We start from the raw sequence: 52,016 nt of genomic DNA on the forward strand, positions 1-52,016 counted from the left end.
ACAGCGGCATGGTTCCGTCGGCCGCGGCCTGCAGCAGGCCTTGCAGCGACGTCACCTGAGCGCCGTTGAGTGCGGTCGCCTGCACCGAGGACTCGCCGGCGGCGGACGCCGGGTCGGCGATCGCGGACTTCGGCTCGTCCTGCTTCGGCATCGTCGCGGCAGCGCGCGCTTCGATCGAGTCGAGCGGGACCAGCGCGGCGGACACGGTGTAGATCTCGCCGCCTTTCGGAATGGGCAGGTTCTCGCGGCGCGCGACCGTTTCGCGGTTGATCCAACCGTTCTGCAGGCCGGAGGAGTAGAAGCTCGCGCGGCCCGTGCTGTCGGCGCGGAGAAGGCCCTCGACGTTGAACTCGGCGTAGTACCTGGTCTTGTCGGCCGCGGTGAACAGGTTCGACAGGATCGATTGCTCGGTCTTCGACAGCCACGGACGCAGCGAGTAGGTCAGGAACGACTGGTTCTGCTGCTCGAGGCCCGTGCCCCAGTTCGACGTCTTGTCGCCGTGACCGACCAGGGTAGGCGGAACGCCGAACCAGCGGCAGATCTCCTCGATGTTGAACGAGCGCGTCTCGAGCATCTGCGCGTCTTCGGGATTCATCCCGAGCTTCGTGTAGCCCATGCCGCCTTCGAGAACGAACGACTCGCCGTGGCGGGCTCCGGTCCACGAGTACTCGCGCAGGTGCGCACGGATCTTGTCGCGCTGATCCTTCGTCAGCCACTGGTTGGGCTGCGTCGTGACGAAGCCGGCGGCAGCCATGCCGTTCGCGAACACGCCGCTGCTCGCCTGGTCGGCGGCAGTCGCTGCGCCGAAGACGTTGGCGCCATACGCGATCGGGGAGAGGCCTTCATCGCCGTCGAGCGTGAAAGCCGGGAGCTTCCACATGCGCTCCTGCGGGATGTCGCGCGACTTGCCCGTTCGCGGGTCGCGGTACGTGTAGAGGCGCGACCCGCCTTCCAGCTTCCTCCACGTGAGGCATGCCGGCTGCAGCGGGTCGAGCGCGACCAGCTTGCTGCCGATCATGTCCTTCTCGCAGTACGCCGTGCCGCGCAGCAGCATCCACGCGAGCACGATCTGCCAGAAGTCCACCGCGGTCATGCGCGCGTTCGGCTGCGTTTTCAGGATCGCGTACAGCGGGTGTCCGGTCGCTTCCTTACGGCTGCCGTCCGGCATGCGCTCGTAGATGCCGATCGGCAGGGTCGCGATCGTGGTCGCCAGCAGTCGCACGCACGCCATCGCGGTCGAGAGCTGCAGGATCGCGCGCTCGCTGGTGATCATGCTCGACGCCGTGAGCAGCTTGCCCTCGGCGTTGTAGGCGAAGCCGTCGCCGGCATCGGAGGGGATCCCGAACGCCTCCCATCCGGTGCGCGTGTTGTAGCGCGCGATCGTCTGGCTCTTCGCCGAGGCCTCGGGTGCGGAGGCCTCGGGCAGCGCGTGGGCGCGGATCCGCTGCAGGAGGCTCATGCGCGCACCGGCGTGTCGAAGAAGCCGTCCATGTCACCCGTGTCGGTCTTCACCATGGCGCGCCCCATGGCCATGCACAGCGCGACGAACGGATCGATCTTGTTCTCCTTGCGTTCCTTGTTCGGGAACACGTTGTCCTTGCGATCGATCTTCGCGGTCACGTTCGACATGGCCCAGTTCATGACGGGATCCCCGTCGTGCAGCAGGTGGTGGTCAACGATCAGCGCCTCGACCTGCTTCATGGGCTCGGAGAAATTGAGCACCGTTTGCGCAAACTCGACCATCGGCAGGCCGGCGGCCTGGCACGCGGTGACGAGCATCGTGGCGTTGTGCGGGTCGTAGGCGATCTCGGCGATCTCGAAGACCTTCGCGAGCTGCTGGAGGTCGTCCAGGATCTGCGCGTGGTCGATCATGTTGCCGGGCGTCACCGACAGGTGGCCTTCCTTGTGCCACCCCTGGTAGTGCTGGTTCTCGGCGAGCTCGACCGTCGCCTCCGGCAGGTAGTACTTGCCGAACACGTAGTAGTCGTCGCCGTCCTCGAACAGCAGGACCACGGCGGCGAGGTCGATCTTCGACGCGAGGTCGAGGCCGACGTAGCAGCGGCGGCCCTTGAAGTCGTCGAGCTTCCGCGCGCGCTTGTTCTGCGCCCACTTCTGCATGTTGATGAACGCGTCGCGCGCCTGGACCCAGAGGTTCAGGTGCTTCGTCTTGAAGTGCCCCTGCTTGCGCGGGTTGTTGATCGCGTCCCGCTGCTGCGCGAGCAGGAATTCGCCATCGACGGACACGTCGTAGTTCGGGTTCGCCTTCCGGAGCGACGCCTCGCTGGTCCAGTCGTCGTCCTTGTCGACCGTGTAGATCAGCGCGAACAGGCGATCGTCGTGCGTGATCCCCTGCAGCATCTTCTGGCACTCGAGCCAGTCGTCGCGGCACGGCCCCGCGACGTTGTCGCCGGCGGTCGAGACCACGATCGACAAGGGCTGCGTGCGCGCGCCCATACCGGTTTCCATGGTCGCGAGCTGCGCGTCGGTCGCGTGCTCGTGGTACTCGTCCGTGATGGAGCAGTGCGGGCTGGAGCCGTCGCCGGGCTGGCCGATGATCGGCTCGAACTTCGACAGGTCCGACTCACGCGTCAGCGACTTCGCGTTCACCGCGACGCCGTAGAACTCGAGGTAGTCGGGCATGCGCTGCGCCATCGCGCGCGCCGGTCCGAAGACCTCCCAAGCCTGCTTCTCGGTCGTGGCGCCCGAGTAGACCTCGGCGCCTGGCTCGCCATCGGCGGTAAACATGTAGAGGCCGATCGGCGCGACGAGCAGCGACTTGCCGTTCTTGCGCGGCAGGTACAGCCGCGCCTTGCGGAACCGGCGCAGGCCGGTCTTCTTGTGCACCCAGCCGAAGATCGAACCGATCCCGAAGCACTGCCAGCCCTCGAGCCGGAGCGTTTCACCCTTCGACGCCCATCGCCCCTTCACGTGCGGGAACCGCGCGGCGAACCGGCATACGCGTTCCGCGCGCTCCGGGTCGAACCGATACGGGAACGAGGCTTTCGCTTCCCGGTCGCGCCGGTGGCGCTCGCACGCCAGCACGATCCACTCGCAAGCGATGATGTCGCCCGACAGCACGCCGGCGACGTACGACTCCATGCGGTCGACGTGCGGTGTCGCCTTCCTCGCGGCCATCGCTACGACTCGTCGAACTGGTTCTTCGGCGGCGCCTTCTTGACCTGGACCTTCGATCGGTCGGCGGGCGTGAGGCCGAGCTTGCCGAGTGAAGCCTCGAAGCGGATCAGGATCGTCGGGTGGACCAGCCACCCTTCGGCGCGCAGCTGCGCGAGCAGTCGCGCGGCGTGCTCGACGATCAGCCTGTCTGCCGGGCAGAGCGTGCCGGCGTGGCAGAGCCCGACGATCTCGTCCCAGCAGCGCCGCACGTTCGCTTTCAGCTTCGCCGGCGGCGGACCGATGTCGCCGAGGGCGACCGGCTCATCCTTCCGATCCTTCGCGCGCTTCGGGTTTTTCTTGAACGCGCCCTTGAGCTCCAGGACGTTCGTCGCTGTGCGGGGGCGGGCCATGACGCGATTGGTTCCGGTTATTCAACAATGCGGGCGGCGGTCACCCAATTTCCGTTTTGTGGATGTGTGCGCGACGGGGGGACGACGGATTCCAGCCCGAAAGGCCTGGACTTTCGACCCACCCTCCCCCTTCCGAGGGCACCCCGATGAACAATCAACCGTCCGGTTTCGGACAGTCGTTCAGTTTCGTTCCGCGGTGCGGTCGGCGCGCGACTTGCGGTCGTGGCAGCGGCCTCGGCCGCGGCACAGCAGCTGCCGGTTCGTGTCGTCGTCGCGGCCGCCGGCGGAGAGCGGCACCACGTGGTCGACATCGTGGTCGAGGGCGAAGCGGCCGCAATCGGCGCAGCGATAGTCGTCGCGCACCATGATCCGCTTGCGCGTCTCCTGCAGCGCGCGGCCGCTCTGGCGTGCGCCGGCGTAGCGACGCTCGGCCCAAGGCTTGCGGGGCTCGCGCGCCACTGGGCGATGCATGGGCGGGCGCGTGGGCATCAGCGCGGCACCGGCCCGACAGCCACAGCGACCGGCGGGTGCGCCGTGCCCCACACATGCAGGTAGATCGGCGCGCCGGCAGCGATCGCACGGATCTCGTCCGGCGTTGGCTGCCACGACGAGACCATCACGTTCGCACCGCCTTGCACCTCAACATCGACGATCGCGAGATGCGCGCACTCGCCGTTGTCCTCGGGCTTCCAGCCAGCAGGCGCGCCGAGGTAACGCGTCGCGCCATCGATACGGTTGATCAGCATTATCGGATCACTCCCTTCGCGCGCAGGTCACGCTCGCACGTGCGGGACGCGCCGCCCTTCGTTGCCTCGGCCTCGAGGATGGCCAGCACCTGCAGCGCCCAGTCGTCCATGTCAGCGAGGCCGGGGATCGGCGGTATCGCGGCCATGGGCGCCGGCGCGCACCGGACCTCCGGCGGCAATGGCGCGCTGTCGGGCCTCGTCGAGCTCGCGCTGCACGCCGACAGGGCGCACGCAGCCAGCAGGGACAGGATGATCCCGGTAGATCGTACGTACGCGCTCGCGCGCATCGTGAGCCCTCAGGTCGATCGGGGGCAGTGAGCCCCATAGGTAGGACTGCATGCCGAAGTTGACCGACGCTGCTGCGGTGTCACGCACGTCGACCTGTTCCTGCACCTGGTCCTTCTTCTTCGCCGCGGCGGCATGGCATGCATCACGCTCATCGCTCGCGCCGAGGATCCAGCAGATGCTGCCGACTGCGATGACCAGGCAGGCTTCGATGATCACGCGCGTGGGGTTGATCATGGCGATCACCTCGTCTCGCACATGGCGCGCTCGCTCGCGCGCCGCTTGACCAGCCCGGGGAGCTCGACGCTCACACCCATGACGGTCGCCTTCGTCCAGCGACTGAGCTGCTGGCACCACACCTCTGCCGGCTGCCCGGCGTTGAGCTGGCGCAGCAGCGTGGACCGGCATGCCGCACCGGCGCCGACGTTGTATGACCACGACAGGATCGCGGTCGCCTGGGGCACAGTGACCGGCCGACCGATGCACGGCTCGACCTTGCGCCACTCCACGAGCAGGCGGTCGTCGAGCATGCGCATGCACTGCTCGACGGTGTAGCTCTGCCCCATCGCGACGTGCGGTCCGGTCTCGCCGGCGCACACTGTGGGGATGCCGACCGGATCAATGTACGTTTGAGGGATGACGCCCTCGAAGTACGCGACGACCGGCGCGGCGGCGAGCACGACGGATGCCGCCGTGCCGCCAATGATCTTGCCCTTGCTCATCGACGATGCTCGATCTCGGTGGGCGGCGGCACGCGCTCGAGCTTGTCGATGCGGCGGCGCACTTCGTCGAGCTGGCGTGCCGTGTCGGCAAGATCGCGCTGCGCGTCGCTGCTGCGATACATGCCGGCGAGCTGGGCCGAGAAGCCGCCCATCTGCGTTTCGATGATCGCAACGGACTTGCCGACCGCGATCAGCGTGTTGCCGACCCAGCCCATCAGCAGCATCACGACGCCAAGCAATGCGGACTGCACGTGTCTCTCGATGGGCGAGCGGCGGCGTTCTTCGTCGGTCATGGGATCGCTCCGAATACGCGCGGTTGAGGGGGCGCTTTACCCGGCCGGCTGCAGTGCGATTCGCACGTGCACGACCTGGGGCGTCGCAACGCCGTGGTGAAGGCCATATGCAACGGCCAAACGATGTGCGGCCCCTGCATCGGCGCAGAGGTATTCCGTGACGACCTCGCCATCGGCGAGACGCAACGCGTACGCGTCGCGCGCCTCTCCTTCGCGAAGCAGCACGTTCAACCTCCACGCCGATGCCGGGCGCGCGTGCACCCGTCCCGAAACGATTGGCGGGCCCGGGCAGGACCCTCAGGACGCGCCGGGTGCTCCCAGCGGATTACCGTCTCACGACGTGAGCGGTGCGAAGCCCGCGGGTAACGGGCCATTGGAACGCTGTGAATCAGCTAGCGCTTGTACTTGTCTCGGATCTTCCGGCGAAGGCCTGCAGGCCCCGCGTACGGGTCCTTCGGTTCCTTGCGGATCGACTTGCGGCGAGCTGACGAGAATGCGGCGAGTTGCGAGGGCGTGATCATCTTCCAGCGCAGATCGAAGCCTGCGTGCTCTCGGAACAGCGCCCTTGTTACTTCACGGAAAAGCGCCTTGTCGTGCTCGCTTTCCGTGTCGAATTCGAACCATTCGCCGACCGTTGCCTTGCTCGCGAAAGCCGTGTGCAGGGCGGTTTCCAGCCGGTAGCTGGATTCGCGCGACCCCACAGCAGCATGCAGCACGGTGTCGATCGGCCGGGGGATCGCCGATCGGAGCATCAAGACGCGGTGATAGACGATCGAGCTGACGCCGATCTTGGCGAAGAACTTTCCGTCCGCCGGCTGGCACAAGATCACGTAGATCGACCAGCACTCTTCTCGCTCAGGGTGACGGCGAGGTGGCTGGCGGTCTTTGGATGGGTTTCACCCATGATCTAAACCTAAACTGGAATGTGCGGGGGCAGCAACCCCGCACTATCCGAGGGCGGCTGAGACCGCCTTGGCGCCGGCTGTCTCGGCCTCGCTTACCAACGCGAACGTCCACTCGAAGACCCGCTTCCATGTCTCCCGGTAAGTCGATTCGTCACGCCCGATGCGCGCGGCGCGCTTGCGATCGCTGACGGGACGGATCCCGGTTCCGGTGCAGTCCTCGCACTTCACGACGAGATCGCCGTCGCCGTGATCCCCACGCCCGGAGCACGTCGTGCAGTGGTTCGGCGCGGCCAGCTCCTCGAGGACGGCGGCGCGCAGCACGGGGTACATCGCGGGCACGTCCGGCCAGCACAGCGCCTTCGCCTCCCCGAGCTTCGCGCGCAGGGTCGAGAGGATGCGCCGGTCGGCATCGGTCAGCGCGACGCGGGTCGAGGCGTTCTCCTCGGCGATGTGCAGCTCGAGGCGGGCCAGCTGCTGCGCCTTCCACTGGCGCTCGAGCTCGGCCCGCTGGCGCGCGGCGATCAGCTCCAGCAGCGTCCCACGCGTGAGCGCGGCGCCCGCTGGCCACCAGACCAGGCAGAACACCTCGCGCGCGAGCTCGTCGCGCACCATGCCGACGGCCGCGGCCACGTCCTGGGGCGTGAGGTCGGGAAGCCCGCCCGCGCCGATGTCGAACTTCACCGTCGAGGGATTGAGGCGCGCCATCAGCTTGCGTGCGTTCACGACCAGGACGCCTCGACGTAGGTGCGCCAGACCTGCATGGCTTCCTCGGCGCCACGGCAGCACGCGGCGCCGTAGCCGAGGTCGACCGATTCCGCCAGCCACTCACGCTGCTCGCGGCTCGGGTCGCCGGTCTTGGACTTCATCTCGATGTAGAGCCCGCAGAGGCGACCACTGGGCAGGCTGACGAAGATGTCCGAGACGCCGGCGCGCACGCCCTCGGCCTTCAGCTTGCCGGCCTGCGCCTTGCTGCGGCCGCCGCCGTTCGGGATCGCGTACGTGCGCGATGCAGCGCGCGCGAACCGCGGGTCGTTGATGGCGAGCGCACGGATCCGCAGGATGAACTGGGCCTGCTCGGCATGCTCATCGTCGCGACGCGGCGGGCGCAGCATCGACTTCCGGAACACGGGCGCGGCGGACGACCAGCGGCTCATGCGCTGCGGTCCGGGGTGATGCCGAGCTTCGCGGCGATGCCGCTGAGCGTGACCATTCCGAGCTCGCGCGCGAGGTCGTCCGCGACGAAGCGGGTGCTCGCCGGCTTCGACCTCGGCATTGCTGCGAGCAGGTCCGCCGGTGCTGGCCAGCGGCGAGCCGTGGCGCACAGCTTCGCGAATCCGGCCTCGATGCGGGGCGCGGCCGACTCGGCCTCCCACGCTCCGGCGCGGCGCACCGCGTCGTACCACACGGCCTTCGTGCCGGCGATGACCTCGGCGGATGGCTGCCCCTCAAGCCCGAGGCAGAGCAGGCGTTTCAGGCCTGCGCCGATCGCGCCCATCAGCCAGCTCGGGGGCGGTGAAGATTGGATTTCCTGCTGCATCGGTGGTCACTCGGTCGAGGTTGGCGATCGCTTGCGCGGTTCGGGAGACAGGCGCCGCAGCAGGCCCAGCGCGCGCCAGCGGCGTCGGCGCGGCTTCGAACGCGACGCGCTGCGCGTGCTCCGTGATCGCGGCCTTGAGCCAGTAGGTCGCGTGCTTGCCGGGGTGCGCCTTCGACTGCTCGATCACTTCCTCGGGCGTGACGCCGGCCTCCGCAGCCTCGAGCACCGGGATCGACGTGCCCGAGACCATGACCCCTCGCTGGCGTAGAGCGATCGCGAGCGCGGTTGCGCGCGTATCTCTCTCTCCTTGGGGTATGGGGTCTGGGGTATGGATAGCCGTAACGTCACCCGTGACGGGTTGCGTGACGTCACGACCTGTCACGCGTGACAGGAGCGTGACGAGTTCGGCTGTAGGCGTGTCGTATGCCGGGACTTCGCCGTGACGCCGCAGCTCGGTGAACAGCTCGGCACGGCGCTCGCGCGCGCGGCGCTGGCGGTCCCGCGCGTTCTCACGTCGCGCAGCGTTCGCCGGCGCGGCGTCCCGGAACTTGGCGATCTCGTCGTCGCAGCGCGCGCTGTGCCAGCCGTCGTCGCCCAGGACGAAGAACTCGGCGAGCACCGCATCGACCGCCTCGCGTTCATCGGGCGAACGAGCGCGGCACAGCCGGTGCGCCTGGTCTGCCGGGATCGGCGCCTCGGTCGCGTAGTAGCGGTCGAGCAGCAGCGTGTAGACGCCGTGCTCGAGGATCGACAGATGCGCCGTGTCGCGGGCGTAGTCGCCGAGGTGGCGCTCGTAGTAGTTCATCGCCGGGTGATCACCCGAAGAACCCTCCCCACCAGAGGCAGGCGGCGAGCGCGGCCACAGCGACCAGGTTGTCGCGGGCGTTGTTGCGTCCGGTGCGCGCCGTGCCGTGCGCGGCCAGCGCGAACGAGACGTTCACGAGCATGCCGAGGATCACGAGGTACTGCGGGGCGCTCATGCGCGACCCCGCGCAGCGGCGGCGATGCGATCGATGCGCGCGTGCTCGGCTTCCCGCTGCTCGCTGGCGCGCAGCGCGCGCTGCAGGTCACGGTACTGCGCGAGCAGCGTCGTGCCGCAGAGCGCGCACAGCGGCGCGACCATCCATTCCGGCATCCGCTTCACGCCGGCGGTGACCTCGGAGAAGTAGGAGCGCGACACGCCGAGCCGACCTGCGAGCCATGACTTCGCGCGACGCGAGATCCGGATCGAGGCCTCGATCGCATCCTCTTCCGACACGCACATCGCGACAGCTTCGCGAGCGGCCGGTTTCGGTGGCGCTAGCTCGGCGACGAAAGAAAAGTCCCTGAGATTCATTGCCCTATGCCCTGTGTTCGCCTGTGTTCGCTGTTGTTCGCAAACGTTCGCTACTGTTCGCTAGACGTCGCCGGCGGTGGCCTCGGACCATGCCCAGCAACGAAGCCGGGAATGACCGTGATGCCGTTGGAGAATCGTTCGAAGAAGTGGCCGCGCCCCGCCGCCGCTGGGCGATCGGCGGGGCCGGCCGTCCCGGGAGTACGCTGTGGGTGCTTGACGTCCACCACCTACTCCGGAGAACCCGATGGACCGGTCAGATACTCAGCCCACGATTTACGAGCTTCACGCCGCATGGCTCGCGCACACTCGCGCGTTGGTGGCAGCGTTCGCGACCTCGGCAGCCCAAGCCGGCGTGCCTCCGCGAGTGATAGGAGATGCCTACAAACAGCACCTGACAGAGCGGGGTCTGACGGACGGCTCGGCGTCAGCGCTGCCGACAATCCTCGTCGCAGTAGAGGATGGACTTGCCATCGCCCAGCGCGCCGAAGGGCAAGAAGTAGGCAACGGGTAGCGAGCGGAATCGCCTCGTCGAAGTTCGACGTGAAGTGCGCTGGCCACAGCCTGGCCAGCGTGCGGCGCTCCGGCTCATTCAGCGCGAGCAGCTGCGTTGGAAGCTCGGTGAGCGCTCGCTCCGAGGCGACGCGCCGCGCCATGTCGGAAATCAGGCTCTCGTCCATGTCAGGCAGCCTCTCCGCTCACAGGGGAGGCTGCCGGGAACAGGTCAGGGCGCAGCACGAAGCGGAGCTTGTAGTCCCACAACTCCGGCACCGGCCCCTCGGGGAGCTTGTTGACGTACTGACGCGACACGCCGAGCGCGCGAGCGAGCGCTGCGCCGTTGCCGTCGTATGCGGCGAGGGCCTCGGACTTCTGGATTCGGGTCTGCGACATACGCGAAGTCAACCATGGATGACCCGGCACGGTCAACCGCAGGTGACCCCGTGAGGACAACAATGGTTGACATGGAAAGTCTCGGGGAGCGCCTCCGCGCAGAGCGGAAGGCCCAGAATCGAACGCAGGCCGATGTCGGGCGCGCTGCCGGCGTGTCGAAGCAGGCGATCGCGAAGATCGAGTCCGGCGGCACGCAGGACCCGGGCGCGACCACGCTCGAGCCGATCGCGCGCCTGCTCAACGTGACGGTGCGCTGGCTCACCACCGGGAAGCTGCCGAAGCACCCGCCGGATGTCGCCAGCGAGGACTGGTCCGACATCCTCGCGTTCAAGACCGCGGCCGCTCTCGGCGACGGCGCGCTGCCGGACGAGTACGCCGAGACGCACGCGCTCAAGTTCCGAGCGGCGAGCCTGCAGCGGAAGCGCCTGCGACCGGACCGCCTGGGCGTGTGCTACGGCCGCGGCGACTCGATGCTGCCCCGCATCCGCTCAGGCGACGCGATCCTGTTCGACATGAGCGACAACACGCCGAAGGACGGCGCGCTGTTCGTCGTGAGCTACGACGGCCACCTCATGGCCAAGCGCCTCACGCTGCTGGGCGGCCGGTGGTTCATCGAGAGCCTCAACCGCGACGACCCGAAGTGGGCGAAGCCGATCCCGATCGATGAGCACAAGGGTTTCGAGGTCCACGGGCGTGTACGCTGGGTGGGCAGCTGGGAGGATTGATGGGCGCAGCACGCGTGCTTCGGGACTTCGTCGTCGGCATGCTCGGCATGGTGGCGCTGATCGTCGTCGTGGTCTGGGCGTGCTGGACGTTCCTCATGGATCACGAGCCGCCGCCCGCACCGGCGCCTGTCGTGGAAGAACCGATGACGCCCGAGCGGCGCGCGGGCATGATGATCACCGCGGCGAAGATGCTGATCCCCAAGCACCTGAAAGACCCGGACAGCGCGCGCTTCCGCAACCTGGTCGCCGTCAACGGCCCGGACGACATCATCATCGTGTGCGGCGAGGTCAACTCGAAGAACAGCTTCGGGGCGCTCGCGGGCTTCTCCCGCTTCATCTTCGCCGAGGTCCTCACGGTCATGGAGGACAACAGCCCTGCGGATGCTTTCCGCAAGGCGTGGAACAGCCGTTGCGCTGGCAAGCCACCTCTCGCTTCATCCCCAACCTGAAGCCCTGAGCGGACGGACTCGGATTATTTCGCACTCGGACGGTCATCTATGGTTGACACTCCATAGTCAACTGTAGTTTACTCACTTCACGCCACAACGGCGGGGAGAGAGCCCATGTCCATCCTGGTCACGACCGCGACGAAGCGTCTGCACTTCCACGTGCGGCAGCGTCTGGCCGGTCAGAGCAAAGAGCGCGTGCAGCGCGCGATCGAGGTCGCCGAGGCGGTCTTCGACGAAGGCGCGCGGTCCGTCCGCGAGGCGCTCGCCGCGGCGCTCGACGAAGCGCGCAAGGTCGACGGGGTGCGCCCGTGATCGACACGACCTTCCTTCTGATTCATCGGGGCAAGAAGACTGGCCTCGGCCTGCACATCACGAACGGCACACGTAATCGCACGTTCGCGGTGAACCATTCCAGCGCCGGCTTCTACGCGCATGCCGATGAGAGCGCCTGCCGCCTGAGCCTCAATCCCGACGACGCCAGCGAGTTCTGGCTCTGGATTGGCAACGGCTGCATCAACCTCCGGAACAAGATCGAGGCCGCGCAGGTCGCCGAGTTCTTCGGGCTGGCAATGCCGGCCGCCACTCCATCCAAGCAGGGAGCTTCCGCATGAGCCGCACCAAGAAAGGGGCGGCCAGCGCGGCCGACTCCGTCACCGTCCCGGTCGAGACGATCACGACCTATAAGGGCTTCGACCAGGACCTGCGTTGCCGCGGCTACCAGTTCGCGGTGGGCGAGACCGTGAAGCACGAGGGCGAGGTCAAGGCCTGCGCCGGTGGCTTCCACGCCTGCGAGTACCCGCTCGACGTCTTCGGCTACTACCCGCCCTCGGGATCGCGCTACGCGCTCGTCGAGCAGTCGGGCGACCTGTCGCGCCACAGCGATGATTCGAAGGTCGCGTCGCGCACGCTGACGGTGAAGGCCGAGCTGACGATCGCCGGCCTAGTCAAGGCGGCGATCGAGTACACGACGAGCCGGTGCACGCCTCCGGACCCCGATTCGCCCGCGACCAACACCGGCGACCAGAGCGCGGCGACCAACACCGGCGACCAGAGCGCGGCGACCAACACCGGCACCCGGAGCGCGGCGACCAACACCGGCTACCAGAGCGCGGCGACCAACACCGGCGACCAGAGCGCGGCGACCAACACCGGCACCCGGAGCGCGGCGACCAACACCGGCTACCAGAGCGCGGCGACCAACACCGGCTACCAGAGCGCGGCGACCAACACCGGCGACCAGAGCGCGGCGACCAACACCGGCTACCAGAGCGCGGCGACCAACACCGGCACCCGGAGCGCGGCGACCAACACCGGCTACCAGAGCGCGGCGACCAACACCGGCTACCAGAGCGCGGCGACCAACACCGGCGACCAGAGCGCGGCGACCAACACCGGCACCCGGAGCGCGGCGACCAACACCGGCTACCAGAGCGCGGCGACCAACACCGGCTACCAGAGCGCGGCGACCAACACCGGCTACCAGAGTGCGGCGACCAACACCGGAAAGCACGGCGTTGCGCTGTCCTCCGGCATCGACGGCCGCGTCTGCGGTTCCGAGGGCAACGCCCTGTTCCTCGTCGAGCGCATCGACGACTACTCCGATCGGCGCGGAGAGATCGTCGCGGCATGGGCCGGCATCGCCGGACGCGACGGCATCAAGCCCAACACCTGGTACACGCTACGCGGCGGCAAGCCCGTGGAATGCTCGCCGTGAGCGCGCCCGCCGCCCTCCCGCCGCTGGCCGCGCTCGACGCCGAGATCGCCGTCCTGCGCGAGAAGCTCACCCGCGCACGCCGGCGCGCTGACCAGCGCGCGACGTTGCGCGCATGCCGCGTGGATGCTCTCGACCGCGCATGCGAGTGGCTCGAGCTGCGCATCGAGCGCCTCGTGCACGCCCGCAACGCCTTCGACGAGCTGCTCGCCGCTGACGATCACATGGACCGCGCGCGCTGCGCCGTCGTGAACGATCGCCGCCAGCTGCGCACGCCGCGGACCGACCTCATGAACCGCGCGAGCGACCGCCGCCGCGCCGCCATCGAAGCATGCCGGAGGCAGCCATGCCCCGCGCAGTAGCCGGCAGCCGCGTGCGCCTGGGCAAGTTCGGCGACGTCGGCGAGCTCATCCGATCGTTCAAGCGCGGCCGCATCACGTACGGCGAAGCGCGCTTCCCGCCGCCGGCGCCTGGCCGCGGCGCCCGCTACGTGAACCGACCGATCACGCACTTCACCGTCATCGACATCGAGAAGGAGCCCGCGCCATGCGACAGGGAATGATCCTCACGCTCGCGTTGCTACTCACCGGCATCGACGTGCCCGCCCAGGACGTGACCGACGAGATCCGGGTCGAGGCAGTCGGCACGACGTGCATCGCGCTGGTCGTGTTCGCCGAGGCGCGCGGCCGCTCGTGGCTCGAGCAGGGTCTCGTCGCCCGCGCGATCGTGAACCGGCAGGCCGAGCTGGGTGACGGCGCCGACGCGTGCGACGTCGTGCTCGAGCAGGGCTACAGCGAAGCGCTGGACGCCTGGCCGTATCCGCGCTCACCGTGGGACCTCGACGAGCGGTCGTGGCAGCGCGCGCTGGACGTCGCGCGCGTGATCGTCGACGACGACTACGACCTGCCGCGCGACTGCGCCGCGATGACTCACTTCACCAGCGCGCCGGCGGGCTCCCTCCCTTCCGCGTTCCACGCCTGCACCGTCGGCGCGCTGACCTTCTATCGGCCGGCCCTCGCCGTAGCGGGAGCGGCACCATGATCGGGCGGCAGTGCACGACGCAGCGGCGCCCCGCCTCGCACGGCGCCGCGAGCTATTCGAAGCTGGCCGTTCACCGCCGGCGGGTGGACACCGCGGGATGCGCCTGCATCGCTCGGCACGCGGTCGCACTCGAGGACCTCGAACGCGACCTTCGCCGTCCCGCGAACTACGCGGACGTGATGGACCACATGAGCGTCAGCTACGCGACGGCGTTCCGAATCCTCGCGCGCGGCCGGAAGCTGCCGTGCGTGTGTCGAGCTCGATACCTGGAGGACTTCGCCTCCATCGAACTCGACCTCGGGCGCCTGCCTACGTACGCGGAGGTCATGGACCGCATGCTGGTCTGCCGCGCGACAGCGTTCCGGATCCTGCGCCGCGCGAAGGGGTTGTCGCGATGAGCCCCCTCGCCGACTTCACCGTCGTGCATTCCGCGACGGACGTGCTTGCGCACGAACTCGCCTACAGCTGCGCGCGCTCCGACGTCGAGTGCTGCTGCACGCACGTCCGCAGCGACGACGCCGGCCACTGGTATGACACCACGCCGAACGCTGAGACCGTGTGCGAGCCGCACGTGATCGAGCGCGCGGTGCGCTACCTCGATTCGCGCGGCCTGCTGCGGCGCGATCCCAGCAGCCCGCACATCGTGCAGGTCCGGGACGTGCCGGCATGAGCGCAGACCCGCAGCCCGAGCTCTTCGACGGGACCTTCGACGACCGCGAAGCCGGCGAGCGGCTGTGCGTGCGCGGCGGCGTCGTGCTCGCGACCGTGCCGGCCAATGCGATCGGCGACGGCCCGCTCGCGAAGCTCTTCGACATGACCGGCGAGTTCGGTACCCGCGCCGCTCCCCCTTTCTGGCTCGTCGCCCAGCGCGCGGCCAACCATCGAGACGCCCAGGAGGGCACATGCAAGCACTACAGCTGACCGGCGACGGTCCGAGCTTCGGCACGCCCATCGAGCGCGCACGCGCCGCGCTGAACAAGCTTCCGCGCGACCCGGGGATGCTCCCAGTAAACGACCCTTGGCGCCTGCTGCACGAGATATGCAGCGACAACGGCGTCGTCAGCGGGATCGAGGAGGAGTTGGCCGGCGAGACCAAGGAGCGGGAATACTCGGATCAGGCCGCGAGCGCGGCGGAAGACATGGCAGACCGTTACCGCGATCAGCTGCTCGACATCGCAGCGGCCATGGATCTTAAGGGCGACGTCCAGCGTGACGTCGAGCACGGCACCTTCGCGAAGCGGGCGATCACTCGTCTCGAAGCCATGAAGGCGGAGAACCAGTGATGCGCGCCACGACCGATGCATCCCTGCTCGCCGCGGCGCTCCGCGACGGCGTCGCCCAGGCGAAGGGCATCATGCCGATCCTGCAGCACGCGCGCCTGCGCACGGTGGAGGACGGAATCGAGGTCACGACGACCGACCTCGAAGCGCTCGTGCAGACCGTGATCCCCGCGACGGTGACGGAGCACGGCGACCTGTGTGCCGACGCGTCGCTGCTGCGTGCAGCCATGGTCACCGGCGGCGAGATCGCGCTCGAGCAGGACGGCATGTCGCTGCTCGTGCGCCGCAAGCCGCGCAGCCGGGTGAAGGTGCTGGCGCTTCCCGCGGCGGAATGGCCCGTGCCGGCGAACGTCGAGTGGCAGCCGGCCGGAATCGACCCACTCGAATTCGCCGCGGCGCTCGAGGCCGTCTCCTACGCGACGCTGTCGAAGGACGTCCGGCCGTACTGCTCCGCGATCTGCATCGGCAAGAACTTCGCGGCCACGACCGACGGTTACCGCTTCGCGATCGCCGACATCAACTTCGACCGCTCGCTGATGATGATCCCGGTGCGCGGCGCCCGGCTGATCCGCAACCGCTTGGGTGAAAAGTGCTCCATCAAGGTCGGTGTCATCCGCGGCATCACGACGTGGGTCGCCGTCGAGCAGGGTAGTGACCGCCTCGAAGTGAAGCTCTTCCCCGACGCCCGCTTCCCGGACTTCCCCAAGTACGTCCCGGCCGAGACGCCGCGCAGCGAGATCCACGCCTCGCGCACGGGCCTTCGCGCCGCGATCGAGCGCGTCGCGCCGTTCTGCGCAGCGAAGGACAGCGGCACGCGGCTGGCTCGGATGGAGGTCAAGGGCCAGAGCATGCTGATCTCGGACCGTGACGGCGACAACCACGACACCGTCGAGGTCGACCCGACATCGGGAAACTTCACCGGAGGCATCAACCTCACGTACCTCGCCGACGCGCTCGACGTCATTGATGCCGCGCGCGTCACCGTCGCGGCTTTCGGCGAGGGCACGACGCTCCGCTACACCGTCCGCGCGGAAGGCCACGCCGCGACGCACGGTATCGCCGGGGCGGTGCTGTGATGGTCGACCAAGGTTCCACCGCTGCTGGGCAGGCGTGTCCCCACGCCCCCTCCCTCGCGCCTGCCCAGCAGCACCCCAAGCCGATGAAGGCCTACACGGTCTCTGAGGAATACGAGGGGCATGCTTGCGTCGTCTTCGCGACCAACAGCGCGACCGCCCGGCGTGAGGGCGCGAGCATGCTGGATCTCGACTGGACCGAGGTCGATTCGTGCCGGCGCGCGCCGCAGTTCGACGACTACTGCCCGGGGCCCGTGCCGCCGCTCGTGCTGATCGCGGCGGGATGGTGGTTCGACTGCCACCACTGCGGGCAGCGGATCGAAGCCGACACCGAGGAAAGCGACGAAGGCGAACCGCTCGATCCGTGCGAGGTCGGGCAATCGGTCTACTGCACCCCTGAGTGTCTGGCGCGTGCGCGATTCCGGCGCACGGCGCGCGCCCAGGCCGTCGCGGCGATGTGCGAACTCGTCACGACCCGTTTCCCAGCGGCGACCGTCACCCGCGTCCACGTCTACGGCACGAAGCTCGAGAAAGCTGAGTCGCATCTCCACGGCATCAGGAGCTCGGCGACCTTCACGCTCCCCGGCCTGAACTACCCGGCGCACTACAACTTCGGCGAGGCCTACATGGTTTCGAACGTCGACGTGGAGGCGTTCGATCGTCTCTACGGCCCGCCGTCGCAGGCATCGGTGGGTCCGTGAATGGACGGGTCTACTACAACGAGTTCGACAAGCGCACGGCCGCATGGCTTCGGCAGCTCATCGCTGACGGAATCCTCGCGGCCGGCGACGTCGACGAGCGAAGCATCGAGGACGTTGTCCCCAGCGACCTCCGCGGCTATCACCAGTGCCATTTCTTCGCTGGGATCGGAGGGTGGGCCTACGCCCTGGCTCTTGCCGGATGGCCAGCTGATCGACCCGTCTGGACTGGTTCCTGTCCTTGCCAACCTTTCAGCGCGGCAGGTGCGGGAGCTGGGTTTGCAGACGAGCGGCATCTCTGGCCGGCGTTCTTCCACCTCATCAGCGAGTGCCGCCCTGCAAACGTCTTTGGCGAGCAGGTTGCGAGCGCGGCTGCAGGGCCGTGGCTCGACCTTGTACTCGCTGACCTGGAAAGCCTGGGCTACGCCGGGGGGAGCATCGCTTTCCCGGCTGCGGGGCTCGGCGCACCGCACATCCGCGACCGCACCTACTGGGCCGGCGTCAGGCTGGCCCACGCCCACGACTCGCGACTGGAAGGACGGCGCAAACCCGAACGTCAACGTGCCGCTGAATGCGCTGCTTGGTCGCGTGGCGTGGCTGGCGGGATGGCCGACAGCTTGTTGCAGCAACGATCGGTCGCCCGCACCGCAGCACGCGATATCGCAGAAACGCTCGGACGGCACGAAGATTCAAGCACGGCTGCAGTACTTTGCTGCGCTGGCGGGACCGCACCGCTTCACGGCTTCTGGGCAGATGCTGACTGGCTGCTCTGCCGAGATGGGAAGTGGCGGCCAGTTGAACCCGGCACATTCCCGCTGGCTCATGGGATACCCGAGCGCGTGGTGCGACTCCGCGGTTACGGCAATGCGATCGTTCCGCAGCAAGCCGCCGAGTTCGTCCTCGCGTTCGACGAAGCGTGCGGAGGCCTGACGACATGAGCGCCCCTTCGCAACAGCAGCTGGACGTTCTGCAGCACGCGCTGGGCGTCGACCGATTCGGTCGCGGCAGGCAGTACCGGAATCACTACGTCGTCGGCCCCGGTTGCGACGGGTACGACGCGTGCTGCGCCAACGTCGACGCCGGCTTCATGCACCGCTACCGACCGAGCGAGCTGAGTGGCGGCAACTACACCTTCGTGGTGACCGACGCCGGCCGGCGAGCGGTGAGCGAGCACAGCCCCAGCCCGCCCAAGTACACGCGCAGCCAAAAGCGATACCAGCAGTGGCTGGACGCGGACTGCGGGCTGCGGTTCGGCGAATGGCTGCGCATGCGATGAGCACCGACGGACGCATCACAGCGCGCGAGCTCGCCGCGTTCTTTGCCGGTGGCGAAGGCCGGAGCCTCTCCGACTCGACGACGCTCGGTCTCGACACCGCACGGGCCGACGAGTATTTGCGCAATCGCGTCCGGACGGCCTGGCTCGCGGGATGGGAGGCGCACAAAGCGATCGCTTCGCCCACGCCCGCGCGCGAGGCCACGGCCGGCGAAATCTCAACCCCCGCTTCGAAAGGACCGAGCCGATGACGACCGAGCCGATGCCGTCGGGCGAGTTCGACACGCCTCTCCCGGCAGGCGAAACCATGCGCGTGCGCTACTCGCTCGAGGTCGCCGCGAAGAGCACGCGATCGATGACGCTCGCCGTGCGCATCGCTACCGAGTCGATGCTCGAGTTCAACCGCGTGCTCGCGCGCCTCCAGTTCCGGCCGCGCGCCTTCGCCACCTGCTGGCGGCGCGACTCAACTGGCTGCAGCGCGCGAAGTTCGTGCGCTACGTGCGCGACAGCGCGTGCTGGCAGCTGACCGACGACTCGATGTTCAAGTCGGATCCCAGCTATCCGCCGAATAACCGGAAAGCAGATGAACGATAGCCTCTGGCTCACACCCGACGAGGTCGAGGAGCTGACCGCGAAGAAGCGCTGGCCGGCGCAGTGTCGCGCGCTGGCCGTGCTGGGCGTAGCGTTCCGTCCGAACGCCGTGGGGCGGCCGCTCGTCGAGCGCGCCGCAGTGACCAGCGCGCGCGCGCCGGCACGGAAGCAGGCTGAACCGAACTGGGGAGCGATCAAGCATGGGAAGGCGGCGCAAGCATAACCGGCACCTGCCGGCCTGCATGTTCCAGCGGCGCGGGGCCTACTACCTGGTGCGCGCCGGCAAGTGGCACCCGCTCGGCCGCGACTTCGGGCCGGCCCTGATCAAGTACGCCGAGCTGATCGGCACGGCGCCCCAGGTGAACACGGTGCGTGACGCGATCGCGCACTACCTCGAGACGAGCGCGAACCGGCTGGCGCCGGCGACGCTGGAAGGCTACCGGCACAGCGCCGAGCGGCTCGCGTCGGTGTTCGGGGCGATGCGCCTGCAGGACGTCACCGCCGCCCACGTGTACCGCTACCTGACCGAGCACGGCACCGTGTCGGCAAACCGCGACCGCGCGCTGCTTTCGGCGGCGTACACGCATGCCCGCCGCACCGGTGCGTTCCCGCGCGCGGCCGACGATCCGACGAAGGGGCTGAACTACCGGAACGAGGAGAAGCCGCGCCAGCGCTACGTGACCGACGAGGAACAGGAGACGCTGCTCGACGCTTCGTCGCCGAAGCTCGCCTGCATTCAGCGGTTCCTGCACCTGACTGCGATGCGGCAGGGCGACGCACTGCGCGTGCGCCTGGACGGGATGGACGGGGAGGGGATCCATTACACGACCGAGAAGACCGGGGTGGCCCGGGTGGTCGTATGGAGCGACGAGCTACGCGCATGCGTCGCGGAAGCGAACCGTCTGTGGCGGCGGTTCGGGAGGCTCTACCTGTTCGAGTCGAACCCGAAGGGCAAGCACGCCAAGCGCGGGCCGGGGCCGTACACGCCGAGCGGGCTGCGCGCCCTGTTCAGGGTCGCGCGCGCGAAGTCCGGCGTGAAGGACGTCCGGCTGCACGACCTGCGCCGCAAGGCCGGCAGCGACATCGAGGAAGCGCACGCGACCGAGCTGCTCGCGCACAAGAATCCGGCCACGACGCGCAAGCACTACCGGGCCAAGCCGGTGCGCACGAAGCCCTCCCGATAGCGTCCAATACGGACCGCGGGTGGGCGGCTTTCCCCGGGTGTTTCTGAGGCCGGACACCTTCTATATTGGACAGCGCGCGAGGTAGAAAGCTGAACGCGCCCCGGAGCTTGGGAGGTTTGTGCGCCGTGACTGTTAATCAGGGGGTCGTTGGTTCGAGTCCAACTTCGGGCGCCACCTTTCCAGCAACGCGTGATACAGGATCGATCGCACGTTGAGCTCCACGTACAACGCCCGCCTCGTGCGGGCGTTTTCGTTTTTTCGGACACCTCGGCGTTTCGCGTGGCCCCCCCGGTGCCGATTTGGCCAGGCCATCATCCCGTCATGTGCCGACGGCCGCGCAGGCTGACGCGGCCTGATCCGGCGTCGGCGTTCCGCGCCGCAGCCGGCCCGCGTTGTTGAGGACGAGCGTCACGGCGTGGGAGGCCCCCCGCCGGTCGCAGATGGTGAGCGTGAGATTCGTTCCCGTCGCCATGCCGCTGGGCATGTACCGGATGTGGGGGCGGCCGCTCGTGCTGCGGATCGCGACACCCCTGTGCTGCGCCTGCGTGACGCCGACGATGGGCTCGCCCGCGTTGCGCGTGCCGTCGTGATCGAGATCCGTGAACGATATCCAGCCGTGATGCCAGAGGCCGTCGCCGGAGCAGGTCTGCAGGTCGCGCGAGGGGCAGAGGCTGACGAAGCGTCCCTGCGTGATCGCGGCGGCACGTGCTTCACCGATGGCGACTGCAAGGGCGTGGCGAGCACTCCGCGAAGCGCCCGCGTCGAAGAGCCCGGCGAACGCAGGCAGCGCGAAGGCACAGAGCGCGGCGAGGATGACGACCGCGGTGAGCAGCTCGATGAGCGTGAAGCCGGTCTGCGGAGCGGGGCGCGCGTGCATGACGGTTACTCGACGAGGACGGAACGTCATCGTCGTGGCTGTTCCGGAGCGCGGCGATCGCCAGCGCCCCCTTGCGCACGTAGGAAAACGTCGACATGTCCCGTCGGTGCGATGCCGCGCCTAGAATGAACCCTCTCGCCCCGGAGCTCCCATGTCCGACCGATTCCAGCTCGTTTCGTCGTACACGCCGTCGGGCGACCAGCCGCAGGCCATCGAGCGGCTGACGGACGGCTTCGAGTCCGGGCTCGCGCACCAGACGCTGCTCGGCGTGACGGGTTCGGGCAAGACCTACACGATCGCCAACGTCGTGCAGCGCGTGCAGCGGCCGACGCTCGTGCTCGCGCCGAACAAGACCCTTGCCGCGCAGCTGTACGGCGAATTCAAGGAGTTCTTCCCGCACAACTCGGTCGAGTACTTCGTCAGCTACTACGACTACTACCAGCCCGAGGCCTACGTCGCGGCGTCGGACACGTACATCGAGAAGGATTCGTCGATCAACGAGCACATCGAGCAGATGCGCCTGTCGGCGACCAAGGCGCTGCTGTCGCGTCGCGACGCGCTCATCGTGGCGACGGTGTCGGCGATCTACGGCCTCGGCAAGCCCGAGGACTACCTGCAGATGCGCCTCATCCTCGCGCGCGGCGAGCGCATCGACCAGCGCGCGCTGATCCGCCATCTCACCGAGTTGCAGTACACGCGCGGCGAGATGGAGCTGCGCCGCGGCAGCTACCGCGTGCGCGGCGAGACGATCGACGTGTTCCCGGCCGAGTCGGAGACCGAGGCCCTGCGCATCGAGCTGTTCGACGGCGAGATCGAGAACCTGAGCCTGTTCGATCCGCTCACCGGCGAGTCGCTGCGCAAGGTGCCGCGCTACGTCGTCTACCCGAAGACGCATTACGCGACGACGCGTCAGGCCACGCTCAACGCGATCGAGACGATCAAGCTCGAGCTCTCCGAGCGGCTCGCGCAGCTGTACGCGTCGAACAAGCTGCTCGAGGCGCAGCGCCTGCAGCAGCGCACCCAGTTCGACCTCGAGATGATGGCCGAGATCGGCTACTGCAACGGCATCGAGAACTACTCGCGCCACCTCACCGGCAGCGCGCCGGGCGAGCCGCCGCCGACGCTGTTCGATTACCTGCCGCCCGATGCGCTGCTCGTCGTCGACGAGTCGCACGTGACGATCCCGCAGCTCGGCGGCATGTACAAGGGCGATCGCGCGCGCAAGGAGAACCTCGTCGAGTTCGGCTTCCGCCTGCCGTCGGCGCTCGACAACCGCCCGCTGCGCTTCGAGGAGTGGGAGCAGCGCGCGCCGCGCAGCATCTTCGTGTCGGCGACGCCGAGTGCGTACGAACTCGAGAAGTCGGCCGGCAGCATCACCGAACTCGTCGTGCGTCCGACCGGCCTCATCGATCCCGAGGTCGAGATCCGCCCCGTGCGCACGCAGGTCGACGACCTGCTCTCCGAGGCCCACGCGCGCATCGCGATGGGCGACCGCGTGCTCGTCACGACGCTGACCAAGCGCATGGCCGAGAACCTCACCGAGTATCTCGGCGAGCACGGGATCCGCGTGCGATACCTGCATTCGGACATCGACACGGTGGAGCGCGTCGAGATCCTGCGCGACCTGCGCCTCGGCAAGTTCGACGTGCTCGTCGGCATCAACCTGCTGCGCGAGGGCCTGGACATGCCCGAGGTGTCGCTCGTGGCGATCCTCGACGCCGACAAGGAGGGCTTCCTGCGCTCGAGCGGTTCGCTGATCCAGACGATCGGTCGCGCGGCGCGCAACCTGCGCGGCAAGGCCATCCTCTACGCCGACACGATCACGCGCTCGATGCGCGCGGCGATCGACGAGACCGACCGCCGCCGCGAGAAGCAGGTCGAGTACAACCTGGCCCACGGCATCACGCCGCGCAGCGTGCAGCGTGCGATCACCGACATCATGGAAGGCGCGCGTGCCGACGCGGGCGAGGCGCCCGCGCGCGGCAAGCGCGGCAAGGCCGCGCCGGCGACCGCACGCCGTGCCGCCGAGGAGGCGGCCGACTACGCGACGATGACGCCGGACCAGGTCGCCGCGCGCATCCGCAAGCTCGAGGCGCAGATGTACAAGCACGCGCAGGACCTCGAGTTCGAGGAGGCCGGAAAGCTGCGCGACGAGATCCAGCGCGTGCGCGAGAAGGGTTTCATCGGCTGAGGGCCGGCGACGCGCGGTCCTTCGCTGTCGTCACGCGGTGTCGCGATACGGACGGTCATGGATCGGTCGACGGCGCACGCAGCGTCATCGTCGAGACGAGTCGCACCGCGCTGCGCCTGGTATTGGATTCCGCCGGCACGTACGACGTCAGCTTCAGCATCGTCACCGCCCAGCGATGATCCGCATGCGGCGGCGACGAGCTGACTACCTCGACGTCGCGGATCCGGCCCCTCGCATCGATGACGAACCGCAGCACGACTTCGCGGGCTTGCGGGAGTGCCGCGCCCGAGCGCCTTCTTGCAGGCTCGTGGGTGCCGCTCACGCTCGTCTTCTCGGGTACCCAGTACTCGGCGAGCCTGTCCGCCTCGATCTCGATCAGCTCGCTGCGCGGCGTGGCGTGCAGCGAAGTCGGTGCGGCCATCACGAGTGCCGCGGCGAGACAGGTGAAACGCATGCCGGGATGCCTCTGCGGATCGACGGAATCGGAGGCCGTCGAGCACGGCGGCCGAGCGGGCCGCGTACGTCCGCAACCCGTTCCTTCCACGACGCACCGGTGCCTGCAAGCGTCGCAATGCGTGGCGTCGCAGCGTTTCGATCCGCATGCATCGTCGCGCACGCGCACGATCGGGCTTGTGCACCGCGACGGACTCGGTTAGGCTTCGCGCCCCGCTTCAAACGGGCGCGTAGCTCAGCGGTAGAGCACTACCTTGACATGGTAGGGGTCACAGGTTCGATCCCTGTCGCGCCCACCAGTTTGCAGATGCATCGGTAACGGTCCGGATCCATCAGGAGAGTCGTAGTTCCAACGAACACGATCACCATGACGCGAACCCCGACGACCTGACACCACCGACGCTCAGCAGACCATGCAAAAGACAAAGGGCGCTTCGGCGCCCTTTTGTTTTTCCGAATCCGAGATCAGAGGTCCGGCCATGATCCAGATCACCCTTCCCGACGGCAGCGTCCGTCCGTTCGACGGCCCCGTCAGCGTGCAGCAGGTCGCCGCGTCGATCGGTGCCGGCCTCGCCAAGGCGACGGTCGCCGGCAAGGTCGACGGCCGTCTCGTCGACGCCAGTGACGTCATCGACCACGATGCGGCGCTGCAGATCATCACGCCGAAGGACGAGGAGGGCGTCGAGATCATCCGCCACTCGTGCGCGCATCTGGTCGGCCACGCGGTCAAGCAGCTGTTCCCCGAGGCCAAGATGGTCATCGGCCCGGTCATCGCGGAGGGTTTCTACTACGACATCTGGAGCGAGCGCCCCTTCACGCCGGACGACCTTGCCGCGATCGAGCAGCGCATGCGCGAGCTCATCGCGCTCGACTACGACGTGGTCAAGAAGATGACGCCGCGTGCGGAAGTCGTCGAGGTGTTCAGGGCGCGCCGCGAGGACTACAAGCTGCGCCTGATCGACGACATGCCCGACGACGTCACCGCGATGGGCCTGTACTACCACCAGGAATACGTCGACATGTGCCGCGGTCCGCACGTGCCGAACACGCGCTTCCTCAAGGCGTTCAAGCTCACGCGCATCTCGGGCGCGTACTGGCGCGGCGATGCGCAGAACGAGCAGCTGCAGCGCGTCTACGGCACGGCGTGGGCCGACGACAAGCAGCTCAAGGCCTACATCCAGCGCATCGAGGAAGCCGAGAAGCGCGACCACCGCCGCATCGGCAAGCAGCTCGACCTGTTCCACCTGCAGGAAGAGGCGCCGGGCCTCGTATTCTGGCATCCGAAGGGCTGGGCGGTCTGGCAGGTCGTCGAGCAGTACATGCGCCGCCTCTACCGCGAGACGGGCTACGGCGAGGTGCGCTGCCCGCAGATCCTCGACGTGGAGCTGTGGAAGAAGTCCGGCCACTGGGACAACTACAAGGACAACATGTTCTTCACCGAGTCCGAGAAGCGGACCTACGCGGTGAAGCCCATGAATTGCCCGGGCCACGTGCAGATCTTCAACCAGGGCCTGCACAGCTACCGCGACCTGCCGATCCGCTACGGCGAGTTCGGCTCCTGCCATCGCAACGAGCCGTCGGGCGCGCTGCACGGCATCCTGCGCGTGCGCGGCTTCACGCAGGACGACGGCCACATCTTCTGCACCGAGTCGCAGATCGAATCGGAAGTGCGCGCGTTCCACGAGCAGGCGCTCAAGGTCTACGCGGACTTCGGTTTCGACGAGATCCAGATCAAGATCGCGCTGCGCCCGGATTCGCGTCTCGGCGACGACGCCACGTGGGACCGCGCCGAAGGCGCGCTGCGCTCCGCGCTGTCGGCCGCGGGCGTGGAGTGGAAGGAGCTGCCGGGCGAGGGCGCGTTCTACGGTCCGAAGATCGAGTACCACCTGAAGGATGCGATCGGCCGCACGTGGCAGCTCGGCACGATGCAGGTCGACTTCATGATGCCGGGTCGCCTCGGTGCGACCTATATCGACGAGGAAAGCCAGCGCCGTACGCCGGTCATGCTGCATCGCGCGATCGTCGGTTCGATGGAGCGCTTCATCGGCATCCTCATCGAGAACCATGCCGGCCAGTTCCCGGCGTGGCTCGCGCCGGTGCAGGCGGTCGTGATGAACATCACCGACGCGCAGGCCGATTTCGTGCGCGAGGCGGCGCAAGCCCTTGTGGCGCAAGGCTTCCGGGTGGAGGCCGATTTGCGAAACGAGAAGATCGGCTATAAAATCCGCGAACACACGCTCAACAGGATCCCGTATCTGCTGGTCGCTGGCGACCGGGAGAAGGAATCGGGGACCCTTGCCGTGCGTGCGCTTTCGGGCGAAGACCTCGGTACTTTCAAGGTCTTGGACTTCGCCGAGAAACTCAGATCCGAGGGTGCCACCGCCTGAGCGGTGGCGCCTCGGGCATCCGTTAGACCCTTAGGGAGATTGTCGTATCGCCACCGAAAAAGCCAACCGCCGCAATCTCGAGATCCGTGTTCCGCGGGTCCGTGTGATCGGCGCTGACGGAGAGCAGGTCGGTGTGCTCTCGCGTGACGAAGCCTTGAGCATGGCCCAGGAGCTCGGCCTCGACCTCGTCGAGATCCAGCCCCAGGCCGATCCGCCGGTCTGCCGCATCATGGACTTCGGCAAGTTCAAGTTCGACATGCAGAAGAAGGCCCACGCGGCCAAGAAGAAGCAGAAGCAGGTCGAGATCAAGGAGCTCAAGTTCCGTCCCACGACCGACGTCGGGGACTACGCGATCAAGCTCCGCAACCTCAGGCGCTTCCTCGAGGAAGGCGACAAGGTCAAGATCACGATCCGCTTCAGGGGCCGCGAGATGGCGCACCAGGAGCTCGGCGACGCGATGGTCAAGAAGATCGCGGCCGACATCGTGGAAGAAGCCGTCATCGAGCAGTACCCGCGCATGGAAGGGCGCCTCATGGTCATGATGATCGCGCCGAAGAAGAAGCAGTAAGCAGGACGTCGCCGTCCGGGTCTCCCGGCGGTGCCGAGGAGACGACCCGCTCGCGGGTCGAAGAACAAGCCGGTTCGAGCAGGAAGGAAAGTACGGCAGCCGCCGTCGCTCGCGCCCGTAAACAAAACCACCAAAGGAGTTGGGCCCATGCCCAAGATGAAGACCAACCGGGCCGCTGCCAAGCGGTTCCGCAAGACCGCGTCAGGCAAGTTCAAGTGCGGCCACGCATTCAAGAGCCACATCCTGACCAAGAAGTCGACCAAGCGTAAGCGCAACCTGCGTGGCCAGAACCACGTGCGCGCCGAAGACGCCGGTCGCGTCGCCCGCATGCTGCCGTACCTGTAAGGAGGACTGACCCATGGCACGAGTGAAACGTGGCGTCACCGCCCACCGCAGGCACCGCAAGCTGATCTCCCGCGCGAAGGGCTATTACAACGCCCGCCGCAAGGTCTACCGCGTCGCCAAGCAGGCCGTCATCAAGGCGCTCCAGTACGCCTACATCGGCCGCAAGCAGCGCAAGCGCCAGTTCCGTGCGCTGTGGATCGTGCGCATCAACGCCGGTGCACGCATGTACGGCCTGAGCTACAGCCGTCTCATGAACGGCCTCAAGAAGGCGCAGATCAACGTCGACCGCAAGGTCCTCGCCGATATCGCCGTGCACGACATCCAGGCGTTCGGCGCGCTGGCCGAGAAGGCGAAGGCCGCCCTGGCTGCGTGATCCCGCGGCATCCCGGTCCGCCGGGATGCCCGCCTGTGCGATGAACGTGGGGAGCAGGCTTTCGCCTCGCTCCCCATTTCATTTTCCGAGAGGGGTTTTTTCGATGGATGCACTGGACAGCCGCATCGGGCCGGCGCTGCAGGCGATCGCCGCGGCGGGCACGCTCGAGGCGCTCGACGCCGAGCGCGTCGCCGCGATCGGCAAGTCGGGTTTCGTCACCGAGCAGCTCAAGCAGCTCGGCAAGCTGCCGGCCGAAGAGCGCAAGGCCGCCGGCGAACGCATCAACGTCGCCAAGGACGAGGTGCTCGCGGCGATCGCCGCGCGCCGCAGCGTGCTCGAGGAAGCCGCGTTCGACGCGCGCCTCGCCGCCGACCGCGTCGACGTCACGCTGCCGGGCCGCCGTGCCGCGCGCGGCACGTTGCATCCGGTCACGCGCGCGATGGAGCGCATCTGCGACATCTTCGGCCGTCTCGGTTACGAGCTCGCCGACGGGCCCGAGATCGAGGACGACTGGCACAACTTCGAGGCGCTCAACTTCCCGCCGCACCATCCGGCGCGCGCGATGCACGACACGTTCTACTTCGGCGACGGCCGCCTGCTGCGCACGCACACCTCGGGCGTGCAGGTGCGCTACATGGGTCAGCACCAGCCACCGCTGCGCATGATCGCGGCGGGCAAGGTGTACCGCTCCGACAGCGACCAGACGCACTCGCCGATGTTCCATCAGATCGAAGGCCTGCTCGTCGACGAGCACGCCACGTTCGCCGACCTCAAGGGCACGCTGAGCGAGCTCGTTCGTGCGTTCTTCGAACGCGATTTCGAGATGCGCTTCCGCCCGAGCTACTTCCCGTTCGTCGAACCCGGCGCCGAGGTCGACATCGCCTGGCAGCAGGCCGACGGCAGCACGCGCTGGCTCGAGGTGCTCGGCTGCGGCATGGTCCATCCGAACGTGCTCAAGGCGGTCGGCATCGATCCTGAGCGCTACACGGGCTTCGCGTTCGGACTCGGCGTCGAGCGTTTCGCGATGCTGCGCTACGGCGTCGACGACCTGCGCGCGTTCTTCGAGAACGACGTGCGCTTCCTGCGGCAGTTCGCCTGAAGCACCGCAGCTTTCCCGCCTTCAACGTGACGGAGCGAGGCTCCGTCCCAACGGATCACGAGCGATGAAGTTTTCCGAACACTGGTTGCGCCAGCACGTCCGCACCGACGCGACGCGCGACGAACTCGCCGCGACGCTGACCGCGATCGGCCTCGAGGTCGAGGAGGTCACGCCGCTCGGCGAGGCGCTCCACGGCGTCGTCGTCGCACGCATCGTGTCCGCCGAGAAGCATCCCGAGGCCGACCGCCTGCAGGTCTGCCAGGTCGATGCCGGCGGCGATGCGCCGCTGCAGATCGTCAGCGGTGCGCCGAATGCGCGCCCGGGCCTCGTCGCGCCGCTCGCGACGATCGGCACGCGCGTCGGCGAGCTGACCATCAAGGCCGCGAAGCTGCGCGGCGTCGCCTCGAACGGCATGCTGTGCTCGGCGAAGGAACTCGGCCTCGACGCCGATGCCTCGGGCCTGCTCGAGCTGCCGGCCGATGCGCCGGTCGGCACGCCGCTCGCGCAGTACCTCGGGCTGCCCGACGCGAGCATCGAGATCAAACTCACGCCGAACCGCGCCGACTGCTTCAGCGTGCGCGGCATCGCCTACGACGTCGCTGCCGCGTTCGGCAGCGAAGTCACGCCGCTCGAGGCACACGCCGTACCTGCGCAGGGCACGGCGCGCATGGAGGTGTCACTCGAGGCGGGCGAGCGCGTGCCGCGCTTCGTGGGACGCGTGATCGAGAACGTCGACGCCTCCGTCGCCACGCCGGTCTGGATGGCCGAACGCCTGCGCCGCGCCGGCGTGCGCCCGATCAGCTTCCTCGTCGACGTGACGCAGTACGTCATGCTCGAGCTCGGCCAGCCGATGCACGCGTTCGACCGTGACGCGCTCGAAGGCACCGTGGTCGTGCGTCCGGCCCGCGCGGGCGAGACGGTGAAGCTGCTCGACGGTCGCACCGTCGAGCTCGACGGCGAGTTCCTCGTCGTCGCCGACAGCCGCGGTGGTCGCGGCGCACGCGCGGTCGCGCTCGGCGGCATCATGGGCGGCGAGGACACCAAGGTCGGTTCCGCGACGCGCAACGTGTTCCTCGAAGCCGCGCACTGGATCCCGTCGACGATCATCGGCCGCAGCCGCCGGCTCGGCCTGCACACCGACGCGGGCCATCGTTTCGAGCGTGGCGTCGATCCGTCGCTGCCACCGGTGGCGGTCGAGTACGCGACGCGCCTGATCCTCGACATCGCCGGCGGCATGCCGGGACCTCTGGTCGACGACACGATCGACGGTGCGCTCGCGTCGCCGGCGACGATCGCATTGCGCCGCGCGCGCATCGCGCGCGTGCTCGGCATCGCGATCGCCGATACCGATGTCGAGCGCATCCTGCGTGCGCTCGGCATGCAGGTCGAGGCCACGCCCGAAGGCTGGCAGGTGACCTCGCCGCGCCGTCGCTTCGACATCGCGATCGAGGAGGACCTCATCGAGGAACTCGCGCGCATCCACGGCTATTCCAACGTTCCCGCGCGCTCGCCGAGCGGCGAGATCGTGCCGCACGCACCATCCGAGACGCGCGTGACGACGAACGCGCTGCGCGCCCAGCTCGCCGCGCGCGACTACGCCGAGGCGATCACGTTCGCGTTCGTCGGCACGGAAGCGCTGCGCACGTGGGGCCTCGAGGACGGCGCCGTGCCGCTCGCGAATCCGCTTTCGGCCGATCTCGCGGTCATGCGCACGAGCCTGCTGCCGGGCCTCGTCGCGGCGCTCGGCGAGAACCTCAAGCGTCAGCAGACGCGCGTGCGCCTCTTCGAGGCCGGTCGCCGCTACGCGAAGGGCGAGGACGCGCCGATCGAGAATGCACGCCTCGCCGGCGTCGCGACCGGTGCGCTCGTCGAGACGCAGTGGGGCGAATCCTCGCGCGACGTCGACTTCTTCGACATCAAGGGTGATGTCGAGTCGCTGCTCGCGCTCGCGGGTGCGTCGGCCGACGACGTGGTGTTCGAGGCCGGCGGTCCTGCGTGGCTGCATCTTGGCCGTGCCGCGACGATCAGGCGCGGCGATGCCGTCGTCGGCCATGTCGGCATGCTCGACCCGCGCCTGCAGAAGGCGCTCGATCTCGACGCCGACGTCTACGTGTTCGACCTCGACCTCGACCTGCTCGCCGCGCGCGCGGTGCCGCGGGCGACGGCGCTGTCGCGCTATCCGTCGGTGCGTCGCGACCTCTCGTTCACGCTGCCCGAGGACGTCGCCTACGCCGACGTCGAGGTCGCGCTGCGCGCGGCGGTCGGGCCGGTCCTGGTCGACCTGTTCCTGTTCGACCGCTACACCGGCCCGAACCTCGGCGAAGGTTTCAAGAGTCTTTCTACAGGCTTGATTTTGCAGGACCGTTCACGCACCCTAACCGATCAGGACGCGGATCACTGCGTCGCTCTGGCCGTATCCGCGCTGGAGACGGGTTGCAAAGCGAAGTTGCGAGGGTAGGATGGCGCTTACGAAGGCTGAGATGGCGGAGCGTCTGTTCCTGGACGTCGGTCTGAACAAGCGCGAGGCCAAGGAATTCGTCGACGCGTTCTTCGAATCGGTACGCGATGCGCTGGAGCGGGGGGAGCAGGTGAAGTTGTCCGGTTTCGGCAATTTCGATCTGCGTTTCAAGAACCAACGTCCCGGGCGTAACCCCAAGACCGGCGAGGAGATTCCGATCTCCGCGCGGCGGGTGGTGACGTTCCGGCCGGGACAGAAGCTGAAGGTCCGGGTCGAAGCCTATGCTGGATCAGGGGAGCAATAGCGAACTTCCGCCGATTCCGGCGAAGCGCTATTTCGCGATCGGGGAGGTGAGCGAGCTGTGTGGCGTCAAGCCGCACGTGCTGCGCTATTGGGAGCAGGAGTTTCCCAACCTCAAGCCGGTCAAGCGACGCGGCAATCGCCGCTACTACCAGCGCCACGACGTCCTCATGATCCGCCAGATCCGCTCGTTGCTGTACGAGCAGGGTTTCACGATCACCGGCGCGCGCCAGCGCCTCGAGGGGCCGCAGGCGCGCATGGAAACGAGCATGTCGAGCCAGATCGTGCGCCAGGTGCGCATGGAGCTCGAGGAAGTGCTGCAGCTTCTCAAGCGATGAACTGACTTCCGGCCCGACCGGGGCCGTTCCGCTGCGCCCTGCGGGCGCGGCCTGCAAGGGGAATCACGTGAACCGACTTGCTCTCGCACTCGTCCTCGCCTTGACCGCGACGCAGGCGTGGTCCGAATCGACGCCGCAACCGACGACGCTCGGTCCCGCGCGCACCCACGCCGAGTTTTCCGCCCAGGCGGAGAAGATCCGCGCGCAGATGGAGCCCGGCGGTACGTATTCGACGATCTCCCGTCGCGACCGCAAGGAAGTCGACACGTTGCTGGCGAGCATGGGCAAGCGCCTGCAGGCGGTGCCGTCCGTCGAGGCGCTTCCGCCCGAAGACGTCGCCAAGGTCACCGAGGAGCAGCAGAAGGTCAACGCGATCCTCACCAAGCGCCCCGGTGATCGTGTCGTCTGCGAGCGCAAGCGCGGCGTGAACTCGCGCATCCCGGGCAACGACTGCAAGTCCGCCGCACAGCGCCTCGAGGAGCAGGAGCAGGCGCGCGAGTTCGGCGAGCGCAACACGCTCAACCGCTGCGCCAACGAAAACTGCTGAGGAACGCCGCCTGTGTCCCGCCGGGGACATAGGCAGCACCGCGGACTTGCGGTAGACTCGCCGGCCGCCCGATCGGGCGGTCCGATCATCGGGGCGTAGCGCAGTCTGGTAGCGCACCTGCCTGGGGGGCAGGGGGTCGTGGGTTCGAATCCCGCCGTCCCGACCATCGCGGTATCGCAGTCCTGCGATGCCACCTCCATCCCTTCACCGAATGCCGAGCATCCAGCGCATCGCAGGATGTCTCGTTGCGCACGTCGCCGGCGAGTCCGTGCGTGGTCCCCGTGCGATTCCCGCTCTTCTCCTCATTTCGCCTCCGGCGCGTCGCCACGTGGCGGTGCTCGGCCGCGCGCAAGTCGTTGCGCTGAAAGGGGGTTTGGGGGCATAGCAGGGGGCTGTGAAAATTTCGTGTCAACCGATGCAGAAAAAGTGGAAGTGATGTGAACTATTGGTTAACATCAATTCAGGGTGCCGCGCCAAGGGGGGTGCCCTCATTGCACTTGTCCATTGAGGATCTTTTGATATGAAGCCAACTTCTCTTAAGGCGGCGATCAAGCTTGCGCTCGGGGGAGCCGCGCTGTCCGTTGTCGCGTTCGCTCCGGCGGCGCAGGCACAGACGAGCGGCGAAAGCGAGACGCAGTCTCTCGACGTCGTGACCGTCCTCGGTTCCCGCATCAAGCGCACCGAGATCGAGACGGCCCTTCCGGTGTTCACGATCGAGCGCGCCGACCTCGAGCGTTCGGGTCTGACGCAGATCGGTGACGTGCTGAAGGAGATGGCCACCAACGGCATCTCGATCAGCCTGAACACGAACAACGGCAACACCAGCGGCAACACCGGCGTCAACCTCCGCAACTGCGGTTCGGTCCGTACCCTGGTGCTCGTCAACGGCCGTCGCTGGATCAGCAGCAACGCGCTGAGCGGCTCGGTCGACCTCAGCTCGATCCCGTTCGCGGCGGTCGAGCGCATCGAAGTCCTCAAGGACGGCGCCTCGGCGCTGTACGGCACGGACGCGATCTGCGGCGTGATCAACATCACGACGCGCACGAACTACTCGGGTGCCGAAGCGCGCGCCTACGTCGGCCAGTACGACCAGGACGACGGCTACCGCCAGGCCTACGACTTCACGATCGGCACGGCCAACGAGCGCGGTTCCGTGCTCTTCAACGTCGCCTACACGAAGCAGGAAGAAGTCTCGGCCGCGGATCGTCCGATCTCGGCGGTGCCGCTCTACGGCTTCCCGGCCAACACCGGTTCGCCGGGTCGCGCGAGCATCACGAACCCGTACGGCTGGTTCAACATCCCGGGCCGCGGCGCGGTCACGCTGAACCACACCTCGCCGGGCTGCCTCCCGAACCAGGTCTGCAACCCGTCCGTCGCGACGACCGACTTCCGCGCGTACAACTTCGCGGAAGACGCGTACAACTTCGCCGTCGACAACTACCTGATCCAGCCGCAGGAGACGCGCTCCCTGTACGTGCAGGGCAGCTACTCGATCTTCGACAACCTGAGCTTCCGCAGCGAGGCGTTCTACACCAAGCGTGAAGGTGAAGCGCAGCTCGCCGCGATGCCGCTGTCGCCGCTCAGCATCTCGGCCACGAACATCTACAACCCGTTCGGCGTCGCGATCACCGGTGGCCAGTTCCGCCCGATCCTGTACCCGCGCGTGTTCGGCCAGAGCCAGGACACGTGGCGTTACAGCGGCGCGCTCGAAGGCAACTTCGACATCGGCTCGCGCTCGTTCTACTGGGACGTCGGCTTCGGCTACGCCGAGAACACGCAGGTCCAGATCAAGAACGGCTTCTTCTTCACGACGCGCATCCAGCAGGCGCTCGGCCCGTCGTACATCGACGCGGGCGGCGTGGCCCGTTGCGGCACCCCGACGGCAACGATCGCGGGTTGCGTCCCGTTCAACGTGTTCGGTGGCCCGAACGGCGTGACGCAGGACATGATCAACTACGTGCAGGTTGCGCCGCGCAACGTGCAGAACTCGAACATGTACAACTACACGGCCAACATCTCGAGCGAGCTCGTCGATCTGCCGGCCGGTGCGCTCGCACTCGCCGCGGGTTACGAATACCGCCGCGAGGCCGGTTACGACAGTCCCGATCCGCTGACCGCCGCGAACCTCGTGCTCAACGACAACCCGTACCTGCCGACGCGCGGCGGCTACAACGTCAACGAGTTCTACGCCGAGCTGTCGATCCCGCTGCTCAAGGACATCCCGGTGTTCAAGCACCTGGAAGTGTCGCTGGCTGCGCGCTACTCGGACTACAACACGTTCGGCGAGACGACCAACCCGAAGTTCGGCCTGCGCTGGCAGGTGTTCGATGACCTGCTGATCCGCGGCAGCTACGGCGAAGGCTTCCGTGCCCCGTCGATCAGCGAGCTGTACTCGGGCCAGGGCAGCGGCTTCCCGGCCGCGTCGGATCCGTGCTCGATCAACAGCGTGCCGTACCAGTCGAACGCCGAAGTCCGTGCGCGTTGCGCGGCTGCCGGCATCCCGACCAACTACGTGCAGGCCAACTCGCAGGTCCGTGCCAGTAGCGGCGGCAACCCGCTGCTCGCCCCGGAAACGGCGAAGAACAAGACCCTCGGCTTCGTCTACTCGCCGAGCTTCCTGCCGGGCGCCGACTTCTCGATCGACTGGTACAACATCCGCATCGCCAACGCGATCGGTTCGCGCAGCGCACAGGGCATCCTGAACGACTGCTTCGTCACCGGCATCGCCTCGCGTTGCGGCCAGATCCAGCGTGACCTTTCGGGTGCGGTCTTCGCGAACCCGGGCGAGATCACCGACGTCATCGCGCTCAACCAGAACTTCAGGGGCGGCACGGAAGTCGAGGGCTTCGATTTCAGCGCCAACTACAAGTTCAGCACGTCGTTCGGCGACTTCCGCATCAACTGGGACAACGCCTACATCACCTACCTCGGTGACCTCGGCCAGCCGAACCGTGGCGAGCTCAATGCGGACGGCGACATCTCCGCGGGCAACGTCATCGGCCGCAACGGCGCGGGTGCTTCGGGTGGTGGTACGCGCTTCCGCCTGCGTTCGACGCTCGGCACGACCTGGACCTACGGCGCGTGGACCGTGTCCGGTATCGCCGAGTACATGAGCGGCCAGCAGGAAAGCTGCAACAACGTCCGCAACACGGCGCTCGCGCTCGATGCGATCGGCCTCGGCGACCCGTCGTACATCACGTACTGCTCGGATCCGGACCGCATCATCAACATCTACAACTTCCAGCCGGGTACCACGAACGTCATCGCAACGCCGGGCCGCTCGCCCGTCAACCGCATGGGTTCGATGACGTACTTCGACCTGGTGACGTCGTGGAACGCTCCGTGGGATGGCCGCGTCACGCTCGGTATCCGCAACCTGTTCGACCGCGATCCGCCGTACTGCGGCGATTGCTTCGCGAACTCGTTCGATCCGCAGTACCGCATCCCGGGCCGCTTCTACTACGCGTCCTACCAGCAGCGCTTCTGAGCGGGAATCAATACCCGTCACCGTCCCGTTCGGGACCGGGACGGCTCTCCAACGCAACACCTTTCAGGCCCCGGGGAACCGGGGCCTTTTTTTTGCCTCGCACCGGGGCGCGAGCGGCGCTCCGGCACGTATAGTCGCGTGATGTTCAATCCCGACATCGATTTCTCGCCATGGAGCGCGAGGCTCTCCGAACGCACGCGCGTGCTGATCCCCGGCGCGTTGCAGCCTGCCGTCGCGCAGGCGCTGCACGAGCGTCTCGCGCGCGTCGAGGACTGGGACCTCGCGTTTCGCGACGGGCATGCCTCCACGCTGCTCCCGGCCGCGCGCTATGCGGCACTCGGGCAGGAGGGGCGCAGGGACTTGCTCGCGCGACTCGCACGCGAGTCCCTCGGGCGGTACGGCTTCGCCTACGACAGCTGCATGCTCGTCGAGCGCTACATGCAGCAGCCGGACCCGGACGACCTCCTGCATCGCATCGTCGAGATGATGCACCGCGAGCCGTTCCTCGCATTCGTGAGGAACCTCGTCGGCGATGCGTCGATCCGGCGCTCGCTGGTCCAGGCCACGCGTTACCTGCCCGGGCACTTCCTGCGCCGTCACGAGGACATCGTCGAGGACGGGCGCGACCGGCGCTACGCGTTCGTGTTCAATCTGGGCAGGGAGTGGCAGGCCGACTGGGGCGGCCTGCTGCAGTTCCTCGACGCGCGAGGCGATGTCGTCGAGACGTTCGTGCCCGCGTTCAACAGCTTGTCGCTGTTCAAGGTGCCGCAGCCGCACGCCGTTTCGCTCGTCGGCGGCTGGGCCGAGCAGCCTCGCTATGCGCTGACCGGATGGTTCATGGCGTGACGGTGGCGCACCACGGCCACGCCGCCGGTGCCTTCTTCACACCTCGCGCGCGAGCGAGGCGGCGAGTCCGACGTAGTTCGCAGGTGTCAGCGCGAGCAGGCGCGCCTTCGCATCGGCAGGAAGGTCGAGGCCTTCGACGAACGTTCGCATCGCCTCGCGGTCGATGCCTTGCCCCCGCGTGAGCGCCTTGAGCTGCTCGTAGGGATTGGGCAGGCCATGGCGACGCATGACGGTCTGCACCGCTTCGGCGAGCACTTCCCAGCTGGCATCGAGGTCGGCGGCGAGGCGCGTCGCATCGACCTGCAGCTTGCCGACGCCCTTGGCGAGCGAGTCGAGCGCGACCTGGGTGTGGCCGAACGCGGTGCCGAGCGCGCGCAGCACGGTCGAGTCGGTGAGGTCGCGCTGCCAGCGGCTGATCGGCAGCTTCGCGGCGAAGTGCTCGAACAGCGCGTTGGCGAGGCCGAAGTTGCCCTCGGCGTTCTCGAAGTCGATCGGGTTGACCTTGTGCGGCATCGTCGACGAGCCGATCTCGCCGGCCTTGAGGGCCTGGCGGAAGTAGCCGAGCGAGATGTAGCCCCAGACGTCGCGCGAGAAGTCGACGAGGATCGTGTTGATGCGGCGCACCGCGTCGGCGATCTCGGCAACGCCGTCGTGCGGCTCGATCTGCGTGGTCCAAGGATTGAACGCGAGGCCGAGATCCTCCACGAACGCGCGCGAGAACGCCGGCCAGTCGACGTCGGGGTAGGCGATCACGTGGGCGTTGTAGTTGCCGACCGCGCCGTTGATCTTGCCCGAGAGCTCCACGGCCGCGAGCTGGCGACGCTGTCGCTCGAGGCGCGCGACGACGTTCGCGAGCTCCTTGCCGAGCGTGGTCGGCGAGGCGGTCTGGCCGTGCGTGCGCGACAGCATCGGCTGCGCGGCGTGCTCGTGCGCGAGAGCGCGCAGCGTCGCCACGAGGCGGTCGAGCGCGGGCAGCAGCACGCCGTCGCGCGCGTCGCGCAGCATCAGCGCGTAGGCGAGATTGTTGATGTCTTCGGAGGTGCACGCGAAGTGCACGAACTCGAGCGCTCCGCGCAGGCCTTCGTGCGCGGCGAAGCGTTCCTTGATGAAGTACTCGACCGCCTTGACGTCGTGGTTGGTCTCGCGCTCGATCGCCTTGATGCGTTCGCCGTCGGAATCGGAGAAGCGTTCCGCGATCGCGAGCAGCGCGGTGCGCGCGGCATCGTCGAGCGGTGCCACTTCGGCGATGCCCGGGTGTGCCGCCAGCGCGGCGAGCCAGCGCACCTCGACGAGCACGCGGCGGTGCATGAGGCCGTACTCGCTGAAGATCGGGCGCAGCGCGTCGACCTTGGCGGCATAGCGGCCGTCGAGCGGCGAGAGGGCGAGCAGCGGCGAACTCATGGCGTATCCGATCCGGAAGGTGTGGGCATGTCGGGCTTGACGGTGATCGCCTGGGCCTTGGCGCCTTTCATCGCGCGCACGGTCAGCGTGAAGCCGTCGAACTGGAGGGTCTCGCCTTCGCCGGGCAGGCGCTCGAGGCGATGGATGATGAGGCCGCCGACCGAGTTGACCTCGTCGGGGGCTTCGATCTCGCGGTCGAGCATGCGCTCGAGGCGGTAGATCGGCAGGCTGCCCGAGATCGTGAAGGCGCCTTCGCTGTCGCGCTGCGGCTTCGCGCTCACGGCACCACGACGATGGTCGTCCTCGATGTCGCCCACGACGACCTCGACGACGTCCTCGAGCGTGAAGAAGCCGACCACGCGGCCGGACTCCTCGGTCACGAGGGCGAGGTGGGTGGTGCCGCCGCGGAAGCGCTTGAGGATCTCGAGCACGGGTGCGTCGAGCGGTGCGACGACGGCAGGGCGCAGGAGTGCGGGAATGTCGGTCACGACGCCCTTCTCGGCGACCGCGAGCAGCAGGTCCTTGACGTGCAGCACGCCGCGGACCGTGTCACCACTCGCGTCAAACCACGGGTAACGGCTGTACTGCGAGCGCCGGATCTCGGCGAGCACGTCCGCCTGCTCCTGGCCGTCGCGCAGGGCGGCGAGCTGGTCGCGCGTGCGCAGCAGGTCGCCGGCGACGAGCTCGGGTAGCTCGAGCGCGTGGCTCATCATCGTGAATTCCTCGCCGGTCGTGCGGCCGGCGCGGTTCGCGTGCAGGATGAGCTTGAGTTCCTCGCGCGAGTAGTGGTGCTCGTGCGAATCGATCGCGTCGAGGCCGAATACGCGCAGCATCCAGTTGGCGCTCGTGTTGAGCACCCAGATCGCCGGATACATCGCCCAGTAGAAGACATAGAGCGGGGCGGCGGTCCACAGCGACATGCGCTCGGGGCGGCGGATCGCCATCGACTTCGGCGCGAGCTCGCCGAGCACAATGTGCAGGTACGAGATCACCGTGAACGCGAACACGAACGAGATGACGTGCAGCGTGTCCTGGTCGACCTCGCCGAAGATGCCGATCAGCGGTTCGACGAGTCCGGCGAAGGCCGGTTTGCCGATCCAGCCGAGTCCGAGCGACGACAGCGTGATGCCGAGCTGGCAGGCGGACAGGTAGGCGTCGAGGTGCGCATGGACGCTGAGCAGGATGCGCCCGCGCCAGCCGCGACCTTCGGCGAGGCGAACGGCCTGGGTACTGCGCAGCTTGACGAGGGCGAACTCGGCGGCGACGAAGAAACCGTTGAGCAGGACCAGCAGGAACGCTGCAACGATATAGATGATGTTGACGAACATCTCTCGGAAACGGGCCGCGGGCCGACGAGTCTAGCAGCGTCAGGGCATGCGTTCAGCCACGGGGCGCGGCGTTTCGCCACGGCGGACAAAAAGAGGCCCCGCGAAAGCGGGGCCCGAAGGGAGGGAGAGCGTAACGGGTGGATCAGCGGACCTTGAGGCCCGACGAGTCGACCTTCTTGACGCCCTTGATGCCCTGCGCCGTCGCGATGGCCTTCTCGAGCGCCGTGTCGGAGTCGAGCACGCCGATCAGCGTGACGATGCCGTTGGTCGTGTTGACCGAGATGTCGGTGCTCTTGACGCCATCGGTCGCGGCCAGATCGGCCTTGACCTTCGTGGTGATCCACGTGTCGGACACCGGCTGCTCGGACTTCTGGTCCGCGGCATTCGTCGTGCCCGGCAGTTCGGGCGCGGCGTAGGCGAGGCCCGACGCGCCGACGAGGAAGGCCGTGCCAAGGACAATGCGGTTCAGCGAACGGAAGTTCATTGGATTCGTCTCCTGGATGGGGATGCGAGCCCCACGTCGTTGGACGCGGCAGGCGCTTGGCCTCGGCTCGGTGACGAGTCTCGTCGTGCGTTCCGATACGCCGGATGAATATGGACGGCCATATCGTTCGGACGTGCGGAAGGATTCAGCAACCTGATCGAGATGTTAAGCCGTGCACTCGGGCGCGAAGAACGCCATCGGGAGGGTGAGGCGGTGCTCGCCCTCCGCGCCGCGTGCGGACTCGTCATCGAAACCGAGCATCGTCGCGAGCGCGATCGAGGCCGCGTTGCCCGGCATGATCTCCGCGACGAGTGCGTCGAGCGAAGTCGTGCTCGCGAGATGGGTGAACAGGATGCGCAAGGCTTCCTGCGCCACGCCGCGGCGCCGCCACGGAGGGGATACGAGCCAGCTCACGCACGCCGTGCGCGCTTCGTGGTCGAATGCGAGCAAGGTGGTCGTGCCGATGGCCCGATCCTTGTCGCGATCGGCGATCGCCCACTGCAAGTGCGTACCGTGTCGCCGGCCCGCGGCGATATCGCGCAGGTACCAGGCCGCATCGTCGTGCGTGCGAAGCGGCGCGTGACTCCAGTGGCGCAGTGAATCCGTGTCCGAGAGCAGCGCGAAGAAGGCCTCGAGATCGTCGTCGCGCGGAGCGCGCAGGCGCAGCCGTGCCGTCTCGAGCGTCGGCAGCGGATCGTGCGCGGGCAGCAGCGGGCGCTGCTCCCTCGAGGCATTCACTCGAACGAGCCGCGGAAGATCGCGTCGGCCGAACGCACGACCTTGAGCGCGTCGAGGCGCGCATTGCCGATGCTGCCGTTGCCGATGCGGATCACGACTTCGCCGTCGGTCGCCTCGACGAGGTAGCGCCGCACGTGTGCGGTGTCGATGCCGGCGGTGGCGGCGATGTCGAACTCGTCGAGCACGCGTACGCCTTGCAGCGTGACGTTGAAGCGCCGTGCTCCGGCGCCGGCGTTGTAGGTCTCGGCGAAGTGCAGGTCGATCTCGTAGCGTGCCTGCGGCACGACGAAACGGTAGGAGAAATTGCCCCAGCGCCAGTCGTTGTAGAGCACGTCGTCGAGCGTGCCCGCGATCGCACGATTCGAGACCTGCACGTCACCGCCTTCGAACGCGGTATCGGCGCTCCAGGTGGTGCCGTCGGCACCGGTGTACGCGGCGCCGCCGGCGTTGATCGCGGCCACCGTGTCGCCGGGTTGCGGCACGACGTTCACCCGGTTCACGCGCAGCGGCGCGCTGATCGTCGTGCTGCCGCCCCATGGAGCGTGGTAGCCCGATCCCGTCGCCGTCACGCGCAGGTCGTTGACGCCCATCGCGAGCGCGATCGCGGGCGTCGTCCACTGGGTGGTGCCATTGGCTGCGCCGCTCGTGCCGTTGCGCCGTGCCCACGCGACGCTCGTGACCGCCTGGCCACCGTTGTCGGTGACGCCGGCAAGCGGCAGGGTGCCGAGTTCGGTCGTCCAGGTCGACGCGGTCGTCGGATCCTCGATGCGCACGATCGGCGGTGTCGCGAGGCTCGGCGCGCCGCGTGCCTGCGCGGTGATCCAGCGGAACAGCAGCGGGTTCGCGTAGGTCACGGTCCAGATGGTGTGGCCGCCGGTCGCGTATTCGGTGTAGATCGTGCGCGTGTTGGCGTTGCGCAAGGCGTTGACGAGGTCGCGCGAGCCGCTGACGCCGACGGTGCCGTCGTTGGCGGCGTGGAAGAACCAGAACGGCAGTGCGCTGACCAGCGGTGCCTGGCCAGGCGAGCCCCAGCCACAGATCGGCACCGCGCTCGCGAAACGCTGCGGTGCGTTCGCGACGAGTGCCCACGTCCCGTTGCCGCCCATCGAGATGCCGGTCACGTGCACGCGATCGGCGTCGATGCGGAACTCCGTGGCGATGCGGTCGAGCATCGTGTTGAGCTGCGCGAGCTGGGTGCCGCCGGCCCAGCAGCCGCTCGAGTGCGGGCATTGCGGCGCGGCCATCAAGACCTTGCGTATCGCGAGGTTCGCGTCGCTGACCAGCTGCATCGCGCCGTTGGCGTTGTTGTTGAGCTGGCTCGTGTTGTTCGTGCCGGCTTCGCCTGCACCGTGCAGGAACACGATCAGCGGATAGCGCTGCGCCGGATCGTAGCCCGGCGGTACGAAGATGCGGTACGGCATGCCGCTGCCGTTCGCTTCGGTGTTGCGGAAGAGGAAATCCGCAGGCACCGCGGCGTACACGGCGGGCGAGGGCAACGACACGAGCCCGACGAGGGCAACCAGCTTCCCGGCTTGCATGCGCACCTCCCGGAGGCCACTCCCTTGCGCCGAAGCAGGCTAGCACCGCGCAACGGGGCCGGACGCGTGGTGCGTCACACGTCTGCGAGGGTTCACGGGAGCCGGAAACGACGAAGCCGGCACGTGGCCGGCTTCGTCGTCGATTGGTGGAGCGGATGGGGATCGAACCCACGACCTTCGCATTGCGAACGCGACGCTCTCCCAGCTGAGCTACCGCCCCGTGAAACCGTTTCGCGCAGTGGAGGTTGCGGCTGGGCGCCGAACCACGCGAGGGCGCGCATCATAGCCGAACGTCCCGACCTCGCCAAGCGCCCGCGATCAGGCCGACGCGAGCCTCTCCGTGAGGGCGTCGTGCAGCACCTCGCGACGCCAGCCCTCGAGCGCCGCCGGCCACTGGCGTGTCAGCCACAAGGCCTCGAGATGGCGACGGGCGCAGAGAAGCCCTTCCGGCAGGTCGAGCGCCGCTGCACGCTCGGCGACGACGTCCTTGAGCGCGGTCACGGCGCGCCGCTCCTGCGGACTCGCCGCCGCGGGGATCGGATCGAAGACGAGATCGTCGTCGGCGAGCGGTGCCGAGAGGCAGGCCAGCAGGTCGTCGCGCTCGGCGCCGCGCAGCGCACGCAGGCCCCTGCTGCGCTCGAACAGGTCAGCGGCGTCGCGCGGCGGGCGTGCCGCGAAGTCGAGGATGCGCGGATCGTCGAGCAGCCACGGTCGCGGGCGGTCGACGCGGCGCGCGGTCGCGTCGCGCCACAGCAGCAGGCGCCGCAGGCGTGCCTGGGCTTCGCGCGGCCAGTCGGCGGCGCCGCGGAAGGCGACCTGCGGCTGCAGGTCGACCTCGCGTCGGCGCGCTCGCTCGAGCATGCGTGCACAGTCCTCGGCATGCCACGCGGTGTAGCCGCGTTCGGCCAGTCGGCGCGACAGTTCGTCGTGGAGGACCGGCAGGTGGACGACGTCCTGGGCCGCGTATTCGAGCTGCTGCGGGCTCAGCGGCCGGCGCAGCCAGTCAGATCGCGTTTCGCCCTTCGGCACGTCGACACCGCACAACGCGAGCACGAGTTTCTGGTAGCCGAGGCCCGGGCCGAGGCCCGCGAATGCCGCGGCGACCTGCGTGTCGAACAGCGTGCCGAGTCCGGCGGGCACGACCGGCGCCAGCGCGTCGAGATCCTCACTCGCGCTGTGCATGACGCAAGGCGCCGAGGTATCGCCGAGACGCGCGGCGAGCGGTGCGAGGTCGATCGCGGCGAGCGGATCGACGAGCGCGATCGCGCCGTCGAGCTCGATCTGCACGAGCGCGAGCTTCGGCGCGAACGTGTCGATGCGCATGAACTCGGTGTCGAGTCCGATGCGTGCCGCCGGCCGCGCGAGGAACGCGGCGAGCGCGTCGGTGGAGTCGATCCAGTCCGCCAAGTGGAGCCTCGGTCGATCGTTGAAGGGAATGCGCGATGCCTGCGGTTGCGGATCGCGAGCACGATAGCCTAAGGTGCCGGCACGCTGCTGTCAGCCCTTCTCCTCGCGCATGCCCGGCACCGAAAACGTCAGCAAGCAACGCAACTTCGGCGGCGCGATGGGCATCGCCGTGCTGCTGTTCGCGCTCGGCTACCGTTTCTACCCGAACATCGTCGGCATGCTGCCGCAGCGCTCGCCTGAGAAGCCGGCCGCCGTCGCGCCCGCCACGGGCACGCCGTGGGTCGTCGAGCATGCCGCTTCGCTGCTGTCTCCCGACCCGGAGCCGGAGCCGATCGTCGGCACGACGCTCGCCGAGGCGCTCGCGATGGGGCCTCCCGCGCCGGTGACCAAGGAGGTCGCCGCGCTGCTCAAGTCCGCGCGCACGGCCGAGGACCAGGGCAAGCTGCTCGAACCCGAGGGCGCTTCGGCGATCGCGCTGTTCCGCCAGGTGCTCGAGCAGGATCCCGACAACCGTGTCGCGACCTCAGGCCTCGCGCGCATCGGTGGCGTCATGCGCGACTGGTCGATCGCCGCACTCGAGCGCGGCGATTCCGAGCAGGCCATGCGCTACGCGAACCTGTTCGGCGAGCTGCCGCATTCGCAGAGCGAGCTCGAGGCCCTGCGCGAGCGCCTGCGCGTGTTGCGCGAAGTCATGCCGATGCTCGCGCGCGCGGCCGACCTGCTGCGCCAGGAGCGTCTCGTCGGCGAAGACGGCGACGACGCGCTGTCGGTGTACCGCGCCGTGCTCGCGATCGATCCGTCGAACAAGGTCGCCGACCAGGGCCTCGCGCAGATCGAACGCGGCTACCTCGATCGCGCCCGCGCCGCCGTCGCCCAAGACGATTTCGCGGGGTCCGACACGATCCTCGCCGAGGCGGCCCGCATCCGGCCGGGTTCGCAGGACCTGCTCGACACGCGTTCGCAGATCGAAGGCATCCGTCGCCAGCGTGCGGAAACCGTGCTTGCACAGGCACGTTCGGCGCTCGATTCCGGCAACGCCGACCTCGCCGAGGAACTCGCCGCGCGCGCACAGGGCATCAGCGCCGATCTCGCCGGCCTCGACGAGTTCGCTCGCCGCCTGCGCAATGCCCGGCTCTACGCGAGCTTCTCGCCTGGACAGATCGTCACGGACCGATTCCTCGACATCGCGGGCGCCGCGCCCGCGGTCGTCGTCGTGCCGACCGGGCGTTTCGTCATGGGGTCTCCGGCCGACGAGACCGACCATGCCGACAACGAGGAGCCGCAGCGCCAGGTCGAGATCACCGCAGGTTTCGCGCTGGGCCAGACCGAGGTCACGGTCGCGCAGTTCCGCGAGTTCGTGCGTGCCTCCGGTTACCGCAGCGAGGCCGAGCGTGCGGGCGGCGGCAGCATCTACGACGAAAGCACGGGCCGCATGGGAGAGCGTCGCGGTGTCGACTGGGAGCGCGACTACAAGGGCGATCGTGCAGCCGAGAAGCTGCCCGTGCTCAACGTCTCGTGGAACGATGCGAGTGCCTACGCGGCGTGGCTGTCGCAGCGCACGGGCAAGCGTTACCGCCTGCCGACCGAAGCCGAGTTCGAGTACGCGCTTCGTGCCGGAACGCAATCGCGCTTCTGGTGGGGTGACGAGGAGCCGCAGTCGGTCATCGCCAACGTGACCGGTGACGGTGACCGTTCGCCGAGCCGGCGCAGCTGGGGCCGTGCATTCGCGCGCTATGCCGACGGCTTCTGGGGGCCGGCACCGGTCAGGTCGTTCCCCTCGAACCCGTTCGGCCTCTACGACATCGACGGCAACGTCTCGGAGTGGGTCGAGGACTGCTGGCACGACAACTACGTGCGCGCGCCGCGCGACAGCACGGCCTGGGTCAATCCGGGCTGCGCCCGCCGCGTGATCCGCGGCGGCTCGTGGGCCAGCGCGCCCGATCAGGTCAGGTCGGCTTACCGGCTCGGCGTCAACGCCGACGCACGCAGCGCACGCGTGGGGTTCCGCGTCGCGCGCGATCTCTGAACGGTCGTCGTCCCGCCCGCCGTCGGCGTGCGTGCCGGGCACGGCGTTCGCGCTAAGCTCGCGCCGTCCTTCAGGGGAGCACGACCATGGGGCCGTTCGGCAATCGTTCCGCGGGTGGGCAGTCGCGTCGCGGCCTCAAGCTGTGGCCGATCCTGCTCTTCGGCATCTACTTCGCGTACTACTGGTTCAGCCACGGCAACGTCGCGTCGTACACGGGCCGCAAGCAGCTCATCGAGACGACCTCGCGGGAGGAGCTCGCGCTGGGCCTGCAGTCCTACCGCGAGATCCTCTCGCAGTCCGATGTCGTGCGCGACGGCGATGCGCCGCGCCAGGTGCGCGACATCGCGCAGCGCCTCGTGCAGGCGGCGCCCAAGGTCGAGGAGTACCTCGCCGAGACGGCCGGTACGCCCGCCGACACCGACTGGTCCGCGTTCCAGTGGGAGACCAGCGTCATCCGTTCGGAACAGGTCAATGCGTTCTGCCTGCCGGGCGGCAAGATCGCGGTCTACACGGGCATCCTGCCGGTCGCCAAGAACGAGGATGGCCTCGCCGCGATCATGGGCCATGAGATCGCGCACGCGCTGCTGCGCCACGGCGGCGAGCGCATGGCCCAGCAGAAGCTCGTGCAGTTCGGCGCGATGGCGGCGAGCATGTCGACCGGCGACATGGATCCCGGCCAGCGCCAGATGGTCATGGCCGCGATCGGCGCCGGCGCGCAATACGGCGTGCTGCTGCCGTTCTCGCGCAGCCACGAGTCGGAGGCCGACCGTGTCGGCCTGCTGCTCGCCGCGGCGGCATGCTTCAATCCCGAGGAGGCGCCGCGGCTGTGGGAGCGCATGGCCGCGCTCGGCAGCCGCAAGCCGCCCGAGTTCATGTCCACGCATCCCGCGGAAGGCACGCGCATCGGCCAGCTCAACGGCTGGATGGGCGAGGCCAAGCAGGTCCGGCAACGCTTCTGCGGCGGGGCGCAAGGCTGATCGCACGAACCGGTTGCCAGCCCGTGCGCCGATCCGTATCATTCGCGGCCCACTTCAAGGAGAGGTGGCAGAGTGGTCGAATGTACCTGACTCGAAATCAGGCGTGCGTGCAAGCGCACCGTGGGTTCGAATCCCACCCTCTCCGCCAGTAGGACGGAAAAGCCCCGGGAAACCGGGGCTTTTTCTTTTCCGGCTTTCCGTCGACCGTCAGGGATCGCCGAAGCCGCGCGGCCAGCCGAACAGGTAGCCCTGGCCACAGGCCACGCCGAGCGCACGCAGCGTGTCGCGCTCCTCGACGGTTTCGATGCCTTCGGCGACGAGCGTGATGCCCGATTCCCTCGCGAACGACACGATCGCCGAGGCGAGCTGGCGCTGGCGTACCTGGATGTCGATGTCGCGGGTCAGCGTGATGTCGAGCTTGACGATGTCCGGGGACAGCTTGAGCACGTGGCGCAGGCTCGCGTAGCCCGCGCCGGCGTCGTCGACGGCGATGCGCCAACCCCGGTCGCGCAGCACGGTGGCGCGTTCCAGCAGCAGCGCGTAGTCCTCGACCTGGGCATGCTCGGTGATCTCGACCACCCACCGGCGCATCGGATCCGCACCGAGGACGGATTCGATGTCCGCGCCGATCACGGTGCCGGGCGAGGCATTCACGGAGATGTAGGCGTCGCGTGGCGCATCCCCGGACGCACGCACGATCGCGACCATGCAGGCGAGATCGAGTTCCTCGGACATGCCCAGCCGTGCGGCGGCGCAGAACCAGCCGCCCTGTGGCGGAGCGGACTCCGACGGGAAGCGCGTGAGCCCCTCGTAGCCGATGACTGCACCGGTCGCCAGTTCGACGATCGGCTGGAACACCGCACGCAAGCCCCCGCTGCGCAGGATCGCCCGCAGCTGGTCGCGCTGGGCGAGGTCGAGCGCCGTGGACGCGGCGTTGCCGCTGACCGGATCGGCGAGCCCGCGCGCCCGCGCGTGCTCGAGCACGTGGTGCAGGGTCGCGCCGATGAACGTGCCGAACGTGCGAAGCGTCGCGACGTCGCGCGTCGTGTAGGCGTGCGCGCGATCGGACACCACCTTGAGCACGCCGACGACATGGTCGCCGCAGGTCAGCGGAACGGCGATTGCCGAGCGCAGCCCGACCTTGCGGCAGGCCTCGAGATTGACGCGCGGATCGGTCTCGCTGTCGTCGCACTGGAGGACCTCGCCTGCATCGAGGCAGCGGCCCGAGAGGCTGCCGAGACGCGGCACGTGCAGGCCGAGATGGGGCAGCGAGGTCCCGCTCGCCGACCAGTAGACCAGGTCCTCGCCCTGCACCATCTCGACCACTGCGCCCGTGGAGCGCGTGAGGGCCTGCGAGCGGTGCGTGATGATGTCGACGACCTTCTTGGCGTCGAGGCCGGCCTGCGCGATCTCGCCCTGGGCGGCGATGATCTGCGCGAGCACGCCGTCGTCCTGCGCAGGCCGTGTACGCGCGCGCTTGTTCGAGAAGGCGACGACGTTGGAGGGCGTTTCCTGGGGCGTCGGCATGGCGCGGATTTCCTGGGTGCACAATTATACTCCGCCTCCTTCGGCGGCCGTGCAATCGTGTCGCGCGCAACGGTGGTAATACCTGAACGCCTGGCTACGAAGCCCTGGCGGTCCGGCGAGGAGAGGTCCGCGATGCGCCCGGATGGTGAACGGATGCCGCATCGACACGATTCGTCACCATCCCGTGCAGCGCACGTTCCGCCGATGCGTGGATACTCCGTGCCGAACAGGAGAAACCATGATCACGCCGCACGAAAACCTGCATGCTCGCGAAGGCGAATCGCTGGACGACGGCAGTTATCGCGCGATGACCGTGCGTGGTGGCGGCACGCGCGGGCTCGTCGTGTGGGTCGGTCGCGTCGGCGCGATCGCCGCGGGGCTGCCGCCGAGTGACATCCGCGCGTCGGACTACGTCCAGCGCGTCACCGTGCACTTCGTTGACTTCGCCCATGTCTGGCCGTATTTCGCGGAGGGCGAGTACGCTGCGCTGGCCGCCCAGATCAAGGCCCAGATCGAGTACAGGCCCAAGCGCATGCCGGCCTAGACCATCGCGTCGGATGTCGACCTGTCGCGATCGGCGCACACTCCCCACTCCGCGAGAGAGGGCGAGGCGATGGCGATCCGGCGACGTGGCTCGGCGCAGTGGCAGGGCGGTTTCCGCGAAGGAAAAGGCGCCATCTCCACCGAAAGTGGTGCACTCAGATCCTATCCCTATGGTGTCCTGAGCCGGTTCGAGGCCTTCGCGGGCACGAATCCGGAAGAACTCATCGGTGCCGCGCACGCGGGGTGCTTCGCGATGGCGCTCGCACGCGTGCTCTCGCAACAAGGCATCGACGCCAGTCGGCTCGACGTGCGCGCCGAGGTGTCGCTCGAAGACGGTGGCGAGGGCTACCGCATCGATGCCGTGCATCTTGTCGTGCGTGTCTCCCTCGATGGGCTCGACGCAGGACGCTTCGAGGCGCTGGTCGCGGAAGCCGAGCGCACCTGTGCGGTTTCGCGGGCACTCCAGGCGCGCATCACCCTGGACGCCCGAATGGACTGATGCGGCGCGGTTCACGCAGCAGCCATCGCCGCGATTGCAGCATCGTGCGTCCCGGTCGTCTGGGCCGGATACGATCGCCGCTCCTTCATCCGGGCGCGGCGAGAGGAGGCGTGTGATGGCGGCTCGACCGATCTGGTCCGGCGTGGTGTCGTTCGGACTGCTCAACATCCCCGTGTCGCTGATGTCGGGCGAGCGCCGCACCGACCTGCATTTCCGCATGCTCGACTGCCGCGACAAGGCCCCGGTGCGCTACGAGCGCATCAACGCGGAGACCGGCGAGGAAGTGCCGTGGAGCAACGTCTGCAAGGCCTACGAGTACGAGAAGGGCAACCTCGTCGTGCTCGAGAAGGAGGACCTCGATGCGGCGGCGCCGAAGGGCAGCGAGACGGTGGAGATCGAGGGCTTCGTCGAGCTCGCCTCGATCGAGCCCGTCTTCTACGAGAAGCCCTACATCCTCGTGCCGGGCAAGAAGGCCGACAAGGGTTACGTACTGCTGCGCGAGACGCTCGCGAAGACCGGCAAGGCCGGCATCGCCCGCATGGTCGTGCGCACGCGCGAGTACCTGTGCGCGCTGCTGCCGCGCGGTGACGCGCTGGTCGTGATGCTGCTGCGCTACGCGCAGGAACTCGTCGATCCGGACGAGTACCGCCTGCCGTCGGGCAAGTCGTCCGACTACCGCGTGAGCGCGCGCGAGGTCGAGATGGCGGCTTCGCTGATCGACTCGATGACCGTGGCATGGGAGCCGGAGCAGTATCGCGACGAGTTCCGCAAGCGCGTGCGCTCGGCGATCGACAAGCGCCTCAAGCGAAAGGGCACGACGACGAAGAAGATCCCCGACGAAGCCCCCGAGGCCGAAGACGCCGCCACCAACGTCGTCGACTTCATGGCGCTGCTGCGCGAGAGCCTCGCGACCAACAAGCGCACGCCGGCGCGCAAGCAGGCCGTGTCGCGCAAGCGCGCCGCGCCTGCGAAGAAGACGTCGGTGACGACCGCAAGGAAAGCCGTGGCGAAGAAGGCGAAGACGGCGTCCGCGCGCAAGACTACGGCGAAACGTGCGGCGTCGAGAACGCGCAAGGCCGGTTGAGCCCTCGGCGTGATGCGCGAGCCGCTGCGCATCACGTGTCATCGCACGCGATCGAACCCGAATATGTGTGCGAGCGGATGACGACGCCGCTCGAGCTGCATCCGAAGCAGGCGCGCACCGATGACACTGTAGACGATGCCGTTGCCGCCGTAGGCCATCGCGAACAGCAGGCGCCGGTCGAGTCGCGGATGCGCGCCGAAGAACGGCAGGCCGTCGGCGGTCTCGGCGAACGTGCCGGCCCAGGCGAAGCCGGGCTCGAGTTCGAGTCCGGGCAACATCCCGCCGACCCTCGCGAGAATGCGCGCGGCCTTCTTCTGCACGCTTGCGTCGCGGCGTGCGGGAATGTCGAGGCGATCGTCCTCGCCGCCGGCGAGCACGCGTCCGTCGCGCGTCGTGCGCAGGTAGAGGTAGGGGCGCGCGGTTTCCCACACGAGCGTGTGCCGCAGCCAGGACGGCATCGAGCGCAACGGCTCGGTGACGAGCGCGTAGCTGCTGCGGTTCGCGGCGACGCGTTCGGGCAGCCAGCCCTGCGATTCGTAGCCCGCCGCGATGACCACATGGCGGCAGCGCACGCGCGCGCCGCGCTGCGTGTGCAGTTCGATGTCGCGCGAGCGCTCGATGCGGTGGATGACCTTGCTGCGGTCGTGCACGCGCACACCGCGCCCGGCGAGATCGGACAGCAGTGCGATCGCGAGGCGGTACGGATCGACCTGTCCCGCGGTGGCCGTGAGCAGTGCGGCCGGGGCTTCGATGCCGTAGCGCGCGGCGATGTCGCCGGCCTCGAGCGTGTCGACGGCGAAGCCGTGTGCACGCCGCAGCGCGCCTTCGCGACGCACGCGCCCGGCATGCCAGCGCCTGCTCGCGATGTAGAGACTCGAGGCGCGATCGAAGGCGACGCGCACGTCCGCCGCGATCGTGCCGAGTTCGTCGACGGCCGCTTCGCAGGCCCGATAGATCGTCACCGCGGTATCGACGCCGACGATGCGCGCGAGCTGCGCGAGTTCGGTGTCGATCTCGTACTGGATCATCGCGGTGCTCGCGGCCGTGCTGCCCCATGCCGCGTCGCGCGTGTCGAGCACGAGGGTGTCGAAGCCGGCCTCGACGAGCTCGCGCGCGACGAGCGCACCGGTGATACCCGCGCCGATCACGGCGACGTCGCATCGTGCGTCGGACTCGAGCGGCGCGAAGTGCTGCGGCAGGCCGTTGCGCACGATCCAGTACGGGTAGCCGCTCTTGAGGTCCATCGCCACTCCTCGCGTTCGTTTGCGGCATTCACGCGCGCACGTCGCCAATACGCGATGAATGCGGCATCGATTGTCTTGCGATGAACGCGCCTGCAACCGTTCCTGTCCGTGGCCTGAGGACGTACCGCTCGGGGTTGCCGTATTCAGGAGTCGTGGAGGTAACGCTGCGTAGTGTGGCTCCACCCGATGGCCGGGTCATCAACCCAAGGAGTCCGCCATGAACAAGCGTCTTTCCACTCTCGCGTTCGCGATCGTCGGTGCCTTCGCCTTCAACGCTGCGCCGGTGTTCGCGCACGACCACGCCGCCGAAACGCCGAACAACGAGTCCGACCAGCCCGTGACCGACACGTGGATCACCACCAAGGTCAAGACCGAGCTCGCCACGACCGATGGCGTCAAAAGCACCGACATCAGCGTCACCACGGTCGACGGCGTCGTCACGCTGACCGGCGTGCTGACCAGCAAGACCGCGGTCGAGAAGGCCGTCGCGGCCACCAAGAGCATCAAGGGCGTCAAGAGCGTCGATGCCTCGGGCCTGAAGACGTCCTGATCACCCCATCCGAGGAGCAGACTCATGAATGAAGATCGCATCAAGGGCAAGTGGAAGCAGCTCAGCGGCACCCTCAAGGAAAAGTGGGGCAAGCTGACCGACGACGACCTGCAGGTCGCCGAGGGCAACCGCGAGTACCT

65 protein-coding genes and 4 tRNA genes (2 of these 69 running past the window's edge) are annotated in these 52,016 nt (G+C 68.1%); 42 read left to right on the forward strand and 27 right to left on the reverse strand.

Features of this window, described 5'->3' with window-relative positions; all coding sequences use genetic code 11:
• The 16 genes from ACQQ2N_RS12180 to ACQQ2N_RS12255 all read right to left on the reverse strand — a co-directional run.
• Positions 1-1,459, reverse strand: partial view of a phage portal protein gene (locus ACQQ2N_RS12180; protein ID WP_440221846.1) — the 5' portion only. Its footprint begins 143 nt before the window's first position; the window shows 1,459 of its 1,602 coding nt (coding positions 1-1,459); the start codon lies at positions 1,457-1,459; the stop codon falls past the left edge of the window.
• The gene (locus ACQQ2N_RS12185) at positions 1,456-3,135 is read right to left on the reverse strand and encodes a terminase large subunit (protein ID WP_440225754.1); all 1,680 of its coding nucleotides are present in this window, start codon (positions 3,133-3,135) and stop codon (positions 1,456-1,458) included. The genes ACQQ2N_RS12180 and ACQQ2N_RS12185 overlap by 4 nt, the downstream gene beginning before the upstream one ends.
• A 2-nt stretch (positions 3,136-3,137) precedes the next feature.
• Complete coding sequence (locus ACQQ2N_RS12190) at positions 3,138-3,524, reverse strand: hypothetical protein (RefSeq protein WP_440221847.1); 387 nt, start codon at positions 3,522-3,524, stop codon at positions 3,138-3,140.
• Positions 3,525-3,704: 180 nt separating this feature from the next.
• Positions 3,705-4,013: an HNH endonuclease gene (locus ACQQ2N_RS12195; protein ID WP_440221848.1), complete on the reverse strand. Its 309-nt coding sequence runs from the start codon at positions 4,011-4,013 to the stop codon at positions 3,705-3,707.
• Positions 4,013-4,270 carry a hypothetical protein gene (locus ACQQ2N_RS12200; RefSeq protein WP_440221849.1) on the reverse strand — a complete coding sequence of 86 codons (258 nt, stop codon included), beginning with the start codon at positions 4,268-4,270 and terminating at the stop codon, positions 4,013-4,015. Before ACQQ2N_RS12200 ends, ACQQ2N_RS12195 begins: the two co-directional genes overlap by 1 nt.
• A 111-nt stretch (positions 4,271-4,381) precedes the next feature.
• Positions 4,382-4,792 (reverse strand): hypothetical protein, encoded by a 411-nt coding sequence (locus tag ACQQ2N_RS12205; RefSeq protein WP_440221850.1) that lies wholly within the window; start codon positions 4,790-4,792, stop codon positions 4,382-4,384.
• 5 nt (positions 4,793-4,797) lie between these two features.
• Positions 4,798-5,277, reverse strand: a complete 480-nt coding sequence (locus ACQQ2N_RS12210) for a lysozyme (protein WP_440221851.1) — start codon at positions 5,275-5,277, stop codon at positions 4,798-4,800.
• Entirely contained in the window at positions 5,274-5,570 is a 297-nt protein-coding gene (locus ACQQ2N_RS12215) for a hypothetical protein (RefSeq protein WP_440221852.1), read from the reverse strand. The genes ACQQ2N_RS12210 and ACQQ2N_RS12215 overlap by 4 nt, the downstream gene beginning before the upstream one ends.
• 392 nt (positions 5,571-5,962) lie before the next feature.
• Positions 5,963-6,400, reverse strand: a complete 438-nt coding sequence (locus ACQQ2N_RS12220; protein WP_440221853.1) for a GIY-YIG nuclease family protein — start codon at positions 6,398-6,400, stop codon at positions 5,963-5,965.
• Positions 6,401-6,517: 117 nt separating this feature from the next.
• Positions 6,518-7,198, reverse strand: coding sequence for a hypothetical protein (locus tag ACQQ2N_RS12225; RefSeq protein ID WP_440221854.1), 681 nt, complete (start codon positions 7,196-7,198; stop codon positions 6,518-6,520).
• The gene (locus ACQQ2N_RS12230; RefSeq protein WP_440221855.1) at positions 7,195-7,629 is read right to left on the reverse strand and encodes a VRR-NUC domain-containing protein; all 435 of its coding nucleotides are present in this window, start codon (positions 7,627-7,629) and stop codon (positions 7,195-7,197) included. The genes ACQQ2N_RS12225 and ACQQ2N_RS12230 overlap by 4 nt, the downstream gene beginning before the upstream one ends.
• Complete coding sequence (locus tag ACQQ2N_RS12235) at positions 7,626-7,970, reverse strand: hypothetical protein (RefSeq protein ID WP_440221856.1); 345 nt, start codon at positions 7,968-7,970, stop codon at positions 7,626-7,628. The genes ACQQ2N_RS12230 and ACQQ2N_RS12235 overlap by 4 nt, the downstream gene beginning before the upstream one ends.
• Positions 7,921-8,817, reverse strand: coding sequence for a YdaU family protein (locus ACQQ2N_RS12240; protein ID WP_440221857.1), 897 nt, complete (start codon positions 8,815-8,817; stop codon positions 7,921-7,923). The genes ACQQ2N_RS12235 and ACQQ2N_RS12240 overlap by 50 nt, the downstream gene beginning before the upstream one ends.
• Positions 8,818-8,827: 10 nt before the next feature.
• The gene (locus tag ACQQ2N_RS12245; RefSeq protein ID WP_440221858.1) at positions 8,828-8,992 is read right to left on the reverse strand and encodes a hypothetical protein; all 165 of its coding nucleotides are present in this window, start codon (positions 8,990-8,992) and stop codon (positions 8,828-8,830) included.
• Positions 8,989-9,270, reverse strand: a complete 282-nt coding sequence (locus ACQQ2N_RS12250; protein WP_440221859.1) for a hypothetical protein — start codon at positions 9,268-9,270, stop codon at positions 8,989-8,991. The genes ACQQ2N_RS12245 and ACQQ2N_RS12250 overlap by 4 nt, the downstream gene beginning before the upstream one ends.
• 756 nt (positions 9,271-10,026) lie before the next feature.
• On the reverse strand, positions 10,027-10,236 hold the full coding sequence (locus ACQQ2N_RS12255; RefSeq protein WP_440221860.1) for a hypothetical protein: 210 nt from the start codon (positions 10,234-10,236) through the stop codon (positions 10,027-10,029).
• Between the two features lie 14 nt (positions 10,237-10,250).
• Between ACQQ2N_RS12255 and ACQQ2N_RS12260 the strand changes: the two genes are divergently transcribed.
• From ACQQ2N_RS12260 to ACQQ2N_RS12355, 20 genes are all read left to right on the forward strand, one after another.
• Positions 10,251-10,961, forward strand: a complete 711-nt coding sequence (locus ACQQ2N_RS12260; protein ID WP_440221861.1) for an XRE family transcriptional regulator — start codon at positions 10,251-10,253, stop codon at positions 10,959-10,961.
• Entirely contained in the window at positions 10,961-11,410 is a 450-nt protein-coding gene (locus ACQQ2N_RS12265; protein ID WP_440221862.1) for a hypothetical protein, read from the forward strand. The genes ACQQ2N_RS12260 and ACQQ2N_RS12265 overlap by 1 nt, the downstream gene beginning before the upstream one ends.
• Positions 11,411-11,524: 114 nt before the next feature.
• Entirely contained in the window at positions 11,525-11,722 is a 198-nt protein-coding gene (locus ACQQ2N_RS12270) for a hypothetical protein (protein ID WP_440221863.1), read from the forward strand.
• Positions 11,719-12,021, forward strand: a complete 303-nt coding sequence (locus ACQQ2N_RS12275; RefSeq protein WP_440221864.1) for a hypothetical protein — start codon at positions 11,719-11,721, stop codon at positions 12,019-12,021. The genes ACQQ2N_RS12270 and ACQQ2N_RS12275 overlap by 4 nt, the downstream gene beginning before the upstream one ends.
• Positions 12,018-13,124, forward strand: a complete 1,107-nt coding sequence (locus ACQQ2N_RS12280) for a DUF7666 domain-containing protein (RefSeq protein ID WP_440221865.1) — start codon at positions 12,018-12,020, stop codon at positions 13,122-13,124. Before ACQQ2N_RS12275 ends, ACQQ2N_RS12280 begins: the two co-directional genes overlap by 4 nt.
• Positions 13,121-13,483 (forward strand): hypothetical protein, encoded by a 363-nt coding sequence (locus ACQQ2N_RS12285; RefSeq protein WP_440221866.1) that lies wholly within the window; start codon positions 13,121-13,123, stop codon positions 13,481-13,483. Before ACQQ2N_RS12280 ends, ACQQ2N_RS12285 begins: the two co-directional genes overlap by 4 nt.
• Positions 13,468-13,683: a hypothetical protein gene (locus ACQQ2N_RS12290; RefSeq protein WP_440221867.1), complete on the forward strand. Its 216-nt coding sequence runs from the start codon at positions 13,468-13,470 to the stop codon at positions 13,681-13,683. Before ACQQ2N_RS12285 ends, ACQQ2N_RS12290 begins: the two co-directional genes overlap by 16 nt.
• Complete coding sequence (locus tag ACQQ2N_RS12295; protein ID WP_440221868.1) at positions 13,680-14,162, forward strand: hypothetical protein; 483 nt, start codon at positions 13,680-13,682, stop codon at positions 14,160-14,162. The genes ACQQ2N_RS12290 and ACQQ2N_RS12295 overlap by 4 nt, the downstream gene beginning before the upstream one ends.
• Complete coding sequence (locus tag ACQQ2N_RS12300) at positions 14,159-14,560, forward strand: hypothetical protein (RefSeq protein ID WP_440221869.1); 402 nt, start codon at positions 14,159-14,161, stop codon at positions 14,558-14,560. Before ACQQ2N_RS12295 ends, ACQQ2N_RS12300 begins: the two co-directional genes overlap by 4 nt.
• Positions 14,557-14,832, forward strand: a complete 276-nt coding sequence (locus ACQQ2N_RS12305) for a hypothetical protein (protein WP_440221871.1) — start codon at positions 14,557-14,559, stop codon at positions 14,830-14,832. The genes ACQQ2N_RS12300 and ACQQ2N_RS12305 overlap by 4 nt, the downstream gene beginning before the upstream one ends.
• A complete protein-coding gene (locus ACQQ2N_RS12310) occupies positions 14,829-15,083 on the forward strand; it encodes a hypothetical protein (protein ID WP_440221872.1) in 255 nt (84 codons plus the stop codon). Before ACQQ2N_RS12305 ends, ACQQ2N_RS12310 begins: the two co-directional genes overlap by 4 nt.
• The gene (locus ACQQ2N_RS12315; protein ID WP_440221873.1) at positions 15,065-15,445 is read left to right on the forward strand and encodes a hypothetical protein; all 381 of its coding nucleotides are present in this window, start codon (positions 15,065-15,067) and stop codon (positions 15,443-15,445) included. Before ACQQ2N_RS12310 ends, ACQQ2N_RS12315 begins: the two co-directional genes overlap by 19 nt.
• Positions 15,445-16,518, forward strand: coding sequence for a hypothetical protein (locus ACQQ2N_RS12320; RefSeq protein WP_440221874.1), 1,074 nt, complete (start codon positions 15,445-15,447; stop codon positions 16,516-16,518). Before ACQQ2N_RS12315 ends, ACQQ2N_RS12320 begins: the two co-directional genes overlap by 1 nt.
• 83 nt (positions 16,519-16,601) lie before the next feature.
• Entirely contained in the window at positions 16,602-17,216 is a 615-nt protein-coding gene (locus tag ACQQ2N_RS12325) for a hypothetical protein (protein WP_440221875.1), read from the forward strand.
• Positions 17,213-18,151, forward strand: coding sequence for a DNA cytosine methyltransferase (locus ACQQ2N_RS12330; protein ID WP_440221876.1), 939 nt, complete (start codon positions 17,213-17,215; stop codon positions 18,149-18,151). Before ACQQ2N_RS12325 ends, ACQQ2N_RS12330 begins: the two co-directional genes overlap by 4 nt.
• Entirely contained in the window at positions 18,148-18,489 is a 342-nt protein-coding gene (locus ACQQ2N_RS12335; protein WP_440221877.1) for a hypothetical protein, read from the forward strand. The genes ACQQ2N_RS12330 and ACQQ2N_RS12335 overlap by 4 nt, the downstream gene beginning before the upstream one ends.
• Positions 18,486-18,737, forward strand: coding sequence for a hypothetical protein (locus ACQQ2N_RS12340; RefSeq protein WP_440221878.1), 252 nt, complete (start codon positions 18,486-18,488; stop codon positions 18,735-18,737). Before ACQQ2N_RS12335 ends, ACQQ2N_RS12340 begins: the two co-directional genes overlap by 4 nt.
• Entirely contained in the window at positions 18,734-19,012 is a 279-nt protein-coding gene (locus tag ACQQ2N_RS12345) for a hypothetical protein (RefSeq protein ID WP_440221879.1), read from the forward strand. Before ACQQ2N_RS12340 ends, ACQQ2N_RS12345 begins: the two co-directional genes overlap by 4 nt.
• A 57-nt stretch (positions 19,013-19,069) precedes the next feature.
• Positions 19,070-19,300: a DUF4224 domain-containing protein gene (locus tag ACQQ2N_RS12350; protein WP_440221880.1), complete on the forward strand. Its 231-nt coding sequence runs from the start codon at positions 19,070-19,072 to the stop codon at positions 19,298-19,300.
• Positions 19,278-20,261 (forward strand): tyrosine-type recombinase/integrase, encoded by a 984-nt coding sequence (locus ACQQ2N_RS12355; RefSeq protein ID WP_440221881.1) that lies wholly within the window; start codon positions 19,278-19,280, stop codon positions 20,259-20,261. Before ACQQ2N_RS12350 ends, ACQQ2N_RS12355 begins: the two co-directional genes overlap by 23 nt.
• Positions 20,262-20,580: 319 nt before the next feature.
• Here the strand turns inward: ACQQ2N_RS12355 and ACQQ2N_RS12360 are convergent, their stop codons facing one another.
• On the reverse strand, positions 20,581-21,138 hold the full coding sequence (locus tag ACQQ2N_RS12360) for a GspH/FimT family pseudopilin (protein ID WP_440221882.1): 558 nt from the start codon (positions 21,136-21,138) through the stop codon (positions 20,581-20,583).
• A 151-nt stretch (positions 21,139-21,289) separates the two neighbouring features.
• Between ACQQ2N_RS12360 and uvrB the strand changes: the two genes are divergently transcribed.
• Positions 21,290-23,329 (forward strand): excinuclease ABC subunit UvrB, encoded by a 2,040-nt coding sequence (gene uvrB, locus ACQQ2N_RS12365; protein ID WP_440221883.1) that lies wholly within the window; start codon positions 21,290-21,292, stop codon positions 23,327-23,329.
• A gap of 55 nt (positions 23,330-23,384) precedes the next feature.
• On the opposite strand, the gene ACQQ2N_RS12370 is transcribed toward uvrB, so the two are convergent.
• Positions 23,385-23,783 carry an energy transducer TonB gene (locus ACQQ2N_RS12370; protein ID WP_440221884.1) on the reverse strand — a complete coding sequence of 133 codons (399 nt, stop codon included), beginning with the start codon at positions 23,781-23,783 and terminating at the stop codon, positions 23,385-23,387.
• Positions 23,784-24,006: 223 nt separating this feature from the next.
• On the opposite strand from ACQQ2N_RS12370, the gene ACQQ2N_RS12375 reads away from it, so the two are divergent.
• The 13 genes from ACQQ2N_RS12375 (at position 24,007) to ACQQ2N_RS12435 (ending at position 36,530) form a co-directional block, all read left to right on the forward strand.
• Positions 24,007-24,081: transfer RNA gene (locus ACQQ2N_RS12375), tRNA-Val, on the forward strand.
• Between the two features lie 180 nt (positions 24,082-24,261).
• Complete coding sequence (gene thrS / locus ACQQ2N_RS12380) at positions 24,262-26,169, forward strand: threonine--tRNA ligase (protein ID WP_440221885.1); 1,908 nt, start codon at positions 24,262-24,264, stop codon at positions 26,167-26,169.
• A gap of 46 nt (positions 26,170-26,215) precedes the next feature.
• The gene (gene infC / locus ACQQ2N_RS12385; protein WP_440225755.1) at positions 26,216-26,737 is read left to right on the forward strand and encodes a translation initiation factor IF-3; all 522 of its coding nucleotides are present in this window, start codon (positions 26,216-26,218) and stop codon (positions 26,735-26,737) included.
• A 147-nt stretch (positions 26,738-26,884) separates the two neighbouring features.
• Entirely contained in the window at positions 26,885-27,082 is a 198-nt protein-coding gene (gene rpmI, locus ACQQ2N_RS12390) for a 50S ribosomal protein L35 (RefSeq protein WP_440221886.1), read from the forward strand.
• A 13-nt stretch (positions 27,083-27,095) separates the two neighbouring features.
• Positions 27,096-27,455: a 50S ribosomal protein L20 gene (rplT, locus tag ACQQ2N_RS12395; RefSeq protein WP_440221887.1), complete on the forward strand. Its 360-nt coding sequence runs from the start codon at positions 27,096-27,098 to the stop codon at positions 27,453-27,455.
• A gap of 103 nt (positions 27,456-27,558) precedes the next feature.
• Complete coding sequence (gene pheS / locus ACQQ2N_RS12400; RefSeq protein WP_440221888.1) at positions 27,559-28,554, forward strand: phenylalanine--tRNA ligase subunit alpha; 996 nt, start codon at positions 27,559-27,561, stop codon at positions 28,552-28,554.
• Positions 28,555-28,618: 64 nt separating this feature from the next.
• Positions 28,619-31,012 carry a phenylalanine--tRNA ligase subunit beta gene (gene pheT / locus ACQQ2N_RS12405; RefSeq protein WP_440221889.1) on the forward strand — a complete coding sequence of 798 codons (2,394 nt, stop codon included), beginning with the start codon at positions 28,619-28,621 and terminating at the stop codon, positions 31,010-31,012.
• Position 31,013: 1 nt separating this feature from the next.
• Entirely contained in the window at positions 31,014-31,316 is a 303-nt protein-coding gene (gene ihfA, locus ACQQ2N_RS12410; RefSeq protein WP_440221890.1) for an integration host factor subunit alpha, read from the forward strand.
• Positions 31,294-31,650, forward strand: coding sequence for a MerR family transcriptional regulator (locus ACQQ2N_RS12415; RefSeq protein ID WP_440221891.1), 357 nt, complete (start codon positions 31,294-31,296; stop codon positions 31,648-31,650). The genes ihfA and ACQQ2N_RS12415 overlap by 23 nt, the downstream gene beginning before the upstream one ends.
• Before the next feature lie 67 nt (positions 31,651-31,717).
• On the forward strand, positions 31,718-32,197 hold the full coding sequence (locus tag ACQQ2N_RS12420) for a hypothetical protein (protein WP_440221892.1): 480 nt from the start codon (positions 31,718-31,720) through the stop codon (positions 32,195-32,197).
• An 89-nt stretch (positions 32,198-32,286) separates the two neighbouring features.
• Positions 32,287-32,363: transfer RNA gene (locus tag ACQQ2N_RS12425), tRNA-Pro, on the forward strand.
• Positions 32,364-32,717: 354 nt separating this feature from the next.
• Positions 32,718-35,684, forward strand: a complete 2,967-nt coding sequence (locus ACQQ2N_RS12430) for a TonB-dependent receptor plug domain-containing protein (RefSeq protein ID WP_440221893.1) — start codon at positions 32,718-32,720, stop codon at positions 35,682-35,684.
• Positions 35,685-35,825: 141 nt separating this feature from the next.
• The gene (locus tag ACQQ2N_RS12435; RefSeq protein ID WP_440225756.1) at positions 35,826-36,530 is read left to right on the forward strand and encodes a 2OG-Fe(II) oxygenase; all 705 of its coding nucleotides are present in this window, start codon (positions 35,826-35,828) and stop codon (positions 36,528-36,530) included.
• A gap of 36 nt (positions 36,531-36,566) precedes the next feature.
• On the opposite strand, the gene purB is transcribed toward ACQQ2N_RS12435, so the two are convergent.
• The 7 genes from purB to ACQQ2N_RS12470 all read right to left on the reverse strand — a co-directional run bounded on the left by purB (position 36,567) and on the right by ACQQ2N_RS12470 (position 43,426).
• Positions 36,567-37,931: an adenylosuccinate lyase gene (gene purB, locus ACQQ2N_RS12440; RefSeq protein WP_440221894.1), complete on the reverse strand. Its 1,365-nt coding sequence runs from the start codon at positions 37,929-37,931 to the stop codon at positions 36,567-36,569.
• Complete coding sequence (locus ACQQ2N_RS12445; RefSeq protein ID WP_440221895.1) at positions 37,928-39,259, reverse strand: hemolysin family protein; 1,332 nt, start codon at positions 39,257-39,259, stop codon at positions 37,928-37,930. Before ACQQ2N_RS12445 ends, purB begins: the two co-directional genes overlap by 4 nt.
• A 142-nt stretch (positions 39,260-39,401) precedes the next feature.
• Positions 39,402-39,743, reverse strand: a complete 342-nt coding sequence (locus tag ACQQ2N_RS12450) for a BON domain-containing protein (protein ID WP_440221896.1) — start codon at positions 39,741-39,743, stop codon at positions 39,402-39,404.
• Between the two features lie 165 nt (positions 39,744-39,908).
• Positions 39,909-40,481: a GNAT family N-acetyltransferase gene (locus tag ACQQ2N_RS12455; RefSeq protein ID WP_440221897.1), complete on the reverse strand. Its 573-nt coding sequence runs from the start codon at positions 40,479-40,481 to the stop codon at positions 39,909-39,911.
• A complete protein-coding gene (locus tag ACQQ2N_RS12460) occupies positions 40,478-42,019 on the reverse strand; it encodes a malectin domain-containing carbohydrate-binding protein (protein ID WP_440221898.1) in 1,542 nt (513 codons plus the stop codon). The genes ACQQ2N_RS12455 and ACQQ2N_RS12460 overlap by 4 nt, the downstream gene beginning before the upstream one ends.
• A 144-nt stretch (positions 42,020-42,163) precedes the next feature.
• Positions 42,164-42,239, reverse strand: a tRNA-Ala gene (locus tag ACQQ2N_RS12465).
• 98 nt (positions 42,240-42,337) lie between these two features.
• Positions 42,338-43,426 carry a ribonuclease D gene (locus tag ACQQ2N_RS12470; protein WP_440221899.1) on the reverse strand — a complete coding sequence of 363 codons (1,089 nt, stop codon included), beginning with the start codon at positions 43,424-43,426 and terminating at the stop codon, positions 42,338-42,340.
• A gap of 109 nt (positions 43,427-43,535) precedes the next feature.
• Between ACQQ2N_RS12470 and ACQQ2N_RS12475 the strand changes: the two genes are divergently transcribed.
• From ACQQ2N_RS12475 to ACQQ2N_RS12485, 3 genes are all read left to right on the forward strand, one after another.
• On the forward strand, positions 43,536-45,452 hold the full coding sequence (locus ACQQ2N_RS12475) for an SUMF1/EgtB/PvdO family nonheme iron enzyme (protein WP_440221900.1): 1,917 nt from the start codon (positions 43,536-43,538) through the stop codon (positions 45,450-45,452).
• Positions 45,453-45,538: 86 nt separating this feature from the next.
• Entirely contained in the window at positions 45,539-46,429 is an 891-nt protein-coding gene (locus ACQQ2N_RS12480; RefSeq protein ID WP_440221901.1) for a M48 family metallopeptidase, read from the forward strand.
• A gap of 58 nt (positions 46,430-46,487) precedes the next feature.
• Positions 46,488-46,577, forward strand: a tRNA-Ser gene (locus ACQQ2N_RS12485).
• Positions 46,578-46,636: 59 nt separating this feature from the next.
• Here ACQQ2N_RS12485 and ACQQ2N_RS12490 read toward each other — a convergent pair.
• A complete protein-coding gene (locus tag ACQQ2N_RS12490; protein WP_440221902.1) occupies positions 46,637-47,956 on the reverse strand; it encodes a sensor domain-containing phosphodiesterase in 1,320 nt (439 codons plus the stop codon).
• Positions 47,957-48,194: 238 nt separating this feature from the next.
• On the opposite strand from ACQQ2N_RS12490, the gene ACQQ2N_RS12495 reads away from it, so the two are divergent.
• The 3 genes from ACQQ2N_RS12495 (at position 48,195) to ku (ending at position 50,082) form a co-directional block, all read left to right on the forward strand.
• A complete protein-coding gene (locus ACQQ2N_RS12495; protein ID WP_440221903.1) occupies positions 48,195-48,500 on the forward strand; it encodes a hypothetical protein in 306 nt (101 codons plus the stop codon).
• A gap of 69 nt (positions 48,501-48,569) precedes the next feature.
• Positions 48,570-48,998, forward strand: coding sequence for an OsmC family peroxiredoxin (locus tag ACQQ2N_RS12500; protein WP_440221904.1), 429 nt, complete (start codon positions 48,570-48,572; stop codon positions 48,996-48,998).
• Between the two features lie 115 nt (positions 48,999-49,113).
• Entirely contained in the window at positions 49,114-50,082 is a 969-nt protein-coding gene (ku, locus tag ACQQ2N_RS12505) for a non-homologous end joining protein Ku (protein ID WP_440221905.1), read from the forward strand.
• 38 nt (positions 50,083-50,120) lie between these two features.
• Here the strand turns inward: ku and ACQQ2N_RS12510 are convergent, their stop codons facing one another.
• Positions 50,121-51,326 (reverse strand): NAD(P)/FAD-dependent oxidoreductase, encoded by a 1,206-nt coding sequence (locus ACQQ2N_RS12510; protein ID WP_440221906.1) that lies wholly within the window; start codon positions 51,324-51,326, stop codon positions 50,121-50,123.
• Between the two features lie 217 nt (positions 51,327-51,543).
• Here ACQQ2N_RS12510 and ACQQ2N_RS12515 point away from each other — a divergent pair, with 217 nt between their 5' ends.
• The gene (locus ACQQ2N_RS12515) at positions 51,544-51,876 is read left to right on the forward strand and encodes a BON domain-containing protein (protein WP_440221907.1); all 333 of its coding nucleotides are present in this window, start codon (positions 51,544-51,546) and stop codon (positions 51,874-51,876) included.
• A 24-nt stretch (positions 51,877-51,900) separates the two neighbouring features.
• Positions 51,901-52,016, forward strand: partial view of a CsbD family protein gene (locus tag ACQQ2N_RS12520; RefSeq protein ID WP_440221908.1) — the 5' portion only. 85 nt of this gene lie beyond the right edge of the window; only the first 116 of its 201 coding nucleotides appear in the window; it begins with the start codon at positions 51,901-51,903; its stop codon lies off the right edge, out of view.

The sequence above is a fragment of the Dokdonella aquatica genome, assembly GCF_051987395.1.
In the GTDB taxonomy this organism is placed as follows: domain Bacteria; phylum Pseudomonadota; class Gammaproteobacteria; order Xanthomonadales; family Rhodanobacteraceae; genus Dokdonella.

Excerpts from the sequence above, each read along its gene's own strand:
- uvrB (WP_440221883.1), top strand. The coding sequence starts at position 21,290 with ATGTCCGACCGATTCCAGCTCGTTTCGTCGTACACGCCGTCGGGCGAC.
- ACQQ2N_RS12205 (WP_440221850.1), bottom strand. The coding sequence starts at position 4,792 with ATGATCAACCCCACGCGCGTGATCATCGAAGCCTGCCTGGTCATCGCA.
- ACQQ2N_RS12350 (WP_440221880.1), top strand. The coding sequence starts at position 19,070 with ATGAACGATAGCCTCTGGCTCACACCCGACGAGGTCGAGGAGCTGACC.
- ACQQ2N_RS12490 (WP_440221902.1), bottom strand. The coding sequence starts at position 47,956 with ATGCCGACGCCCCAGGAAACGCCCTCCAACGTCGTCGCCTTCTCGAAC.
- ACQQ2N_RS12340 (WP_440221878.1), top strand. The coding sequence starts at position 18,486 with ATGAGCACCGACGGACGCATCACAGCGCGCGAGCTCGCCGCGTTCTTT.
- ACQQ2N_RS12495 (WP_440221903.1), top strand. The coding sequence starts at position 48,195 with ATGATCACGCCGCACGAAAACCTGCATGCTCGCGAAGGCGAATCGCTG.
- rplT (WP_440221887.1), top strand. The coding sequence starts at position 27,096 with ATGGCACGAGTGAAACGTGGCGTCACCGCCCACCGCAGGCACCGCAAG.
- ACQQ2N_RS12360 (WP_440221882.1), bottom strand. The coding sequence starts at position 21,138 with ATGCACGCGCGCCCCGCTCCGCAGACCGGCTTCACGCTCATCGAGCTG.
- ACQQ2N_RS12435 (WP_440225756.1), top strand. The coding sequence starts at position 35,826 with ATGTTCAATCCCGACATCGATTTCTCGCCATGGAGCGCGAGGCTCTCC.
- ACQQ2N_RS12215 (WP_440221852.1), bottom strand. The coding sequence starts at position 5,570 with ATGACCGACGAAGAACGCCGCCGCTCGCCCATCGAGAGACACGTGCAG.
- thrS (WP_440221885.1), top strand. The coding sequence starts at position 24,262 with ATGATCCAGATCACCCTTCCCGACGGCAGCGTCCGTCCGTTCGACGGC.
- ACQQ2N_RS12325 (WP_440221875.1), top strand. The coding sequence starts at position 16,602 with ATGAAGGCCTACACGGTCTCTGAGGAATACGAGGGGCATGCTTGCGTC.
- ACQQ2N_RS12445 (WP_440221895.1), bottom strand. The coding sequence starts at position 39,259 with ATGTTCGTCAACATCATCTATATCGTTGCAGCGTTCCTGCTGGTCCTG.
- ACQQ2N_RS12500 (WP_440221904.1), top strand. The coding sequence starts at position 48,570 with ATGGCGATCCGGCGACGTGGCTCGGCGCAGTGGCAGGGCGGTTTCCGC.
- ACQQ2N_RS12195 (WP_440221848.1), bottom strand. The coding sequence starts at position 4,013 with ATGCCCACGCGCCCGCCCATGCATCGCCCAGTGGCGCGCGAGCCCCGC.
- ACQQ2N_RS12415 (WP_440221891.1), top strand. The coding sequence starts at position 31,294 with ATGCTGGATCAGGGGAGCAATAGCGAACTTCCGCCGATTCCGGCGAAG.
- ACQQ2N_RS12230 (WP_440221855.1), bottom strand. The coding sequence starts at position 7,629 with ATGAGCCGCTGGTCGTCCGCCGCGCCCGTGTTCCGGAAGTCGATGCTG.
- ihfA (WP_440221890.1), top strand. The coding sequence starts at position 31,014 with ATGGCGCTTACGAAGGCTGAGATGGCGGAGCGTCTGTTCCTGGACGTC.
- ACQQ2N_RS12240 (WP_440221857.1), bottom strand. The coding sequence starts at position 8,817 with ATGAACTACTACGAGCGCCACCTCGGCGACTACGCCCGCGACACGGCG.
- ACQQ2N_RS12200 (WP_440221849.1), bottom strand. The coding sequence starts at position 4,270 with ATGCTGATCAACCGTATCGATGGCGCGACGCGTTACCTCGGCGCGCCT.
- ACQQ2N_RS12475 (WP_440221900.1), top strand. The coding sequence starts at position 43,536 with ATGCCCGGCACCGAAAACGTCAGCAAGCAACGCAACTTCGGCGGCGCG.
- ACQQ2N_RS12265 (WP_440221862.1), top strand. The coding sequence starts at position 10,961 with ATGGGCGCAGCACGCGTGCTTCGGGACTTCGTCGTCGGCATGCTCGGC.
- ACQQ2N_RS12235 (WP_440221856.1), bottom strand. The coding sequence starts at position 7,970 with ATGGGCGCGATCGGCGCAGGCCTGAAACGCCTGCTCTGCCTCGGGCTT.
- ACQQ2N_RS12315 (WP_440221873.1), top strand. The coding sequence starts at position 15,065 with ATGCAAGCACTACAGCTGACCGGCGACGGTCCGAGCTTCGGCACGCCC.
- ACQQ2N_RS12290 (WP_440221867.1), top strand. The coding sequence starts at position 13,468 with ATGCCCCGCGCAGTAGCCGGCAGCCGCGTGCGCCTGGGCAAGTTCGGC.
- ACQQ2N_RS12300 (WP_440221869.1), top strand. The coding sequence starts at position 14,159 with ATGATCGGGCGGCAGTGCACGACGCAGCGGCGCCCCGCCTCGCACGGC.
- ACQQ2N_RS12450 (WP_440221896.1), bottom strand. The coding sequence starts at position 39,743 with ATGAACTTCCGTTCGCTGAACCGCATTGTCCTTGGCACGGCCTTCCTC.
- ACQQ2N_RS12320 (WP_440221874.1), top strand. The coding sequence starts at position 15,445 with ATGCGCGCCACGACCGATGCATCCCTGCTCGCCGCGGCGCTCCGCGAC.
- ACQQ2N_RS12190 (WP_440221847.1), bottom strand. The coding sequence starts at position 3,524 with ATGGCCCGCCCCCGCACAGCGACGAACGTCCTGGAGCTCAAGGGCGCG.
- pheS (WP_440221888.1), top strand. The coding sequence starts at position 27,559 with ATGGATGCACTGGACAGCCGCATCGGGCCGGCGCTGCAGGCGATCGCC.
- pheT (WP_440221889.1), top strand. The coding sequence starts at position 28,619 with ATGAAGTTTTCCGAACACTGGTTGCGCCAGCACGTCCGCACCGACGCG.
- purB (WP_440221894.1), bottom strand. The coding sequence starts at position 37,931 with ATGAGTTCGCCGCTGCTCGCCCTCTCGCCGCTCGACGGCCGCTATGCC.
- ACQQ2N_RS12260 (WP_440221861.1), top strand. The coding sequence starts at position 10,251 with ATGGATGACCCGGCACGGTCAACCGCAGGTGACCCCGTGAGGACAACA.
- ACQQ2N_RS12295 (WP_440221868.1), top strand. The coding sequence starts at position 13,680 with ATGATCCTCACGCTCGCGTTGCTACTCACCGGCATCGACGTGCCCGCC.
- ACQQ2N_RS12305 (WP_440221871.1), top strand. The coding sequence starts at position 14,557 with ATGAGCCCCCTCGCCGACTTCACCGTCGTGCATTCCGCGACGGACGTG.
- ACQQ2N_RS12270 (WP_440221863.1), top strand. The coding sequence starts at position 11,525 with ATGTCCATCCTGGTCACGACCGCGACGAAGCGTCTGCACTTCCACGTG.
- rpmI (WP_440221886.1), top strand. The coding sequence starts at position 26,885 with ATGCCCAAGATGAAGACCAACCGGGCCGCTGCCAAGCGGTTCCGCAAG.
- ACQQ2N_RS12310 (WP_440221872.1), top strand. The coding sequence starts at position 14,829 with ATGAGCGCAGACCCGCAGCCCGAGCTCTTCGACGGGACCTTCGACGAC.
- ACQQ2N_RS12460 (WP_440221898.1), bottom strand. The coding sequence starts at position 42,019 with ATGCAAGCCGGGAAGCTGGTTGCCCTCGTCGGGCTCGTGTCGTTGCCC.
- ACQQ2N_RS12355 (WP_440221881.1), top strand. The coding sequence starts at position 19,278 with ATGGGAAGGCGGCGCAAGCATAACCGGCACCTGCCGGCCTGCATGTTC.
- ACQQ2N_RS12430 (WP_440221893.1), top strand. The coding sequence starts at position 32,718 with ATGAAGCCAACTTCTCTTAAGGCGGCGATCAAGCTTGCGCTCGGGGGA.
- ACQQ2N_RS12185 (WP_440225754.1), bottom strand. The coding sequence starts at position 3,135 with ATGGCCGCGAGGAAGGCGACACCGCACGTCGACCGCATGGAGTCGTAC.
- ACQQ2N_RS12245 (WP_440221858.1), bottom strand. The coding sequence starts at position 8,992 with ATGAGCGCCCCGCAGTACCTCGTGATCCTCGGCATGCTCGTGAACGTC.
- ACQQ2N_RS12255 (WP_440221860.1), bottom strand. The coding sequence starts at position 10,236 with ATGTCGCAGACCCGAATCCAGAAGTCCGAGGCCCTCGCCGCATACGAC.
- ACQQ2N_RS12210 (WP_440221851.1), bottom strand. The coding sequence starts at position 5,277 with ATGAGCAAGGGCAAGATCATTGGCGGCACGGCGGCATCCGTCGTGCTC.
- ACQQ2N_RS12480 (WP_440221901.1), top strand. The coding sequence starts at position 45,539 with ATGGGGCCGTTCGGCAATCGTTCCGCGGGTGGGCAGTCGCGTCGCGGC.
- ku (WP_440221905.1), top strand. The coding sequence starts at position 49,114 with ATGGCGGCTCGACCGATCTGGTCCGGCGTGGTGTCGTTCGGACTGCTC.
- ACQQ2N_RS12335 (WP_440221877.1), top strand. The coding sequence starts at position 18,148 with ATGAGCGCCCCTTCGCAACAGCAGCTGGACGTTCTGCAGCACGCGCTG.
- ACQQ2N_RS12280 (WP_440221865.1), top strand. The coding sequence starts at position 12,018 with ATGAGCCGCACCAAGAAAGGGGCGGCCAGCGCGGCCGACTCCGTCACC.
- ACQQ2N_RS12510 (WP_440221906.1), bottom strand. The coding sequence starts at position 51,326 with ATGGACCTCAAGAGCGGCTACCCGTACTGGATCGTGCGCAACGGCCTG.
- ACQQ2N_RS12370 (WP_440221884.1), bottom strand. The coding sequence starts at position 23,783 with ATGCGTTTCACCTGTCTCGCCGCGGCACTCGTGATGGCCGCACCGACT.
- ACQQ2N_RS12345 (WP_440221879.1), top strand. The coding sequence starts at position 18,734 with ATGACGACCGAGCCGATGCCGTCGGGCGAGTTCGACACGCCTCTCCCG.
- ACQQ2N_RS12515 (WP_440221907.1), top strand. The coding sequence starts at position 51,544 with ATGAACAAGCGTCTTTCCACTCTCGCGTTCGCGATCGTCGGTGCCTTC.